Source organism: Paenibacillus solanacearum, assembly GCF_910593845.1.
Lineage (GTDB): Bacteria > Bacillota > Bacilli > Paenibacillales > NBRC-103111 > Paenibacillus_G > Paenibacillus_G solanacearum.
In genome coordinates, this window is record NZ_CAJVAS010000016.1 from 55890 (window position 1) to 113437 (window position 57548).

A 57548-nucleotide genomic window follows, 5' to 3' on the forward strand; every position below is an offset into this window, starting at 1 on the left:
AACGGGAGGCTACTTGTACCACTGCCTCAGCCGCGGCGACGAGTATAAGGAAAACTATCCGAAATGGCTCAGCGGGGAAAAAGAGTTTATTCGGCTCGGCGACCGCTCGGAGGAGCATGGCTCCTATATTGTGGAAGCGCTCGAAACCGGCAAAACGTACCGCGGCCACTTCAACATCGGCAACCGCGGCTTGATCACCAATCTACCCGATGGATGCACGATCGAAATTCCGTGTTATGTCGACCGGAACGGTATCCAGCCTACCTTCGTCGGCGATCTGCCGCTTGCCTGCGCCGCAACATGCCGAGCCAGCGTCAGCGTGCAGGAGATGGCCGTCGAAGCGGCGCTGACCGGCGACCGGACGCTTGTGAAGCAGGCCGTACTGCATGATCCGCTGACTGCCGCCGTATGTACGACGGATGAAGTGTGGCGCATGTGCGACGACATGTTCGAAGCGCTTGCGCCGTGGCTTCCGCAGTTCAACGGCGAAGGACGCAAATGGCAGGACATCCCGCTGCCCGGCAGCGGCCTGTAACGGCGTGGCGTAAGCAAGCATGCTGCGGCGGTGCCCGTACGGACCGAATCCATCTTGTATCATGGAAGATTCTCTTTAAAGCAAAAAAAGCTCTTATATCGCGATGATGCGTTCACCGCGATATAGGAGCTTTTCCTTGATTTATTGTATTCCGGAGTATCTTATTGCGTCCTGTCCTACCGGAAATCCGGTGGAATCCGGCGAGCTACGCCTGTCAGGATTGCGGCTTCGATAATCGCATGCCGCACTTTCGTGACGACTTGCTCGTTAAAGATGCTCGGAATGATATAATGCTCGTTCAGCTCCGCGCTCGTTACAACCGAGGCGATTGCGCGAGCGGCCGCCAGCTTCATCGGCTCGTTGATGCAGCGTGCACGGCAGTCGAGCGCTCCCCGGAAAATGCCCGGAAAGCAAAGCACGTTATTGATCTGGTTCGGGTAGTCGCTTCTTCCTGTCGCCAAGACGCGTACATGCGGCTGGGCTTCATCCGGATCGATCTCCGGTTCCGGATTGGCCAGCGCAAAGACGATGCGGTCCTCATTCATCGTGCAGACGTCCTCTGCGCTCAGCAGGCCGCCGCGGGATACGCCGATGAATACATCCGCTCCGCGAAGCACTTCTTTCAGACTGCCTTCCGTTCCTTCGACCTGCGGCTGCTCCGCCAGCCACTGCCACATCGGGTACTCGTAGTTGCCGCCCCGGACGATAGCGCCATGCTTGTCAACCGGAACGAGGCGTGTAACACCGGCGGCCAGCAGCATTTTGCAGATCGACACGCCGGCGGCGCCGATGCCGTTGACGACGACTCTTACGTTTTCGATCCGTTTGCCAACAACTTTCAACGCATTCAATAAGCCGGCAAGCAGTACAACGGCCGTCCCGTGCTGATCGTCATGAAATACAGGAATATCGAGCTCTTCGGTAAGTCGTCTCTCGATTTCGAAGCAGCGCGGGGAGCTGATATCCTCCAGGTTGATGCCGCCGAAGATCGGGCTCATCGCTTTGATCGTACGGATGATTTCCTCGGTGTCTTTCGTATCGAGACAAATCGGGAATGCATCCACGCCTGCGAGCTGCTTGAACAGCATGGCCTTGCCTTCCATGACCGGCGCCGCCGCATGCGGACCGATGTCGCCGAGCCCCAGCACGGCCGTCCCGTCCGAGACAACCGCGACGGTGTTCCGTTTGATTGTCAGCGAGTAGGCTTTATCCGGATTTTCATGGATCGCCGTACACACCCGCGCAACCCCCGGCGTATATACACGGGACAAGTCATCACGGTTTTTGATAGGCAAATTGGGTTGTACCGAAATTTTGCCCCCGAGATGGACCAGGAACGTCCGGTCGGAAACGTTGATAACCTTGATGCCGTCATACGCTTTCAACGATTCGACCACTGACGTTTCCGCCGATTCCGCCACATCCACGGTGAGGTCGCGTACAGAAGACTCTTTGCCCGGCCGAATGACGTCAATCGACGTAATATCGCCCCCGGCTTTGCTGATCGCAGCCGCTACATCGCCGAAACTGATCTTATTGTGATCCAGTTCCACCCGAAGAATAATGCTCGTTTGCGCCATGACTACCCTTCCTTTATGTATTATTCGTATTATTACACTGAAATCGTATCATGACATTCTATTATTACGCAATGCATCCCTTTACAGCGCCACATTAGTATATCATAAATGGAAAATGTGTACTCTTGTTCCTTTTGACAATACTGGATGGCAAAGGAATCGAACCCTGCCTCGCGGCCGGAAGGCGCACTGTAAGCAGAGCGGGCTTATCGCTTGTCCGTCTTCGCTTTGGCTGCCGCGTCCTTCAGCATCTCCGCGTTCATCGGACCGGGATGCTTATCGCGAATCATCCCTTCCCCGTCGATCACATAGGTAGCCGGATAGGCGTTCACCCGATACAGCTTGCTGATGTCCCCTTGCTTGTCAAGGGGAATCGGAAACGTGATCGCCCATTCTTCGATCCACGCCTTTACGACCGGCACACTCGCTTCGGTGGAGGTGGCGTTGACGCCTAAGATGACGACCCCCTCCTTCTGGTTCGCTTCGTAAAACCGCTGCATCTCCGGCATCTCCGCACGGCACGGCGGGCACCATGTCGCCCAAAAATTCAATATCACCGTCTTCCCCCGATACTCGGACAGTTTGACCGTCTCCCCGCTCAGCAGCGTTAGTTCGAAGTCCGGCGCCTGCTGCCCTACCTTCAATCCGGTTGCGTCTCCTGCCGGCAGCGCCGCTCCGGACTTGTCCCATAAGGGAGCAGCCAGCGAATGAACGAGCGCATAGGTGATGAGGAGCAGCATCGCCCACTGTGCCAGCGGCCTGAGTTGGGCCGAAGGCTGGGATCGGAGCCAGAGCACCACAATGGCCGCAAGCGCCAAAGCGGTAGCCCCGTTCGTCAGTCGATTCGTCTCCCCAAATATTGACATTAAAGCTAAATACATTGTGTACCCGCTAAAAATGGGGAGAAGTGCCGAATCGATATACTTGGGAGCATTTAGTTTTAGCTTGTGTGCGGAGAGCGCAATATATACGGCTGCTGCCAGCGCCGCGATCCAAGCGCCGCGTTCGCCTCCGCTAAAATAAAGAAGCGACATCGGATTGCGAAGCATCTCCAATCCGCCGAACAAAAGCGGACTCAGCTTCCAGCAGAGGATCCACAGCAAGGCGGCATTGATCATAACGGATCGGAATGCCGGTCCGAGCGCTGCCTGCTCTGACCGAATCTTCAATATTCCGAATCCGGCTAGAGCCGCCGCCACCGCGAATACGATAGGTTTGTGCAATACCAGCGGTCCCCATACCCATGTGTCCATTCTGAATGACTCCCCGCTCTCTGTAACGTAATATCCCCATTGTGGGATGAACCGATTTGTTTTGTCAAATGATGTCCATGCTTGAGACTTATCGATGTTCCATTCACCGGAAGCGCTCGGCTTGCACATCCATACAACAAGAACTGCAGGAGGGATTCATTTGAACAAACCGCTCATTGCCTTGATCATCGCCACTGCCGTAACTGCCGGCTTCGCAAGCCTCCCTGCCGGACAAGCCCATGCCGCCACTTCGGATGCCGTCATTGTCAGTGGAGTCAACTTACGCGCTCAGCCGAGTGTCAGTGCCCGCAGCTACGGATTACTGAAAGCCGGGGAAACCATAACGATATTGAGCCAGGCAAACAGCTATTGGTATCAGGTTCGCGACAGCCAAGGCCGGACAGGCTACGTGTCGGCGAACAACAAGTATATACAATCGTCCAGCGGCATGAATGGAGGCAGTACGGCCGGTAACAACAGCAGCAGCTCCGGCAGCCGCAGCGCAGTCACCGACGTGAACAGCATGAGTAGCCGCATCATTCGTGCCGGGAAAGCTTATTTGGGCACGCCTTACGAATTCGGCTCCGACCGTTCGAATACGCGTACCTTTGATTGCTCCGATTTCGTAAAACAAGCTTTTCAAGACGGAGCCGGCATTACGCTGCCTAGCGATTCCCGAAGCCAAGGCGCTTACGTCCGATCGCTCGGCCATACGACGACGAATTGGCGCAATTTGCAGCCAGGCGATGTCATGTTCTTCATGGCTTACAAGGGAACAAGCGCATCCGCTTACCCATCGGACACATCGGGACAACCGATTGCCCATGTAGGCATTTATTTGGGCAACGGCCAAATTCTTCATACGTATTCGAAAGACTCCGGCGGTGTCCGCATCGATCAAATCGCGGGGAAGCATTGGGAAAGCCGGTTTATTTTCGGCGGAAGCGCCATTTCATAATCGCTTAACTGCAGTCTGCGCCGTCTCTTCCTATTGCGAAGAGGCGGTTTTCGTTCGTCACGTCTTGCTGCAGCGCTGTTCCGATGCACCGTCGCATCCGCAAATATGATATGATGGATTGGAGTATAAATCCATAAGGGGCGTAGCATATGCTGATCGACTTGAAGCACCGGCTTGAAGAAGAACCGGTACAGGAACTGCTGTCGTCGGCCGTCTTCCCCGACCCGGAAGCGGTCGAACAAACGATCGGGCTGTATCGGTCAGATCAAACCATGGAGCTGCTCGGAATCGAACAAGACGGCGTGCTGCTGGGCATCGCCGGATTTCAAACCGACTCCGATCACCGGCTCCTGCTGCGGCATATCGCCGTGCAGCCGGAATATCGCGGCCAGGGTTACGGAAGAGGTCTGCTGCTGGAGCTGATTGCCTTGAAGCAGCCCGCGGCAATTGTGGCGGAGACAGACGAAGAGGCGGCTGACTTTTACCGCAATGTCGGTTTTGTCGTTACCAGCCTGGGCGAGAAATACCCCGGCGTCGAACGATTTCAATGTCTTTACGAGGCGGAGATCGATGAAGAGGCAGACCGCCTATAGCCTTAACGGCCACTGCCATTCACAAGTACAAGCGTTACAACATTACGACAGATAGGAAGGATCGCATGAATCGACCGTCGACGCAAATCATGAACGTACCGTTCTCCAAATGGACCTTCGTCCAGACGCTCGAGCATTTGTCGGATATGCTGGAGCATGCAAGCCACCGGCCGCATCCGTATCATCTGATCACGGCGAATCCGGAGATCGTCATGAAGTACCAGACCGATTCCGAGCTGCGGACGATTATGGACGAAGCCGACCTGATCACACCGGACGGCAGCGGCATCGTGCTGGCTTCCAGATGGCAGGGCGACCCGATTGCCGAGCGCGTCACCGGCTGCGACCTGCTCATCGGTCTACTTGAGCAAGGCAACCGGCAGGGCTGGTCCTTTTATTTTCTCGGCGCCGATGAGCATACGAGCCAGCTCGCCGTGGACAAAATTACAGCGCAGTACAGCCGCGTGCGCATTGCCGGCCGGCATCACGGTTTCTTCCAGGCCGGCGAGGAGGACACCATCATCGCAGACATTGCGGCGGCACAGCCGGATGTGCTGGTCGTGGCTCTTGGCGCGCCGGCTGCGGAAAAGTGGATTTACCGGCATCGAGCACAGCTGAACGCCAAGATGGCTTTTGGCGTCGGCGGCAGCCTGGACATCATCGCCGGGAAGGTCAAGCGGGCGCCGCTCCTATGGCAGCGGCTGCATCTGGAATGGCTGCACCGGCTTCTGCTGCAGCCGTCACGCTGGAGACGGCAGCTTATACTGCCCGTGTTCGCCATGAAGACATTGATCACAGGCCGCCGCGTCCGCTCCTAATCCGTCGCAGAAAAGCAAAAAAGCCTTTCCCGCGGGAAAGGCTGATCACTTGGCTTTAATACGTGCCCAGTATCGCATCGATGACCGGCTTCGTTTCGCCGCCCGGATACAGCAAATAGAGCAATACATACACGACGACGCCGGTAGGGGCCGTCATCAGCCAGATCACGGCCGTAACCCGGCCGATTTTTTTATGCTTGGCGAAGCGCTTGTTGAACGCATGGAGCAGCGTCACGATACCGAAGACGGCGGCGACCGTTGCCAGCGTAATATGGAAAATCAAAAAGATATGATAAGCCAGCTTCAGGCTGTCCGGGCCGCCAAATGTCGTGTTGCCTACAAACAGCGTGCGGCTCATGTAAATGATGAAGAACGCCAGCGCAAAGCCTGCTCCCCACAGCATCAGTTTCTGATGCGTCTCCCGGTGTCCTTTGGCAATATGATACCAGCCGAATGCGACGAAAATCGCACTGATGACGATAAAGCTGGTACTGATCGTTGGTAAGATCGTCACGATGTCACACACCCATTCTTCATTCGTTATTGGTACTGCCGCATTCCCCTGAACGCTACGCCCGATTCATATTGCCAGCCGTCTGCAAAAACGCAATCTCTTCCTCTTCATCCTTCTTACGCTCTCTGTTGTACCAGCGATAGAAGCAAAAAGCGAGCGCCACCCCATATACGATCTCCTGAACGATCTTCATAATGACGCCGCCCAACTGCTGATCGTCCAGCATTGGCAGCATCAAATACTGTTCAGAGACGGAAGCGTACATTTCGTACATCGGGTGCGTGGCAAATATAATCAGAGCGCATGCCGGAGTCAGCAAAATGCCGTTAACGAAAATATATCCTATTTTTTTCAAGTCGGATAACCGGTTGTATTCCGGGAGCGGGCAAAAAATAAGAAACCACATTTGAAAGGCGGCGAACAGAAAGACAGCTTTGTACAGCCACATTATCGTTTCGCGAGCCATCAGCCAGTCCATCACCATAGGAATATGGTACATCGAGAAAATAAAGTTAAAGAAGAACAGCGCAAAGAGCGGATGCGCCAACGCACTTACGATGCGCTTGCTGCCTTTGCTTTTCAACCCGGCCCGCAGCAGCCATCCCGGAAGACCGACAAGGAAAAACGGCGGCATGATCAAATACAGTATCGACTGCTGGAACATATGGACGCTGAACAAATAGTGCTTCCCATAATAAGCGACGGGCGTTCCTTCCGCGATATACCACAGCGCAATCCCAGTCCAGAAATACAGCTTCTTCTTGAGCGAAACCGGCTCGCTATCCGGAAACCGGTCTCTCCACCGACCTACCGCAAATGTATATAAGACACCGACTGCAACCAACAAGAGCAACAGGCCTGGACTCCACAGCTGCGCGAACGTGGGAGCGGCCTCATGGCCCATCTGTGAGACGTGTGAATTCATTGTTCATTGCGGCTCCTCTCTGTCAACCGGAACGGCTTCCGGCAGGTGTGTCGAATTCGTGAAAACTTTCGCAATCTTATGCAAAAGAGAGGGGCTTTCCTGAGGAAAAGCCGCCTCTCCTTCTATAGCTGTGCCCGCAGCAAGCCAAACTCCCTTACTGCCGGGCGAAACGTATCATTACCACCACAGCCAGAAGACGGCCATGACTACCGCCGTCAAAGCGACAACGGTTCCGAAACAAAGACCGAGTATCGGGAAGAAATGACCGCGGTCTTTCATATGCATCCAGTACGCCAATTGGAAAAAGATTTGCACAACGGCCAGACCTACCAGAAACAAAATGATGAATGAACGATCTATTCCGCCGTACAACACGATGGCGAACGCCAACATGGTCAATACGATCGAAATGATATACGACAAGTAATGGTTCTTCGGTCCTTCCAGGCGGTGACGTTCTTGCCCGACTGTTGAATGGTGTTGGTTGCTCATTTACGGACCCACCTTCCCCATCAGGTATACTACAGTGAAGATAAATACCCATACGACGTCGATAAAGTGCCAGTATAGACCGGCCACATAAAACTTCGGTGCCGTTACGACCGTCAAGCCCTTTTTCATACTGGAGATGATCAGCAGCGTAATCCACAGTACACCGAACGCAACGTGCGCTCCGTGGAAGCCGACCAGCGTGTAGAATGAAGTTGCAAAGGCGCTCTTACTGAAAGTATGCCCCTCATGGACATATTCAACGAACTCATATATTTCAAGCCCCAAAAATCCGAGACCGAGCAATACGGTTACTGCGAGCCAAAGCTGCACTTGCTTCAAGTTATTGCGATGCAATGCCATCGTGGCAAATACGCTTGTCAAAGAACTGGTCAACAAGATGAAGGTCGACAGCGCTACTGTGCTCATGACGAACAAGTGCTGTGCCGTCGGGCCGTCCGGCACCTGGTTGCGAAGCGCGATGAACGATGCGAATAACGAACCGAACAATACGCACTCGCCGCCGAGGAAGAGCCAGAAGCCCATGACTTTATTTTTGCCTTCCAAAGTAGCTGTTTCCGCGTGAGGTGGCAGGGCGCCGCCTACTTCATGATGTGCTGCACTCATGCCTTAACCCCCTTGTCATTCAACTCTTCAGGTTCGATATGGAAGCCATGATCGTCATATACCGAACGAAGGAACATGCAAATGAGTGTAATCCCAATACCGGCAATGCTGACAAAATAGGTGTGATACATGAACCCGTAGCCCGCGATAAACAGGCCGACAGACATAACGAACGGTAAGATCGACGGCGACGGCATATGGATCGAACCGATCGGCTCGGCCGGCGTCATCTCTTTGTTGCCTGCCATCTTTTCTTTCCAGAAAGCATCCAGACCGCGAACAAGCGGTGTTTGCTTGAAGTTATATTCCGGAGGCGGCGAAGGAATCGTCCACTCCAGTGTACGGCCATCCCAAGGATCGGCAGGCGCGTTCATTGGCTTGCTGTTCGTTGCGATCGCGTTGATCAAGAAAACGATCGTACCGATACCCATCAAAATGGCGCCGATTGTACTGATGAAGTTCCCTTGTTCCAAACCTACGCCCGGTTGATACGTGAACACCCGGCGCGGCATCCCCATCAATCCGAGGAAATGCTGCGGGAAGAACGTCATATGGAAGCCGATAAAGAACGTCCAGAAGTGAATTTTACCCAGCGTTTCGTTCAGCATGCGGCCGAACATCTTCGGCCACCAGTAGTACATTGCGGCGAACAAGCTCAGTACCAGACCGCCGACAATAACGTAGTGAAAGTGAGCTACCACGAAATATGTATCGTGATATTGGAAGTCTGCTGCAGGAACCGCGAGCATAACCCCGGTAACGCCACCCATAACGAATGTCGGGATGAAGGAGGTAGCGAAAATATTGGCCGTGGTGAAGCGAATTTGGCCCCCCCAGAGGGTAAACAGCCAGTTAAAGATTTTAACGCCCGTCGGGATGGCGATCGCCATCGTTGCAACCCCGAAGATGGCATCCCCGACAGCACCGATACCTGTCGTAAACATATGGTGAGCCCATACCATGAAGCCCAAGAAGCCGATCAGCGCTGTTGCGAATACCATCGAGCTGTAACCGAACAGACGCTTGCGGGAGAATGTCGATACGATCTCAGACACGACACCGAATGCTGGCAAAATCAAGATATATACTTCGGGGTGCCCGAAAATCCAGAAAAGATGTTCCCATAATACCGGGTTACCGCCCTTCGCAACATCGAAGAACGCCCCTTCGAACAAACGGTCGAACATCAGCTCGACAAGACCTACGGTAATCGCAGGGAAAGCGAACAAAATCAGAAACGAAGTAATGAAGGCTGCCCATGTAAACATCGGCATTCTCATGTAAGTCATTCCCGGCGCACGCATGTTGATGATCGTGACCAGGAAGTTGATGCCGCCGATCAGCGTACCGATACCGGCGATCTGAAGACCGAGCACGTAGAAGTCTACGCCTTTGAACACGCCGGTTTTATCTACGATGCCGGAAAGCGGCGGGTAAGCCGTCCAGCCTGCATTCGGCGCGCCGCCCAGGAACCACGATGTGTTCATGAGCAATGCTCCGAAGAAGAACAACCAGAAGCCGAGCGCGTTTACAAAAGGAAACGCAACGTCGCGAGCGCCGATCTGAAGCGGAATAACGGCGTTCATAAAGGCGAAGATGACCGGCATCGCCGCGAAGAAGATCATGGTCGTACCATGCATCGTCGTCAGCTGGTTAAACGTATCGCCGATAAATATTTTCTGATCCGGGTACAGCAGCTGAAGCCGAATCAGTATCGCTTCGATCCCGCCAAGCAAGAAGAACAGGCCGCCTGCGATAAGATAAAGTATGCCGATTTTTTTATGGTCCACCGTGGTTAGCCAATCCATCAGCCCGGTGTGTCGTTTGACCTTGTGTTCGTGAGCCACCTTAGTTTAACCTCCTTTTTCCCTGATGCTCGTTACTTCAACTTCAGCGAGTTCAAGTACTTAACCAAATCGTTGAGCTGTTGATCCTGAAGCGGCTTAGGTCCGGTCGGGCCGAAGGCCGGCATTTGAGCACCCGGCTTAACGGATTGAGGATCGGAAATCCACTCTTTCAGCTTCGCATCGTTATGCGGCAGGATGCCTGCAACGAGCTCGCGCGATGCAAATCCGTTCAAGTTCGGGCCAGCACCGAGCCCTTGCGCATTCACCGCATGACAGGACAAGCAGTTGTCTTTAAATACTTGTTCGCCAGCTCTGGCATCAGCCGGGACAGCGGCAGGCGTTTTCATTTTGGCAACCCACTGATCAAATGCTGCCGGATCCATCGATTTGACTTTAAAATCCATCAGAGAGTGAGACGCGCCGCAAAGTTCCGCACATTTTCCTTTGAACGTGTCCACTTCGTCCGCTTGCAAATAATAAACGTTCGTGAGGCCCGGGTTCGTATCCATCTTACCGCCGAGGGAAGGCACCCAGAAGGAGTGTTTGACATCCGCAGCCGTCAGTTCGAACGCGATCTTCTTGTTCGTCGGAATAATCAAATCCTGCGCCGTCGAAATGCCGAGGCTCGGATACTCAAACTGCCACCAGAACGCATGCGCCGTTACTTTGACATGAAGCGCGTCTTTGTTGTCGCGATGGTCCTCCAACGCCGAAAATGTGTACTTAACGGTCGGCACAGCCAAGATGAGCAAAAGGATAATCGGAATGACTGTCCAAATGATCTCCAGCGTATGGCTTCCTTCCACTTGCTTCGGAATGATGTCCTTGTCGCCTTTTTTCTTTCTGAAGCGAACCAGGACATAGATGTAAATTAAAAATACGACCACGACGACCAGCAGCATAATCCCGAAGCTTAACTTCATCAGGAACAGCTGATCTCTGGCCACGGGACCTCTTGGCTTCAAGGCGGATATCGTCTCGTCTCCACACCCCGTTAACAGCATCATCATCAACCCGAAAAGCGGGATGAAGCGCCATAGATTTTGCCATCGATTCATCTTATCAATCCCACCTTAAAAGCTTTTTTTCGTACAAAAAAGGTCATTTCCTGTCAATGAACCTAATCACCATATTAACTATAAATTCGTGTCCGTTTTTTGTCAATGAATCTAGGGAAGTTCACAAAACGTTCGGAACTCCTGATTTTTCTAGGGTTTGCAGCCTCACGCCTCTACTTGTTTATTTCCATTAAGCGGGTTGTTTATGCATGTTTTGCCCTGATTCCATACGGCTGCATAAATCGCTTGCCGGGGCCCATCCTAAGACAAGAGTTCATCAAGAAGGAGGTTACCGCTTTGCGCACAATTCGTTATTTGCTTATCGCCATCATGACAGGAGCTTCCATGCTGACAGCCGGCTGCTTCAGCTGGTACGATTACAACAGCGCCAGCAATTACGGCAGCAAAAGGGATTATCCGCAGCAAAACACCTCCCGGGCTTATCAGACTCAGCAGCAGTATTCCCCCGTTTCCCACAAAGTAACCAAGCTGGAAATGAATCAGTTTTTATCGGATCAAGTGGCAGCCATGAACGGCGTGAGCAGCGCGATCGTCATGATGGGCGATAATACCGCCTATACCGCGATCACGTTCGACGGCACTGCATTCGGCACAAGCGGCCGAAACGGCAGCTCCGGCGGAAGCACGGAAACCAATAACTACGGCCTAGTCAAAGGGCTGTACAATCCGGGCGATCCGTTGAACGATTACGCCAACCCCGACGATCTGATCTCCGGCGTCAGCGGCGCGCAAACGCAAATGCACCATGAACGCCTGTCCCACATGTTCAAGCAAAAAATTGCCGAGAAGATCCGCTCGCTCGACCCAACGGTCAAGGACGTCTATATTTCGGCAAACCGCGTCGTCGTCAATGAATTCAACCGCTTCGCGCAGGAAAGCTGGCACGGCCGTTCGCTGGAACCATACCGCGAGCAGTTTATTCAGCTAATGACGCTGACGTTCGGCACGAATCCGACGATTCCGAATCAATCGGAAGCAAGCGGAAGAGAATATTAGAATCAGAAGCTCCTCTGCACAAGGCTAGCGCCGCGTGCAGTTTCTTTTTGCATGGGATTAAGGTAGAATGCAACTATTAAGTAGAAGGAATACATTGAATAATGGTTCCAACGAGGAGATATTATAATATGAAGAAAAACGTTTTTACCGCCCTCGGCGTTAGCGAGCCGGTTGCCGATGCGCTGCATGCGCTCGGGATCAACGAGCCGACTCCGATTCAAAAAGAAGCGATTCCCGCCGTGTTCGCCGGCAGCGACATCGTGGCCCAGGCGCAGACGGGTACCGGCAAGACGCTTGCCTTCGTGCTGCCGATGCTAGAGCAGATCAACCCGGAGCTGCCGCATGTTCAGGCGCTGATTGTTACCCCGACGCGGGAGCTCGCCATTCAGATCGCCGAAGAGGTCAAGCGGCTTGCGCCGATCAAGAAGCTCCGCGTGCTATCCGCCTACGGCGGGCAGGATGTCGAAAGGCAAATTCGTAAGCTCGAAGGAAACATACATATAATAGTAGCGACACCGGGCCGGCTGCTCGATCATGTGCGCCGGGAAACGGTACATCTGCACAAGCTGTCCATGCTCGTTCTCGACGAAGCGGACCAAATGCTGCATATGGGCTTCCTGCCGGAAGTGGAGCAGATTATATCCGTTACGCCGAGTCGGCGGCAAACGCTGCTCTTCTCGGCTACGATGCCGCCGCGCATTCGCGATCTGGCCAAAGCCTACATGAAACCCGCCGTCGAAATCGAGGTCAAGGCGAAACGGATCACGCTCGATGAAATCGAACAAGTCGTCATTCAGACGACGGACCGCGGCAAGCTGGATGCGTTATGCAAGGCGATGGAAGAGGACCCGCCTTATTTGGCGATGATTTTTTGCCGGACGAAGCTGCGCGCGAGCAAGCTCAACGACGAGCTGCTGGAGCGCGGGTATTCCTGTGACGAACTGCATGGCGATTTGACCCAGGCCAAGCGCGAGCAGGTCATGAAACGGTTCCGCGAAGCGAAAATCCAGTTTCTCGTGGCAACGGATATCGCGGCCAGAGGCTTGGATGTCGAAGGCATAACACATGTCTATAACTACGATATCCCGCATGACGCGGAAAGCTACATTCACCGGATCGGCCGGACCGGCCGGGCGGGCCAGACCGGCAAGGCGGTCACATTCGCCGCGCAGCGGGACGCGCAGTATCTCGAGCAGATTGAGCGCGGCATCAAGATGACGCTGGCGAAGCGGGCGGGACGCGGTCAGAGCGAGCGCGCGGCGGACGGCGAAGAGCCGGCCAGCCTGCGTACTGCACGAGCAGGCAAGCCGGCGCAGGGCGGCGGACGGCGCGGACGCGGCAACGAACCGCGCGGCGGGCGGAGGCAAGCCGCGGGCGATGCCGCAGGGCGCGGGGCGCGAAGCCGCGGGACCGGGGCGGCACGCGACGGCGGAAGAACCGCGCGAGGGCAAGGCAGCGACGCTTGGCGCGAGTCGGCCGGCTCCGGGCGCGGCGGTGCTGCGCCAGCGGGACGCGGACGCGGCGACCAGCGGCAAGCAGCGGACGCGACGGCGCGCGATGCACGTGGCCGCGGAGCCGGAGCGGCACGCGATGGTGGAAGGACGGCGGCGTGGCAAAGCGGCGACGCTTGGCGCGAGTCGGCCGGCTCCGGGCGCGGCAGTGCTGCGCCCGCGGGACGCGGACGCGGCGACCAGCGGCAAGCAGCGGACGCGACGGCGCGCGATGCGCGTGGTCGCGGAGCCGGAGCGGCACGCGCCGCCGGAAGACCGGCGGCGCAGGACGGCGAGTGGTTCAGCGGCGCGTCCGAGCGCAGGACCAATAGCGGCGGGCGGAAGCCCGGCAGCGGCCGTACGACTCCCGGTACCGGGCGCGAACGCGGCGGCGAGAACGCCTTTTCCGGCGGTCGGGGCGGACAAGCGAGCAGCGCCTCCCGCCGCGACAGCGGTAAAAATTCGCGCGGGCCAGGCCGCGGTGACAGCAAAGCCGCGCCGCGTTCAGGATCACGCGGCGCCGCAGGCAAGGGCGGCAAGCGCGGCCGATAAACGCCGGTGACGGCCGCCTGCCGTCATAGCGCTTTACCTCGTCTGCCAAAGCATGTAAAATAAAGGAAGGTTCATCGGCAAGGAACTGCACTTTCCCAAACGAAGGAGGTTTCCTATGTACGAGCTGAATGAGAAGGAACTTATATTTGTTTTTACGGGTCCGAACGGTGCCGGCCGCAGGACGGTCGCGCAAATGTCGGGCAGCACGCTGGGGATCAAGCAGGTCATCTCGTATACGACGCGGCCTCCCCGCTCTTCCGAAGTCGACGGACAAGATTACCATTTCATCTCCGCCGAACAATTTTCGGATGCCGAAGCGAACAAAGCCTTTATCGAAGTGATTGAATTTAGCGGGAACCGGTACGGAATCAAGGAGCAGGACGTCGCCGACATGATTCAAAAGTTCGGCGCGGTTTATTTGGTTCTGAACCGCCATGGCGCCGAACAATTGAAATCCACTTACGGCAACCGCGTCGTGCGTATCTTCATTTATGCCGACCGGGAGACGGTACAGCAGCGGGAGGAAGCCCGCGGCGATTCGCCGGAGCTGATCGAGCGGTACATGTCCCATTACGAAGAAGAAATGGCTTATAAAGACGCCTGTGAGCATGTCTTCGAAAATATCGATTTGGCGCATACCGTATTCGATCTGACCAAGACGCTGGACGATACGTATTTGCGTCGCAATTTGCTTGATCTCGACTAACACTCCGTACGACGACAACGCACAAAGGACCGGCAGGCTCCGTCTGGAGCCGCGGTCCTTTTGTTTAAATTTTAAATTTATCGCAGGAGGCGATTGATCCATGCCTATCTTATCCATTGAACCGACGCCGAGTCCGAACACGATGAAGATCAATTTGACCAGCCGCCTGCCGGACGGCGTCAGACAGACGTTTACCCGGGAACAGGCGGACATTGCACCCGAACCTGAGCTGCAAAAGCTGCTGGCCATCCCCGGCGTAAAAGCGTTATACCGCGCCGCCGATTTTATCGCGCTCGACCGGACCGCCAAAGGAGACTGGGAGCACATATTGGCGGAAGCGCGCGACATTTTAGGCGAATCGCAGGCCGGGGCCTCCTCCCCTGGGGTGGCTGCAGGAAGCGCGGAGACGCCTTCGCCGGATGCCGGATTCGGCGAGGTCAAGGTGCTGCTTCAGCATTTTCGCGGCATTCCGCTGCAAATCCGCGCATCCAGCGGGTCGGCTGAGAAGCGTGCGGCGCTGCCCGCCCGTTTCAGCGATGCCGCAATCCGTGCCGCGGCCGCATCCCCGAACCTGATCAAGGAGCGGACGCTGGACGATTGGGACATCCGCTACGGCGAGCTGGGCGACGTGCTGGATGAAGTGCTGCAAGAGCTCGACGCGTCTTACAGCGACGAACAGTTGGAGCAGCTGATCATTCAGGCAGCGGCCGGGCCGGCAGCCGGCGATGCCAAAGAGCTCGCTGTCGCCGGACGGACCGAGTTGACCTACGAGCAGACGGAGCGCCAGCTGGATGATCCCGATTGGAAGCAGCGCTACGCGGCGCTGCAGCAAATCCAGCCGTCCGAAGAAACACTGCCCTTGCTCATCAAGGCGCTGAACGACGAGCAGTCGACCGTACGGCGGCTCTCGGCCGTCTACATCGGCGACTTGAAGGATCCCGCCGTCCTGCCTTATCTATACCGCGCGCTGCGCGACAGCTCTGCATCCGTTCGCCGCACGGCCGGCGATACGTTATCCGACCTCGGCGACCCGGCTGCGCAAGAAGCGATGATCAGCGCGTTGAGCGACTCGAACAAGCTTGTCCGCTGGCGCGCGGCGCGATTTCTGTACGAAGTCGGAGACGCGCAGGCGCTGCCTGCCCTCCGTGCGGCGCAGGACGACCCGGAATTCGAAGTGCGCATGCAAATCCGCATGGCACTGGAGCGAATCGAAGGCGGCCAGGAAGCCGAGGGGTCTGTGTGGCAGCAAATGACCCGGCGCAACCGTTCTGTCCAAGACTGACCCGGCCGGAGCGCCGGTCTCTCTTTTTTTCCTCCAACGGGTCAGAGATTCATCAAGCATCCTTATCATCTCGACCCCCGCATTACCGGGGGTCTACTAGCGTCTCCCCGTGATTCAACAAGCACAGCCGCTCCGGCGCCAGACCGCGTCTCGACCATTCGGCGAGCAGCCGGTCCATCGCCTCCCGAGGCGTGTCGTTGGATAACCGGAATGCGCCGTAATGCATCGGGATGAACCGTTCCGCTCCGCAATCGAGAAATCCCTGCACAGCCATCTCCGGATTTACATGCTGCGGCGCCATGAACCATTCCGGCTCATAGGCGCCGATCGGCATGAGTACCGTATCGATCGTGAACCGTTCCCCGACCATCTGAAATCCGGAAAAATACCCTGTATCGCCAACAAAATAAATGGCCCTTCGCTCCTCGCTGTGGAGCGAAGGCTGCAGGACCCAGCCGCCCCAATGCGATGTGTTCTGATCGAACAGCGATCTTCGGGTCCAATGCTGCGCCGGCACAAAGTGCAGTTCAAGACCGCCCAGGCGCGCGCTCTCCCACCAATGAAGTTCCGTAATCGCCGGAAATCCGGCCGAGCGCAGCTTCGCGCCGAGTCCGTGCGGCACATACAGCCGAAGCCCGCTGTTCAGCCTGGCGATCGCCCGAAGCGAAGGCAGGTGCATGTGATCGTAGTGGCTGTGCGACAGCAGCACCGCGTGAATGCGCGGCAGCTCCGCAATGTGCAAGCCCGGCTCGGAAAGGCGCGTGCCGAAGCCCATTCGCTTCGCCCATACCGGATCGGTCAGTAAGTTCAGACCGCCCATTTGGACAAGAAAGGTCGAGTGCCCGATCCACGTGACCGAGGTGTCGGTCCGGTTGGAGCGCAGCCAATCGGTATGTTTTGCGGCATGCTGCGGAATGCGGAACGAATAATCTTTCGTTTTTACTTGTTTTTCCACATTCCATTTGGAGAGCTGCAGCAGCGTTTTTTTGTTGCGGAATCCGCCCAAATTTTCATAGCGTTTGCGACGTTGTTTCATGGACGCCTCTTCTCCCCTTCCCTATCGCTTTCCTCCATTATACCTTAACCACGGGCAGTCGCTCCGATGCGCAAAGCTGCACTCTTTTTCGACAAAAGCTGTTATAATGTCTTGTATACATCGTGAAGACGGGAGAGAACGCTTCTTGCTGAACAAGACGGTTAGAATCACTATCGCCTGCGCCACAGCCGCCTGTCTGTCCTTCCCTTGGAGCTCCTTCGCCGCGGACACGGCCAACGCCGAAGCGGCTGCCGCGCATACCTCGGCCTCCTCCAAGATGACGCCAAAGCTGGTCGTGGGCGGGGTCGTATTTCGCCCTGGTGCGGACCTGAATGAAGAGCAGTCCTTATATGTAGGCGGCCGCGACGGGCAGACGCTGTTCGTTCCGATCCGGAGCGTACTGGAGCGTCTTGGCTACACCGTACAGTGGGATGCGGCTGCACAGGAGCTTGTCGCCTCCAAAGCCGATCAAACGGTCCGTCACCGCCTCGGCACGGCTGCTTGGCGTACACAGGACTATACATTTCAGCTGGACGATGCATCCGATAATCGGGACGGCGTCGCATGGATGCCTGCAGAGTCCGTCGCTTCGATGCTTGGCTATCGCACCGCATGGAATCCGCTATCGCTAACGCTCTATTTGAAGCCGAGCCTCGCAGCTTCGATCGCCGGCACCTTGCAGGGTGATCGCGGCCCGCTTACGCTAGCTCCGTCAACGACAGGCGATGCACCGCAATCCACGGGCCGTCTGCTGCTCAACAGTGACGAGCCGTGGTACGAAGGCGAGCTCGCTTCCGCACAGCCGGAAGGCTTCGGCAAGCTGTTCGAGGACGGAAGGCTTGTGTATGAAGGACGGTTCCGCAGCGGTCAGCCCGATGGGAGCGGCACCTATTATTACCCCGACGGAAGCCGTTATATCGGCGAGTGGACCGACGGTCTGCAAACCGGGGAAGGGAAGCTGGTCTCCGGCAGCGGGGCGCTGCTGTATTCCGGAGGCTGGGTGAACGGGATGAAGCAGGGCTTCGGGCGGTTTTACCAGAGCAACGGCAAGGTCAGCTTCGAAGGCAATGTCTCGCAAAACAAGCGCCATGGACGCGGCATGTCCTTCAATGCCTCCGGTATAAAAACCTACGACGGCGACTGGCGAAACGGCATTCGGGACGGGCAAGGCAAAGCGTACGACACCAGCGGCAAAATCGTATATGACGGACAATGGAGCAATGATGCGCGCAGCGGGTCCGGCCGCTCCTTCCGCGTGGAAAGCATGGAGTGGATTTACAAGGACGCGCAAAAGGGCGATGTCAAAAAAAATGAGCCCACCACGCTCATTACGCAAGAAACGTATTCTCAGGGCAAGCTGCTGACCCAAGGGACGACTTACGCTTACGTCGGCGAAGTGCTCGAGGACGGCACGCCGAACGGAAAAGGAACGCTTCGTTTGAAAACCGGGGAGCTCTCCTCCAGCGTGTTCGGGTATCATGACGTCTTTCGCGAAGCGTTCGAAGGCGAATACCAGTCCGGCAAGCAGACGGGGTACGGCAAGCTGTACGATAGCCAAAATCGGGTGATTTACCAAGGGGAGCTGCTGGACGGCAAACGAAACGGACGCGGTCACGCGTTCGAACAAGGGATGCTGGCGTTCGAGGGCAACTGGGACGACGATCTCGAAACAGGCACCGGACGCAGATACACGTACAGCAGCGGCATGACCGCTGCATCGCTCTCCGGGCGCTCGATGGCGACGGTTGAAGAAGGCCGCTACGAGCGCGGTAAGCTGGCCGAGAAGCTCGGTTTGTACGTGTATTCCGGTTCTTTTGCCTCCGGTATGCCCAGCGGTTACGGCACCATGACGCTCATGCACGACTACGTGCACACGGACGGTCCCAAATCGCTTACGAACAGCAGCGAAACCGGCTGGATCGTCTATGAAGGGGATTTTGCAAACGCGCTGCCCGAAGGGAAAGGCAAGCTGTTCGAGAAGAACAAGCTCGTTTACGATGGGGATTTCGTGAAAGGAAGCCGCGAGGGCCTCGGAAAAGCGTATAACACTGCGGATAATACCGTGTACGAGGGCGCTTTTCAAAGCGACTTGAAAAACGGCTACGGCCGCATTTACGACAGTCTAAGGTCGGCCCGCCCGCTGTTGTTCGAAGGCAGCTTCCGCGGCGGCCGGAAGAACGGTCAAGGGAAGCTGTACGATTCGGAGAGCGGCAAGCTTCGATATGAAGGGTCGTTCAAAGACGATTTGAAGGACGGCTTCGGCAAGCTCTACTATGCCGACGGCGAAACAACGTATTACGAAGGCGAATTCCGGGACGATATGACGATCGAGGAGTTCCGGTTGAAAAATAAATAGAACGGAGGCTGCTGGCCTTATGGTTATGCTGCGGAAACGGTTCGTTATATTTTCCGGCGGCACGCTCGGGGCGCAGGCGCTTCGGGAAATTCGCGACGGCGACGTGCTGGTCGGCGCGGACCGCGGCGCGCTGGACTTGATCCGGCACGGCTATCGGCCGGATATGGTGCTGGGCGACTTCGATTCCGTGACGGACAGCGAAGCGGATCTGATCCGGCAGATGAGCCGGCAGTTCGTGCCTTGCGATCCGGTGAAGAAAGATTCGACAGACACGGAGATGGCTATGGCGTGGGCGCTGGAACAAGGAGCGGGCGAGATCATTCTGTGCGGCGTTCTCGGCACGCGCTGGGATCATTCGCTGGCCAATGTGCATTTACTGCGAATCGGGCTTGATCATGGCGTCCCTTGCCGCATTGTCGACGAATACAACGAGCTTATGCTTATGGACAACCGAGCCGTCTTGACGGTGGCGCGCAGCCGCTTCACCCATGTGTCGCTGCTTCCGCTCAGCCAGGAGGTGACCGGGATTACGCTCGGCGGATTTCAATATCCGCTCCATGAAGCCACGCTGACGATAGGTCAGTCCCTCGGGATCAGCAACGTGCTGATCGGCGAGCAAGGTACCATCGTCATTCGCGAGGGCCTGCTGCTCGTCATCCAAAGCACTGATCGGGCGGAGCCGTAACCGACCGTGTAAGACATGCAGAAACAAACAGACAAATGAAGGAAGGCATCCGCTTTCTTTACCGGAAGATGCCTTTCTTTCGTTTCGTCCCTCTTCTTACAACACGGGGGCGTTTAAAGCCGTATCGATTGTCTGTTCATGGATTTCCAGCGACTCGTGCGCAGCCAAATGCTCCTTATTCATTCCTTGCTCACCTCCCTGACGTACAATAATGGTATTGTTCAGTTGTTGCATCAAGGTTATTCTTGGTGTTGTTTGCATACAAGGCCTTGCCGTTCCCTTATGCTTTTGAAGGATGCCCTTGTATAATGGTTTCAGGGACGTTGGCATATGTTTGCAGGCGATCATATACTATCCCGACAAATCAATTTTGGAGGTCCCATGAAAACTTTTCATTTTATCGGCATTAAAGGCAGCGGCATGAGCGCGCTGGCACAAATTGTTTCGGATCTGGGCCACAACGTGCAAGGGGAAGATATCGAGTCGTTCCTGTTTACGCAGACACCGCTGGAAACCCGGAACATTCCGCTTTATCCGTTCGGGGAAGCGCCCCTGAGTTCTTCCATGCAGGTCATCGCCTCCAACGCGTTCGACGATCATCATCCCTCCATTGTCCGCTGCAGGCAGATGGGCATCGACGTTCAGCGCTACCACCACTATTTGGGCGAAACGATCAAAGGCTATACGAGCATTGCCGTTACAGGCGCTCATGGCAAAACGACAACGACCGGCATGCTCGCGCATACGCTTCTTGCAAGCGAACCCGTCTGCTGCCTGATCGGCGACGGAACCGGGTCCGGGTCCGCCGGAGCCCGTCTGTTCGTATTCGAAAGCTGTGAATACAAGCGTCATTTCCTCGCATACCAGCCCGATATTGCGGTCATTACGAATATCGATTTCGACCACCCGGACTACTTTGCGGATATTGACGACGTTCGCAGCGCATTTGAATCTATGGCTGCGCTTACGGCCAAACAACTGGTCGTCTGCGGCGATGACCCGCAGATTCGGAAGCTCCAAACGAATACGAATCGGATGTATTACGGATTCGAAGCGGACAATGATCTCCGGGCGACGAATGTGACGGTGACGAGCAGCGGTACCGCCTTCGATGTCAGCTACAAGGATCAATCGATACAACGCTTCGTCGTTCCTTCGTTTGGAAATCACAGTGTATTGAACGCGCTTGCGGTTATTGGGGTGGCACTGGTGCTGGATCATGACATGGAGCGAGTCAAATCGCAGTTGGCTACGTTTACAGGGGTACAGCGGCGGTTTACCGAAAAGCTATGGGGCACGAACATCGTCATCGACGATTACGCGCATCATCCTTCCGAAATTCGGGCCACACTCGAAGCCGTGCGAAGCAAATATCCTCAAAAAAAGGTCGTCAGTATATTTCAGCCGCACACCTTCACCCGGTTGGAAAAGCTGATGGACGACTTCGCCAGCTCGCTGAAGGATGCCGATGACGTATACCTTTGCCAAATTTTCGGCTCGGCGAGGGAGTCGGTCGGAACCGTGTCGATCGATGACCTGCGCAGCCGAATCCCTAACGCCCGTCTCGTATCCGACAACATCACGACCGATATGTCCGGTTATAACGATGCGATTCTGGTCTTCATGGGAGCGGGCGATATTCAAAAATACCAGGATGTGCTGTTCCGCGCGTAATTGTGAATTTTCGAATCTAAAATATTGCGTAACGTTAAGAAAGGCCAACCGGCGCAGAAGCTATGCTTCAACGAACCGGTGGCCTTTTTACAGTCTGTGAACGGTCCCTGAATCCGCTTCCGGCTTTACAGCCAAGTCGGACATCCACTCGATCAGCCGTTGCGCCACGGACTCCGGTGTACGAAGCTGTCCGCTCTCCCGGCTCTGACGAAAAAACGCGGTAGCCGGAAACGATAGCTCATGCGCTTCCCGCGCGGCAGCCTGCATCGGCGTATCCATCATGCCAGGATCGACAGCGGCAATGTGCACACCGTAAGGCAAGCCGCGCTGCTCCAATTGCAAGCAGCGTACCATCATATTGAGGCCGGCTTTGGCACTGCAATATAAGCTCATGCCTGCCATTGGATAATCCGCGGATGCGGAGGTAATGACAATAAGCTGTTTCGGAATGTGCAAAGACCGGATCCGCTGTATCCAAAGCGAGGATAACAGGACAGGCGCATGTACATTCACATTCAAGCTTGCGCTGATTTCCTCCGGTGAATGATGGTCCAGCGCTTTAAAAGGAGCTGCGGCCGCCGCATTATGGATCAAGTGCATGGACAAGGCTGGCGTGCCGCTTGCGGCGACCAGCTGCATCAGCCGATCGACACAACCCGGCAGCTCCCCGATGTTGGATAAATCTTGTTCCAGCCAGGTGAACCGTCCGCCCGTTTGGTTCGCTTGAGCCATAAGACCGATCGGCTCCCTGCGGGAAATCGATACTACATGATGTTCCGGCCGCAGCAGCAGCCGGGCCGTTTCCTTACCAAGTCCGGATGATGCTCCGGTAACGATGTAGTAGTGCAAGCTATGAACACCGCCTCGCTTCCTTATTTACCAAATAATACTATGAATTGCTAGCTATTGTCTCGTTTGTACGCCTGCCCTTCCATTATTACCGGCCCGCCCATCCACTAACAGTGCTTCCCGCCTTTTGCCGGTCATACGAACGAATTCCAGGGGCATACTACGTGCGAATCGAACTTGAAGGAGGGTTGTGTCCATTATGTCCGAAGACAAGCGCATGCAGCCGGCATCCGGGGAAGAAGTCGAAACCGACGGCATATATGAAAATGAATGGGGCCGCGAGGAAACATTAAAGCGAGGCGACGAATTCCCGTTCGATCCGGTCATGGGGCAAACAGAGTGGGAGCTTGTCAGCCTTCCGCTTGAGAGCCAGGAAGAAGACATGTATCAAGATACGAAACCGAATACGAAGAAGCGGATGCACCGCGACTTCGGTACCCGCAGTCCGAAGAAATAGGCTAAGCTTGACCGCCTATCGTCTGCGCCCGGCAAAAACAGCGCCTTCCCCGTCAAGGAGAAGGCGCTTTGTATTGGGTTGCGTGCGGATTACACGTAATCGATCTTGATGAAGTTGGTCGTTCCGGACTTGCCCACCGGCACGCCGGCCGTGACGACGACCAGATCGCCCTGCTCCAGCAGTCCGAGACGCGAGCCGCTGTGCACAGCCGATTGGAACATTTCATCCGTCGTATCGACGCGCTTGCCCTGAACCGGGATGACTCCCCAGACCAGGCAAAGCCGCCGCAGCACTTCTTCATGCGAAGTAACCGCAATGATCGGCGCTTTCGGACGGTACTTCGAAACCATCCGCGCCGTAAAGCCGGTCTCCGTCGGCGTAATGATTGCCTTCGCTTCCAGATCGAGAGACGCGCCGACGGCCGATTGGCTGACGACCTCCGTAATGTCGGTCTTTTGCAAAGCTCTTTTTTGGGCCAGCAGCTCGGTGTACGGAATCATCGATTCCGCTTTTTCCGCGATTGCGGCCATCGTCTGCACGGATTCAACCGGGTATTTCCCGGCGGCCGTTTCGCCCGACAGCATGATCACGTCGGTGCCGTCCAGCACGGCATTGGCGACATCGCTCGCTTCCGCGCGGGTCGGACGCGGGTTGACCTGCATCGAATCGAGCATATGCGTTGCGGTAATAACCGGCTTCCCGACCAGATTGCACTTGTGGATCATTTGCTTCTGGATGAGCGGCACGTCCTCGACCGGAATTTCTACGCCCAGATCGCCCCTGGCAACCATCAGTCCGTCCGAAGCGGCCAATATCGCATCCAGCGCTTCGACCCCTTCCTGGTTCTCAATCTTCGAAATAAGCTGAATGTACCCGGCGCCGCGGCTCTCCAGCATGTCGCGGATTTGCAATATATCTTCCGCTCTGCGCACGAACGAGACTGCGATCATATCGATCCGTTCCTCAATACCGAACAAAATATGCTCCACATCCCGCTCCGTTACGCCCGGCAGCGAAGTACGGATGCCCGGCAAATTGACGCCTTTGCGCGACTTGATCGTACCCCCGTTCACGATACGGCAGCGGATTTCCGTTCCTTCGACCTGCTCCACCTTCAGCTCGATCAGACCGTCGTCGAGCAAAATGCTGCTGTCCACCGATACGTCGCCTGGCAGCTCCGCATACGACACCGAGATGCGGCTGGCATCCCCTTCGATCCGCTCCGTTGTCAGCATCAACACGTCTCCGGCCAGAAGCTCGTACGACTTCTCTTTCAGCAGGCCGATGCGAATTTCCGGTCCTTTAATATCCAGCATAATGGCTACCGGAATGCCGGTTTCGCGCGACGCCTGCCGGATGCTGCGAATCCGCGCCCGCTGCTCCTCGATGTCGCCATGCGCCAGATTGAGCCTGGCGACGTTCATTCCCGCCTCAAGCAGCTGCTTGAGCACTTCTACCGAATCGCATGACGGGCCCATCGTGCAAATAATTTTGGTTTTACGCATTGTTGATCGCCTTCCCTGTCCCATGATCTGTTTGAATGAGCTCATTGTAACGCTGGAGGCGCGATATGACTATGAACTATAGTATGGCTGTTGTATAATAGTATGATCGATGTATCAAAGGAGGACATCTTTGAATGCGCCTGCATATCGAAGGCATCCGGCATGACGCAGGGACGGTGCAGTGGTACGAGGAGGCTGAGCGGGAGAGCCCGGTCTGGACGCTTATTCTCGTCGGCTACGGCAAGTGCTTGTACCGGGTCGAAGGCGAGAAGCTGCTGCTGGAAAAAGGCGACCTTGCCCTCATCCCGGATCACACCGTGTTTTACGGCAAAACGATCCCTTCCGTGTCGCACGAAAAATACGTCGTCACGTTCACGCATGAAGACGGCGCCTCTCTGCTTCCGCTGCTCGGCTCCCCTCGCTGGACGCGGCTGCGCACCGGCAAATACGAGCTGCTGCTCAGCCGCATGCAGACGATGAAGGAGCAGTGGACCGAGCGCCATCCGTATTACCGGCCGATGTGCCAGGCGCTGCTGCTGGAGATGCTCGCGCATATGAACCGGGAAGCCGACGAAGGCGCGCATGCATCGATCAAGCATCGGCATGCCGAGCTGATGAAGACGTATATACAGAACCATTACCGGGAAAAGGTGACCAAGGAGCACCTCGGCGCCGTCATCGAAAAAAGCCCCAATCACGCTGCGGTATTATTCCGCGAGGTGACGGGGCAAACGATCGGCGATTATGTGCATGCGATGCGGCTCAAAACCGCCGTATACTTGCTGCGCCATTCGCAGCGAACGATCGCCGATATCGCCGATTACCTCGGCTACTGCGACGCTTCTTACTTTCACCGGATATTCAAGCGGGAGACCGGCCGATCCCCGTCCGCTTATGTAAGAGACAGGGAGCCGGCGCCGCAGTAAGGCTGCGGGCTGCGCCGGCGCTTAAAGCCCCGAATGTTCGTGGGTTGGTTCCGTGGCAGAGGCCCGGCCTACTTCCGTCCGTAATCCGCCTTGATCTCGCCCCACGCTCGCGTATCCCACTTCAAGATCGGGTTCGAGTAGCTGTTCTGCCGCAGCCAGGCTTCCGCCCGGTCCACGAGCGCCCAAATTTCCTGCGTGGATGCATCGCGCGGCAAGTTGGAAGCGACCCGCTTATTGCGCACCCAGCTGAGCGCGGTTACGGAATCGCTATAGATCGTCATATTGCTCCCTTTCTTCTTCAAATACGCCAGCGCATGAACGACCGCGAGAAACTCGCCCATATTGTTCGTTCCCTTGGAGATCGGCGGATGCTCGAACACGACTTCGCCGGTTCGCGTGTGCACGCCCTTGTACTCGACGATGCCAGGATTGCCGCTGCACCCGACGTCGACAGACAAGCTGTCGAGATCGGCTTCCGCCTTGGGCTTGCCAGCCGCGCTCGCCGAAGCGCGACCGCTCGCTTTCGCTCCTCCGCCGGCCGATCCGGTCGCCGTCTTCGCCGCTGCGCTGAACGCCTTCTTCCAGCCGGAGGCGAGCGCCGCCTTCGCTTCCGCTTCGCTCTCATATGCCTTGAACTTTGCCTGCGGGAATCCGTTCGTCTGCGCCTGGCATTCGGCCCACGTCTTGTAAATGCCCGGCTGACGCCCTTCCCACACTACATAAAACTTCGACTTCGCCACGCCGTTCCTCCTCTTGTGCTTCTAGGCTTCAGCCTGCCGACAGCTGCTTGAAAAAATCGATAAAGTACGCGCCGTACTTGAAAAATTTCGCTTCCCCGACGCCCTTGATCTTGAGCATTGCCGCCGGATTCGTCGGCTTCACCCCGCACATTTCGCGCAGCGTGCTGTCGGGAAATACGATATACGGCGGGATGCCTTCGCGCTTGGCGATCTCCGAGCGCAGCTTCCGCAGCGCATCGAACAGCTCCGCCTCGACGTCCTGTATGCTCGTCTCCGCAGGCTTCATGCGCACCCGCTGCTCGACCCGTTCCGTCCCGGCCAGCACCGCGCCGGCCTTCGGCGTAAGCCGCAGCACCGGGTACTTGCCCTCGGTCAGCTGCAAGTAGCCTTCGGCGACGAGCAGTTGAATCAGATCGACAATGTCTTTCTCCGTCCGCTGCTTCATGAGGCCGTACGTGCTCAGCTCATCAAAGCCGAGCTCCAGCACCTTCTTGTTCCGCGAGCCCTTCAGCACCGAGGCGACGAGCGTCATGCCGAACCGCTCCCGCATGCGCCGGACGCAGGAGAAAATTTGCTGCGCCTCCAGCGTAATGTCTGTCAGCTGCAGATCGGGGCTGGAGCAGTTGCTGCACTGGCCGCAGTCGCTTCCCGTCTCGCCGCCGAAGTAGCGGACGATGTACCGCTGCAAGCATTGCGGCGTATGGCAGTAGTCGGCCATCTGCTGCAGCCGCCGGTATTCCTGTGCCTGACGCTCCGGATCGGAGACCGACTGCTCGATCAGAAACTTCTGGATATGAATGTCCTGCGGGGAGAACAGCAGCGTGCATTCGCTCGGTTCGCCGTCCCGCCCCGCACGGCCTGCCTCCTGGTAATACGCCTCCATATTTTTCGGCATATTGTAATGCACGACATACCGCACGTTCGACTTGTCGATGCCCATGCCGAAGGCGTTGCTCGCGACCATCACGCGCACTTCGTCATACAGAAACTGCTCCTGCGCCTCGGCCCGCTCTTTATCGCTCATCCCGGCGTGGTACTTGCCGGCAGCTACGCCTTGACGCCGCAAATAGTCGCACAGCTGGTCGACCTCCTTGCGCGTCGCCGCGTAGACGATGCCCGCGTCCCCGCGGTGCTCGCGGATGGTACTGGTCAGCACGTCGCGCTTGTTCTCGCCCTTGACGACCGCGAACGACAAGTTCTCCCGCGCGAAGCCGGTCACGTAAACGCCCGGCTCGCGCAGCCGCAAATGCTTGACGATGTCGTCGCGCACCTGATCCGTAGCCGTGGCCGTAAAGGCGGCGAGCAGCGGGCGCTGCGGCAAATGGTCGACCAGCTGGCTGACCCGCATATAGCTCGGCCGGAAGTCATGGCCCCATTGCGATACGCAGTGCGCTTCGTCGACGGCGATCATCGGCACTGTCAGCTCCGACAGCAGGTCCAGGAAGCGTTCCGATTCCAGCCGCTCGGGAGCCACATAGAGCAGCTTGTACTCGCCGCGGGCCGCCTTGCGGATCCGTGTCTCGACCTGCGCGTACGACAGCGAACTGTTGATGTAGGTCGCCGGCACGCCAATGCTGTCGAGCCCGTCCACCTGATCCTTCATAAGCGAGATGAGCGGCGAGACGACAATCGTCGTGCCGCTCATCAGCAGCGCAGGAATCTGATAACAGATCGACTTCCCTCCGCCGGTCGGCATAATGCCGAGCGTATCCCGGCCTTCCACAATGCTGGCGATCACCTGTTTTTGCCCGTCGCGAAAATCGGGATATCCGTAATATTTTTTCAGCAGCTCCCGTGCTTCCACCATCGTCGTTGTCATGTCAGCTGCCTCCTTTGTCCACCTTGACCGCTAGCCCGGATCGAATCGGCTGGTTCGAATGCGCCCAGCCCCCCGTGCAGTTCCGGGGCTTGTCCATACGTTCGCCGCGATAGCGACTCCGGCAGCTCGGCCAATGAATCCGGCCGGTTGTACATCGGAATAATAACCGAGATGAGCGGCTTCTCCATCGTTCCTCATCGCTCCCTGTTCCATTTCTTCTATCCCCCACTATACAAAAAAAACGGCAAAAGCGAAACCGTCCCGCCAGACGGACAAAAGGAGCGCGGTTCGCATGGAACCCGCTCCTTGCCGTTGCCGGCAGTCCGCTTACATCGGCAGCAGCTGTACCGTTTCCCGTCCTTTCAGCGACGCGACCATATCGTACCAAGTCCCCGGCTTCTGCGGCAATACCGCGTAATACCGCTCCAGGAACGACGAGACCAACGAAGCCGGAACCGACGCCATCTCTTCATCGGCTACCGGCATGAAGCACAGGTCCAGCCCATGCACCGCCTCGCCATCGATTTGCCATGACGGGTGCACGTACTCGAGATCAAGCTTCCGGTAGCCCAGATGCGCGAGCACCTCGCGGCGCACATACGGATTCATCGGCTTGATTCCGCCGAATCCAAGGTCGCCGGTCAAATACGGATTATAGATTTCGGCAAACATGCCGAGCCACGATCCTCCCGATGATTCCACCACAGAGCGCAGGTCGCGCAGCCGCTGCTTGGCCAAAAACGGGCCGATGCCGAGCCCTTCGCGGCCAATGATCGTAAAATCGGTCATCGCGACACCGAGATCATCGTAGTATCGGTATTCCGTCGCGCCGACCACTTCGCCGTCGTGAACGGCCACGAATACCCGGATGCCCGGGTCCTGGAGCGGCTCAGCCCACAAGCTGTATTCCAGTACCTCCTCCGGTGGGAAAATGGTTTGCATCATATCGTGCATTTGACGAAAGTAAGGGTCTTGAATATCGGTAATGCGATGGTAAAGCATAGCGTATCCTCCTGTTGCCGGGGCTTCCTGTCGCCCTATTTATTCGTGGTTCGTTTCCAAATTTCCGGACCGTATCCGGTCATTCCGTCACTCTATTATACCAGCACGTTTCTTCATTCACCACAATTTGCGGGAGTAGAGTCTATTTATCGTATTGTTATTTTTTCCATTGATTTCCTTTGCATAAAGAACTCTTAATAGACCAGCTACATAGTTCGACAGACCCAATAAATTTGCTGTTTTATAATTAGTTCATTGGCACTAATATTATCGAGGAGTGACATATTGTGACGAATAAAGCAAATTCGCGGCCGCCGATCCAAGAGCTGGACGTATTGAAAATTATCGACGAGCTCGGTCTTGACCCCGACCGGTTGTTCGATTATTTTACGGCCATCGAGATCGAGGAACTGGAAATTTTCATTTAAACTGCGGCCGTTCCCACTGCCTTTCCAGCTGATTTACACGCTCCGGCGTCGCTCTGCGGCGTCTGTCACGTTAGCCCCTCTTCCAGCCGGCTGCGGCATGATCCGCCCCATGGATGCTTCCATTCCTACCGTCCCCTTCACCGGGACTCCACATATCAAAGCAAGCCGACCTCTCGCGGCTTCTTTGTCATCTTCTCGCTGTCGAAAAAAGGCGGCCAGCACGCGCGATACTTATGCGCGTTCCGCTGGCAGCGGACAACGGCTCCCCACCTCTAAAAAAGCGCTTACATTTCTGTTTAATTTCCAGTATAGTTGGAGTATCACGAACTGAGGGAGTGATCGTTATGCTGATGCGTTCCAGCGATTTTTATGATTCCCTGCCCCCAAGATGCTGTGATACTTGCGGCGAGCTGATGGAAGAGTTGGCGGATTGCTATGTGTGTACCTGTACCACCTGCCGGGGCGTTACGTTTTATTCGTTAAGCCCGGCAGTCCAACGTGAGCCCGCTTCTGCCCCGGCAGCCGGTCCACCGGCTGCGCCGTCCGCCAGCCGCGCCTGTCCCTAAACACCGAACACCGCTTGCGCACGGTCAACGAAGAAGAACCCTCCGCGCCGCCGGCTTGCCGGCGTTGATGGAGGGCTTTCTTCTGTTACAGCGCTTCTCTTACCTTGAGCCCGAACGAGCGGCCTGCCCGCGCCGGCATTCTCGGCTGCAGCTTCAGAATCGCATCCCACGCCAGCGCCGAAGATTGCTCGCAGCGAAACCGTCCGGCCTGCTCCTGCATCCGCTGCAGCCTCTCGCCGTTGAATGCAAGCTCGAGCAGTTGATCCCCGAGCGCCCGGTTTGCTGCCGCACGGACGGCGACCCCGGCCCGCTCCAGCACATCGGCGTTGTCCTCTTCCTGACCCGGAATCGGCTTGTACAACAGCATCGGCAGACCCATCGCCACCGCCTCGGCCGTCGTCAGTCCGCCCGGCTTGGTCACGAGCACATCGGCGACCGCCATCCACTCGTGGATTTCCTCTACAAACCCTTTGACGATGACATGCACGGCTCCGCAGCGCCGAACCTCCTCCTCCAGCAAGCAGCGCACCTCCGCGTTGCTGCCGCAAACGATGACCATCTGCAGCTTCTCTCTTACCGCAGACGAACGAATGAGCATCCGGATGTCGTCGCCGAACATCCCACCGCCGCCGCCCATGACGAGGACCGTCGGCCGCTCGGGCGACAGACCGAGCGAGCGGTACAACAGCCCGCGATCCGGCGTCTCGAAAAACCGCTGCCGCACAGGAATGCCGGTCACGCATAGTCGGCTGGACACGATGCCGCGCCGGGTCAAGGCGCCCGCGACCGCTTCCGAACCGACCAAATACAGATCCGTGTGCGGATGCAGCCACAAGCTATGATCGGTATGATCGGTAATCACCGTCACGAGCGGCACGCGCAGCAGCCCTTTTTCCTTCAGGAGCGACACGGCGGCCGCAGCGAGCGGGAACGTACAGACGATCACGTCCGGGCGCGTCGAAGCGATCAGTTCCGTCAGCTTGCCGAGACCGATACTGAGGAACGAGCGAAACGAGATCGACATCCGGTCCAATCCGTGCGTTTTTCGATACAAATACCCGTACAGCGACGGCGCCTTCTCGACACCTCTCAGAAAGAAATACTTGATGATCGGATGAAGACCCGGATAAACCTGGCGCATAAAATTAACGACTTCCGTCTGAATTCTCAGCCGCGGCAAGCCGCATGCTTCCGCCAGCGCCCGCGCCGCCTGATTATGGCCCTCTCCCAAATCTCCTGACAGCAGCAGCACGCGCATTGGGCGTTGATCCGCTTCGAATCGATTCATCTTTCAAGACTCCCCTGCTTCCGTATTCCTTCGGTTCTTTATCTGTATATTAAACCAAATTGGATATAAAATCTCTTGTGAAATGCTTAACTTTTCCTTAAGCCTGTCCGGCGATTTATACATGAGCCGGCCCGCCCTTTCAAAATCCATGGCACCCGTTCCGTCTGGGCGAATACACTATCCCATCGGTATGATTATACGCAAGGAGGTTGTCATTGGAAGATGGAACGTTATCCAAAATATGCGTACTATTCCATGGAAACAAAATGCGAGACGCTGCCCCTCCCTTTTCCTCCCCAGCATCAGCCGCAGCAGCCGGGGCTGGAATACTTGATGACGCCCCGCCCGATCTATGAGAACCCGAATTACAAGGGCAGCGGGAAGCTGAAAGACAAAGCTGCGTTCATCACCGGAGGCGACAGCGGTATTGGACGGGCGACGGCCATCGCCTTTGCCAAGGAAGGCGCCGATGTCGCTTTCACCTATTTGTACGAACAGCCCGACGCAGACGAGACGAAGCAGCGCATCGAAGAGCTCGGCAGGCGCTGTCTGGCCTTGAAAGTCGACATGCGCAGCAAGGCGAACTGTACGGCGGCCGTGCTGCAAGCGGTGCAGACGCTTGGCAAGCTGAATATCGTCGTGAACAATCAGGGCGTCCAATACCCGCAGGACAGCGTGCTCGACATTACGGAAGAGCAGCTTGAGCAGACGTTCCGCACAAATATATTCGCGTTCTTCTTCGTCACGCAGGCGGCGCTGCCGCATTTGAAGGAAGGCGACGCCATCGTCAACACGGCTTCCATTACCGCTTATCAGGGAGAGCCGACGCTCATCGACTATTCGTCCACGAAGGGAGCGATCGTCACCTTTACGAGGTCGCTGGCGCTGTCTCTCGTAGACCGGGGCATCCGCGTCAATGCGGTCGCACCCGGGCCGATCTGGACCCCGCTTATCGTTTCGAGCTTCTCTGCGGACAGAGTCAGCGCGTTCGGCCGCGACACGCCGATGAAGCGCGCCGGGCAGCCGTTCGAGCTGGCCCCGGCGTTCGTCTATCTGGCAAGCGACGACGCCAGCTATGTAACCGGGGAGACGCTCCACGTCAACGGGGGCGGTTTCATTACTTCTTGACCGCAGCCGGCGCGCCCGCCTCAAGCTGCTTCAGCACACTGCGAATCCGGCTGTTCAACGCGGCCGGATCGGCCTGCGGGGCCGGGCTGTCCGCCAACCGGTACCGCTGCTTCAGCTTCAGAATGCGGTAGACGCTCTCTTCGATGCGCGATACCGGCAGCGTGCCCGCCTGCACCGCGTCCTTAACGGCGCGGAATACGGACAGCTCCTGTTCGCGACCATGCCCCACGAGCAGCACGTCGCTTCCGGCGGCGATCGACTGCACCGCCACCTGCGCGAGGTCGTAATGCGCAGTGATCGCCCCCATCGTCAAATCGTCGGTGACGACGACACCGGTAAAGCCCATTTCTTTGCGCAGCAAGTCGGTGATCACGGCGCGGGAGAACGAAGCGGGCGCCTTGGCGTCCAGTTCCGGCAGCAGCAGATGAGCGACCATGACAGCGTCCGCACCGGCCTTCACCGCCTCGCCGAATGGCTTCAGCTCCAGCGAACGAAGCCGGTTCAGATCGTGCCGGACGACGGGGAGGCCGACATGTGAGTCGACGGAAGTGTCGCCATGCCCGGGAAAATGCTTCACGACCGGGATCACGTCACGCGACTGGAGCCCCTTCATCGTCTGCACGCCGAGCCTGCCGACCAGCTCGGCGCTGCTGCCGAAGGAACGGTCGCCGATGACCGGGTTGTTCGGGTTGCTGTTCACGTCCAGCACCGGCGCAAAATCCATATTCAGCCCGTACGCCGATAGCATGTCGCCAAGCGTCTGCCCGATCTGCAGCGAAAGCTCCGGCTTGTTCGCCTTGCCGATCGCGAGCGCGGACGGGATGTCCGTGAGCTCGTCCGGCATACGGCTGACCCGGCCGCCCTCCTCATCCACGCTCAGCCAGAGCGGAATGCCATTTGCCGCCCGGTTCGCCTCCTTCAGCGCTCCCGTTAGCTGCTGCAGCTGGCGGCCGTCCTTGATGTTCGGCTTATATAATATAAATCCGCCGACATGGTATGTCTCGATCAGCTCCTTGACGGGCTCGTTCAGCTCGTAGCCGTCGATTCCGACGAGCAGTAGCTGGCCGATCTTCTCCTCCAGCGTCATCTTCGCGATTTGCGCTTGGATCGGGTCCGCCGGCGGCGGCGTCTGCGCAGCAGCGCCGTTATCCGCCGAGGCGGAAGGCTTGTCTTCTTTGCCACAGCCCGCCAAGGCAAGCAGCGCCGCCAAAAGAACGGCGGCCGCGATCCATATGGTGCGGCGGCGGTTCGTCCTGCTCATCAACATCGTTCACGGCTCCTTCCCGGTTGGATGTGTTTACCTGTTAGTTTCGCCTTAGGGTATGGACTCGTATACGGTGCTGCATGACAAGAAACAATACCCTTCTATTACCAAACGGCATAACGCTCCGTTAAGTTGCAGGAAGAACGCGGCGCTGCCGATTCGGGCTGAAGCCGCTGCCGCCGAAGGTATGCCTCCGCGGCGGTCGCGAGGCTCGCTTCGCTTCGGAGACCCCCCTCTCGGCAGGGGCAAGCGGGCGGTCGTAAATGCCTGGCTGCGCGTGTCCGAGCGACAGCTTGGTGTGTGCCGCTCCGCATACGAGGAGTGCATGCGGGCGGATGCAAAAAGCACGAACCGCGGATTTCCGCCGACATTCGTGCATCCCCATGGTTTAGCCGTCAGGACAAATGATACAGCATCGTGCGCCAGCCGATTCGCGCCACAACTCCGTCTCCCGCGGCGAACGGCAGCTCCGCCAGCCCGGATGCATCCGAGCGGTTCATTCGGCCCTCGGCCGCCTGCTTCAGGTAGAAGAAGTTCGGGTACGTCGATTCGTCCAGCAAATAAGCCGATACACTGCTTCCCGGCTTGCGATGCCGGTTGAGCCTGCCTATGATTTTGTCCGCGTTCCCGACGCCGATGCCATGGCCAAAAAACAGCTCGCCCGGCAGCCGAATGACATTTTCCCCCTGCCATTCCATAACCTTCGGGTTCACGTCAGGGTTTTTGAAATATTGCACGTCGCCGGGATACGACTCTTTCTTGTTATACTCGGTAATCAGCCTCAGGTCGCTATCATGCTGCCACGCAAACAAATAGAGGCCGCCGAACAGTCGATTGAAGCTGTCCGAACCGATCGTCTCCAGCACGCCTTTGTACAAAATGATAATAATGGCCGTAGCGCACTCAAAGCCGTACAGCTGGCCGTTCGTATAAATGTCGCGGATCGCATCGGATGGCCGCACATTATCGCGCAGCCGAAAGCCGCCTTCAGATGTGCGGATCCAATAGGCGGGGTTGCAGCGCGACTTGCGGAACGTCTCGAACCCGGCCGCGCTCTTGTCCAGCGCAAGGGACGCTTCGACAATCGCCTCGCGCATCTTGAGCTCGAACCGGAGCGCGTCCAGCGAGTCGTAATAATACGATTTGGAGCTTGCTTGCTTCAGCGAATAAATTTCCCGTTGAAGCTCCGGCCAACCGGAAGGGTCCACCGGGACGCTTCCTCCTGCCACAATGATCATATTGATGGTTCCTCCTCAGCTTGATGACTATATATATGCTGTAGAGGGGGAGGAACAGAACGATCTTAATCCATTTCGTAGATCGAGCCCGACTTGCTGGCGAACAGCTCCGCATATACCTTCTCCGCGTAAGCATCGGTCATCCCGGAGATATAATCGGCGATCAAGCGGGGCCATGTCCATTTGTCCTGATGCTGCTCGTAATTTTCCACCCAGTCCGGGGGGAGGATAAGCCGGCCCTGATCCGGCACGATAAAGCTGTCCCATAAATGGCGCAGCATGATTTCGCTCCGCTTCTGCAGCCGCTGCACGCGAAAATCTTTGATCATGGTCACCCATGCGAGCTTCTTCAATATTTCCATCGTCCGCAGCAAATCGAGATCCTGCTTGCCGTCGCGAACGAAGGTGACGCGCTTCCAGCCTTTCTTCGGATCGTCGATGATGCCGACCTTGCCCGCAAAATCGCTGACCCACCGGGCTTTCATTTCGCGGCGCGTGCGCGACTCTTCCTTGCCGCAGTCGTTATATATTTTTTCCCACTGGCTGAGATAGGCACCGAGCACCCGCTCGACCATCTCCCGAATGTTGACCTGGTCCCAGCCAACCTCCAGGTTGCCCTGATCGCTGACGATTTCCTGAATCAGATGCTCCACCAGCCGGTCATCCTCGAAGAACGTCCGGTTCATTTGAATTTTGCCGGCCCGGATGCCGTCCTCGATATCATGCGTGGAATACGCGATGTCATCGCACAGGTCCATCAACTGCGCCTCCAGCGTGGAGCAGCCTTCCTTCATGCCCCAGCGGGCGCGGAGCTCGCCGATGCCTCCGTCCCACTCCATCGAGTAAGCCCCTTTCAACCGTCCGGGCTCATCGAGCAAGTAAGGATATTTATTGATCGCAAGCAGGACCGCTGCGGTCAGATCAAGACCGCTGCCGCTGCCGGCCCGCTTCTCGAGAAACATCAGGATGCGAAAGTTTTGCGCGTTGCCCTCGTACTTCAGTCCATGCTCCTCGCCGAGCAGCCGGTTCAATACTTCCTCTCCCTTATGTCCAAAGGGAGGATGCCCCAAGTCATGCGCCAGCGAGGCGCATTCGACGACCGCCGGGTCCAGCACCAGTCCCGGATGCTCCTTGCGCGACAAAAATTTGTACTGCTTGCCCATACGCCGCGCGACCTCCCGGGCGATCTGCGACACTTCAATCGAATGGGTCAGGCGCGTGCGGTAATAATCGCCGGATCCCGCCCCGAACACCTGCGACTTGCCCTGAAGCCGGCGAAATGCCGGAGATTGGATCAACCGCGCGTAATCGCGCTCGTATTCGTCCCGTTCCTCGCTGAAAGTGCCGAGCGACGGCTCGTCAAGTCGAAGTTTTCTTAAGTCCATACCCGTCTCCCCGCATCTATGTATGCTATCGTATCATGCACTTCAGCTTGCTGCCCGCTTGTTGGCATGATCGCTTGGTTTGTGTGACATTATATCACATTCGCCTAGCGAAGAGAAAAGAAAAGACGGCAGGTTGGCCGCTTCGGCCCTGCCGTCCCTTCGCCTATGCCTCCGCCGTTATTCCTCCGGGCCGCTGGCGTTCACCATCTCGCCGTCTTCTTCCGCAGGGGCTTGCGTATAGACGTTCGATCCGCTGTATTTGGCAAAGTATTGCTTGCCGAACAGGTCGTCATACTGCAGCTCCCGGTATTTCTCTACGGAATCGGCCAGCGCCGCCGGTACTTCCGCATGCAGCTTATGATCGGCGTCGACGACAAGTCCCCTCAGCAGTCCCGGCGTCCGCTTCATCTGCTCGGCGTTGTACGCCCAGGCGCCAGGCAACTCCAGCTGCAGCCGATCCAGCACATACGTCCCGAGGAAGGAATCGCTCAGCACAGGCACCTGCTCTTTCGGCAAGCCCATATTGGACCACATCACGAATGGCACACTGTGCATCCGCTGCTGCTCCTCCAGCGACCACTGCTCGCTTTTGCCGGTATGAATGAACCCGGCTTGTGCATATACATCATAATTGTAACCAAGCATCGGCAGATGGTCGCCGTAAAAGACGATCACGGTCGGCTCGCTTGATTTCTTGAAATGATCGATCAGCTTCTGCAAGCTTTGGTCCGCGTCACGCGCACCCTGCGTATACGTTTCAAGCGTGTCGCGCGCCTCGTCGGTAAGTGGCCCTTCGGCACGAATCGAATTGCCTCCGTCGCCATAACGGTGATCGTCGTACGGGCCGTGATTTTGCATGGTCACCGCATAGATGAACGTCGGGTCTTCATTGTTCTCGACCTGTTCGATAATGCGGTTAGATACTTCCTCATCGGAGATAAACTGGCCTTTCAGCTTCGGACTGTCGAATTGATCCTTGCTGATGAAGTTATCGAAGTTCATCTGCTTGTATACGTTCTCCCGGTTCCAGAACCAGCCTTCGTAGGAATGAATGGCCGTGCTCCGGTAGTCCATCGTTTTGAAGTAGCTGGCCAAACTCAAGATCGGCTTGGTGATATACTGCTGGTACGGAACGGAGCCGGCCGGCAGGAAGCTCATCGAGTTGCCGGTCAGCACCTCGTACTCGACGTTGCTCGTGCCTCCGCCGAACTGGGGAGAGAGCAAGTAGCCCGAGGTCGATTCTTTTTGAAGCCGGTGAACGGTAGGCAGCGGGTCTTCCGAAAACTTCACGTTCGGCAGCAGCGTTGGATCCCAGAACGCCTCGTTCATAATAAAGATGACGTTTGGCTTCTGCGGGGTCGTCGTGCCGGATGCCGTTTTGACCTGCGCAAGCTCATTCATTTCCTGAGCCAGGACAGCCATGGAAGGCTCGCTGTAACCCGGCGGCTTCGGCACAATCGTATTTTTCACGTTCATCGTAAAGGCAAGAGACAGACCGTTGTCGCCATAGTTTTGCTGCTGGTTCCACACGATCTCGCTAAAGCCGGCCCGATCCGTCAATTCATTGGCCCAGGGCAGGCGTACCGCGAACGAGTACAACACGAACACGGCTATAATCCCGAGGACGGCCCGAGACCGAAGGCGCAGTCCCAGCCGCGGAATCCACAGTCTGCTCGCGAAAATGATGATCAACAGCGCGAGCACGATGCCGAGCCGGACTAGCGCCTCATGGCTCGTCACGAGCGGCAAAATATTCATCGTTTCCTTGTTCAGAAAAATGTCCCAGGGGAAAAAGGGCTCGCCAATAAGACGCACTTTGAAAAAGCTGATCAACGACATCAGCGACATCAGCAGTACGCTAATTCCCGTCGCCAGCACCAGCGAGCCGAAGACGCAATACACCAATAAATAAACAAAAAAAGCAAGCAGAGCGTTCAAGCCGAACAGCTTCGGCTGCCCTGCAATCCATTCCCACGTACTCGCGACGGTGCCGCGTTGTATGAACTCGATGCCGAATACGAGCAGCAAAGGAATTATAATCATTGCACTAATGATTGTAGTGTAATAAGCCGCATTTACTTGTTTCGGCGGTGTTGATGTCGATTGTCCTTTTGTAAAAGGGCGCATCGTTCCACACTCCTATCTGCCCGTCACACGTTATTCTCTCCAATGTTTTTGTTCTTGAAACGGGCCGTATCTATTTTTAAGCAATTGTAAATGCTAAACATTAAAAAAACATGAAATTCGCGTGAAAAGGCTAAAATTGCTACTTTTGGCTCAGGTTTTCTCCATGTTTCCCGTTCAATCTACATAATTCTTAAGGAGGAATTCCGAATGTATTTTTCCAAAAAAGTAATGGAACCTGTGCAACAAGAAGAAACGCCGATCTGGGCCTGCAGCCAGCATGAATGCACCTGCTGGATGCGAACGAACTTCGCCTTTGAAGAAGAGAGTCCCGCTTGCCCGATATGCCAGTCGCAGATGGTCAAGGACACGCGGCTGCTTCCGCTGCTCAGCAACAATACACGGAGAGCATAGCAAGACCGCCTCAACTCACTTAGCCGAATGCCCTTTTGCATGCTGCCGATACGCGAACGAGCCCTGCCCCGGATGAGTTTCCTTGCCGGTGCAGGGCTATTTTTTTATCGGCTCGCCGAAGCGGCTTCGTTCTGGTTGGACGAGTGCATAAGTCGGTTGATGCGCAGAGCCGAAGCGGACCAAGGCGCTCCGTCCCGCTGGATGGCGCATGGCCGGATGCGGCCGCTCCGTGACAGCAAATGTCCCCCGTCCATCCGCCCGAGCATTAGCGTCGCGGAGCCGGCGCTGCCGGAGACAGCGGGGGCTCCGGCTTAACGGCTTATAGCGCGGCGCGAAGCCGGGCGATGATCTCCTCGTATTCCGCATCGCTCAGCTGCTCGTTGCCCGCGGGATTCATCTCGAACATCTTGCCCCACGTGTAGCCGTCCTTATATTTAGGAACGATATGGAAGTGGACATGCGGCATCATGTCCCCGAAGGCGCCGTAGTTGATTTTGTCCGGCGCGAACGCCGTGTGGACAGCCTTCGCCGCCTGCGCGATATCGCGCAAATACGATTCCTGCGCCTCGGGCGACAGCTGGAACAGCTCCCGCTCATGGTCGTTGAGCGCAACGATACAGCGGCCGCGATACGTTTGCTCGCGGAACAAGTACAAGGTAGACACGCGCATCGGAGCAACTTCGATCATCAAATTGGTCAACCGCTCATCGCGTGCGCAGTACATACAGTCTTGAGACATTCGGAATCCCCTGCCTTTACCGTTCTATAAAATTTGTTAACGTGTGCATCCTTCTACTGACCATACTAACGGGTGCACGGGGATTTGTCTATGGCATGCAGCGATGTGCGTGACGTGCATGCGGGTATGATGTGCGGGCGCGTATAACGCTCCAGGCTGCGAAACCTTCTTCTTTCCATTTTCGTATTGTTGTTTATCCGGTCAAAGGAGGAATCCATGATGTTCAAACATCTGCTTCGCAAATGGTTCGGGTCCGCCTTATCTCCCAAGCACAAACATTACAGACACGGCAGCAGCTCAGCGCATCGGCGATATGCCCCGAAGCATTCATCCAGCCACCGCTCAGGGTATGGGCACCGGCAGCAGGGCCACGGCTATTACAAACGAAAGCATCATTCCAGCTCTTGATTCCATGCTGATGAAAGCCGCCTTCCAGCGGCTTTTTCTTATGATCAGGTCAGCCAGAGATTTCTGATCGGCCTATTTCTTTGTAGCCTGTAATCAGCCATCAGCCTTCCGCCAAGCGCGCTTCCGCCGCCTCCACATCGTGCAGCAGTGCTGCAGCTCCCGGGTAAGGCGCGTCAAGCTGAAGCAGCTTGCGAAGGATACGACGGGTCTCCGGGCGCATCTCCAGCTCCTGCTCCCAACCGGGTACATCGCCGCCGTTGGATAAGATCGAGGCCCGGCGTTCGTCAGCCGCCTCGTAGCCCGAATACAGAAGGAACAGCAGGAAGTGGCCGAGCGCGTACAGATCGCTGTCCGGCTCTGCCATTCGCCTGCGCCAAGCCTCCTCGTCCGCATTCGGCTCCACGCGCGCCGGCTCGCCGATTCGCGCCGCAAGCCCAAAGTCGATCAAATATAGCCGTTCCCCCTGCACGATCACGTTCGGCGGGCGAAGATCAAGATGAACATAGCCTTGGTTGTGAATGAAACCTGCAATGGAAGCCACGCCGCGAAGCAGGCGGAGCGATTGCCTCTCCGAAAATACGGTATGCTGCTCGAACAGCAGTTCCTCTACCGTCTCCCCCTGCATATGGCTCATGACGAGAAACGGCCGTTTGTGGTGCATAAAGGTTTCGATCCACCGCGGAATCGCGGGATGCTCCAGCGCTTTCAATATGTCCGCTTCACGCAGCAGCAGCTCGATTCCCAGCTTGCCCTTGCTCGGCTTGGGCTGCTTAATCACGACCGGCTGTCCGGTTGCCAGCTCGCGGCACATGTAGGTCAGCCCGTAGCTGCCAGCGCCGAGAAACCGTTCCACGCAATACCGGCCGGCGGCAAGCCGTTTGCCCTCCCTCAGGGGATAATCGATCCACGCCGGGTGCACTTCCTTCATATAATTCAGCAAGGTCTCAGCTCCTTCCTAACGGGAAATACGAAGCAGCGTCCCCCCGGTTGCTCGGACAAGCCAAAAACGCCGAGCCTTCACGGCCCGGCGTTTTCCCCGTTTCCGATGTTATGATTGCAGGATGGCGTCGATCCGCCCCAGCTCCTCGCGGCTGAAGTCCGACTGCGCCAACGCCTGTACCGCATCGTCAATTTGGCTGGTCTTGCTCGCTCCGATCAACGCCGATGTGACGCGGCCGCCCCGAAGCACCCAAGCTACTGCCATTTGCGACAGCTTCTGGCCGCGCTGCAGCGCGATCTCGTTCAGCTTCCGCACTTTGCCCATCACTTCGTCTGTAAGCTCCTCCGGCTTCAGGAAGACGCTTTGGCCGGCGGCGCGGGAGTCCGCCGGAATGCCGTGCAAGTACCGGTCCGTCAACATCCCTTTGGCGAGCGGCGAGTAGGCGATCGAGCCGATGCCCTCTTCCTCGAGCACACCGAGCAGCCGCTCCTCGGGCTGGCGCGCAAACATGGAATAGCGCGGCTGGTGAATGAGGCAAGGGGTTCCGAGCGACTTCAGAATAGCCGACGCCGCCCGGGCCTGCTCTGCGTTGTAGTTCGAGAGGCCGACGTAAAGCGCCTTGCCTTGGCGCACGATCAAATCGAGCGCCCCCATCGTTTCTTCGAGCGGCGTATCCGCGTCAGGGCGATGATGGTAAAAAATATCGACATAATCCAGTCCCATCCGCTTCAAGCTCTGGTCAAGGCTCGATACCAAATATTTTTTCGATCCCCGGTCGCCGTAAGGTCCCGGCCACATGTAATAGCCCGCCTTGGTTGAAATAACCATCTCGTCGCGGTACGCGGAGAAATCGTCGCGCAGCATCCTGCCGAAGCTTTCTTCGGCGCTCCCCGGAGGGGGGCCGTAGTTGTTGGCCAAATCGAAATGCGTAATGCCCAGATCGAATGCATGGCGAACAAGGGTTCTCCCATTCTCATAGACGTCCCTTCCTCCGAAGTTATGCCACAGCCCAAGCGAAACCGCCGGAAGCTTGAGCCCGCTTCTTCCGCAAGTGTTGTATTTCATCGTTCCATATCGTTCGCCATTCGGTGTATAGGCCATTGTACCGTTCTCTCCCATCTGTACTGTTGTCCATTGCTATTCTCCATTGTACTGCTTCACCTCCGTGAAGCATATGTCAGCATGCGTAGAAAACATAGCATAATGTCAGATATTCAAGTCGATGCCATACTTGGACAACGTCAGCGGAAAGCCGTCAGCCGCATACCAGAACGTGCCGGGCGAACGTACCTTTGCGCACGACGCACCGGTCGCGAATCGTAAAGCCGGTCTGCAGCGCAAGCTCGTCGATCAGGTCCGTCGCGATGAGCACCACACGGCCGGCGAGCGCCCGCACGCTTCGCAGCATCGCAAGAAGCTGCTCCTGCGAGATCACGGAGCATAAATTATACGGCAGATCCAGCACGGCGGCATCGTAATGCCCGGTCAATGCATGGATGTCCCGGACGGCTACCACATCGGGCATGCCGAAGTGCGCCAGATTGGCGCGGGCGCCGCGGACGGCGAGCGGGTTCAGGTCGAAGCCCTCCATGTCGATGCCCATGGAGCGGGCTTCGATGACGACCGTGCCGATGCCGCAGCAAGGATCGACCGCCCGGACCCCTTCCGGGCGCGGCACCGCGATGTTGGCGACGGCACGGGCGACGCGGGTGCTGAGCGCCGTCGAATACTGCTGCGGCTTCGCCTTGTGCCACAGCCATACGGCCTCGTTCACGGCGCATGCGCCGAACAGCCAGCGGCCTCCGGCCTGCGCGACGCCGAACAGCTGCTGCGGACGGCGCATCTCCGCCGTGCCGCGGATATGCGCGCCAATGGCCCGTTCGGCCCGGCGCTGCCCGTCATAGTCGAGAGGCGTCTGCGCGCCGGTCTCGATGAATACGACCTTGAACGTCCCTTCCGCAGCAGTGACGCCCTTGACCCGCTCCGCCAGCTCCGGCAGCGTCGCTGCTTCATGGGTGACGGCCAGCCGCTGCTTCACGAACGGACTGCGGCTGGCATCTATCAATATATTGCTGAGTACGTGAGCTTCCTCCGGCTCGGCCCCGAATAGCGTCCGCAGCTCCAGCCGGCAGAGCGGCCGTTCGTCCTCATGACATGCGTATGTATACAAGTAAAGCGGGCTGTCGATGCTCTCCACCTCCGATTCGAATATCCTGTCATGCGAAAAAAAGCCTGACTTCCCCCGCCGGGAACGTCAGGCCGCGCCGCTGTATAAGCCAAAGGCTTAATCGCTTTGCCGTTCGATGATTTCGTCCAATTCCGATTCATTGCGATTGGCAGCCGCCAGAACGGCCTGATCCGTCTCGTTCGTGCCTTGAATCGCCTCGGCCGCTTCCGCCTGCTGGTTCAACTGCTCTTCCGCTTGGCCGATGCCATGCGCGCCCTGATGATTTCTGCTCGATGTCATAACGATAACGCCTCCGTTTTCACAGTAAAATGCTCGCCTTGGTTTGACGGCAAACTTTACTATGCACCGGTCGTTTCCATCTTATGCAGCGCGGACTGCTCGAACCGCATGACCTGCCCCTGGTCGTTAAAGTAACATTCGAACGCATAACAGCCGGTGCGCTCCAGAACGCTGCGCAAATACAGGTGCAGATGGCTGATCAGCCCTTTGTTCCGTTCATCCAGCAGCCACTCGATTTCCTTCCAGGCGAGCAGTCCCTCCTCCGTTTCTTGAGGCGCCTCGTTCGCGGCGTACGCCTCATCCGCATGCTCCGGAAGCTCCGCTACGAACAGATGCGCGCCGCTCATCGTACCCAGTGCGGAAAACCACGTCACCTGCCCGGCGTAGTACAGCTCCCTCGCCTCGATGCCGGTCTCTTCGCGAATTTCCCGGATAGCGCCTTGCTCCGGCGTCTCGCCCGGCTCGATTTTGCCGCCAACGCCGTTCCAGCACCCCATCCCCGGAGGCTTGCTGCGGTTGAGCATCAATACTCGGCTTCCTCTAATCACAAAACAGATCGTATACTTCAGCATCGACATTCGTTCCTCCTTGTCCGACCGAAACCTATTGTTTTGGGTAAACTACGAGCGAAGCCGGCTGCGCAAGTTTTATACAAAATGCGCCCGGCCGCAGCCTTCATGATACAGCACCCGGGCTTGCCGGATACTCGGCGGCTTGAAACACGAAAGCCATGCGCGGGACCTCCTCAAACCGATAATCTATGAAACTATTGTAATACGATGCGGCAGAAAAGAAAATGAAGAAACGGCAAAAGGCAAAGCTCGGACCGCCGGGTCTGCTCTTTGCCATTTGAACTCATCAGGCGTCCGCCTTATAAGCCTGCCGTCTTTTTTGTTACAACAAATAGCGGATGTAGATGTATACGCTCGACAACGCGATCGACAGCAGCATCAACGGAAAGCCGTACTTCAAATACGTCGTAAAGCTGATTGGATGCCCTTCTTTGCCTGCGAGCCCGGCGACGATCAGATTGGCGCTGGCGCCGATGAGCGTGCCGTTGCCGCCCAGGCATGCACCCAGCGCAAGGCTCCACCACAGCGGCTCCAGATTCGTGACGCCCATCGTGCCCATCTCCTGAATCATCGGAATCATCGTAGCCACGAAAGGAATGTTGTCGAGAAACGCCGACGCGATCGCGCTGAGCCATAAGATCAGCATCGAAGTGGCGGCGACATTGCCACCGGTAAGCTCGATCGCCTTCTCCGCGAGCATGGCGATCACACCGGTCTCGACCAGACCGGATACGAGCACGAACAGGCCGATAAAGAAAAACAACGTCAGCCATTCGATGCTATGAAACGCGTCCTCCAGCATGCTTTCGCCGGTCAGCAGCAGCAGAAGGAACGCTCCCGCCAGCGCGACGGTAGCCGATTCGAGATGCAGACTCTGGTGGAGGAAAAATCCGGCGATCGTCAGTCCGAGAACGATCAGGCATTTTTTCAGCAGCTTCGAGTCGGTAATTTCCGCCCGCTCGTCCATGTCCATCATGCGGGCCTGCAGCTCCGGCGTGGACTGAATCTGCTTGCGGAACATCGCCAGAAAGATCGGCAAATATACAGCCATAATGATCACAGCGATCGGCGTGAGGTTCGAGATAAATGCCATGAAGGTCAGCTCCTGCACCGCGCTGCCGATCATAATGTTCGGCGGATCGCCGATGAGCGTCGCCGTCCCGCCCACGTTGGAGGCGATGATCTGCGCGATCAGGAACGGAATTGGCGTGACGCGCAGCGCTCTCGTAATGCTGAACGTGACCGGGACCATCAGCAGCACGGTCGTCACGTTGTCGAGAAACGCCGAGCCGAAGGCGGTAATGACCGTGAGCGCGATCAGGATTCGGGTCGGCTTGCCCTGGGCCAGCTTGGCCGCCTTCAACGCAATATATTTGAACAGCCCCGTCTTCGCGGTAATGCCGACGATGATCATCATGCCGACCAGCAGGCCGAGCGTGTTGAAGTCGATGTGATGAATCGCCGTCTCCTGACTTACAATGCCGAAGACGACCATTAGCACGCCGCCGGCCATCGCCAGCACGGTGCGGTGAATTTTCTCCGAAATGATGAGTCCATAAATGACCAAAAAGATACAGATCGCCCATATGGCTTGGTGTTCCATCGAAGTTCCCACTTTCCTTTCTTGTATTCCATTCATTACCATTTCAAACATGCCAAAAGGAGCCTGCCGTTGACAGACTCCCCCATAAGCTTACGAATTATTCCATTGTCTTCTCGGCTTATAGCCGGCTTTCTCCAAAAAATGCGTCTCCGTTTCACGGGACAAGCCGTTCAAGGCGATCCCGGCCGTCCGTGATTCCACGAGCATCCGGCATGCCATCTCGAGCGTTTGCAGCGCCATCCGCGCTTCGCGAATGTTCACATCATACACCAAAACGCCGTGATTTTCCAGCAGCAAAATATTCGCGTCACGCGCCTTCTCCGCCACGGCGACACCGAGCGCCGTACTTCCCGGATCATGATATGCTACCCGCTGCACGCGCTCCAGGTAGTACATCGTCTCGACGAACCAGTTCGAAGGAATGTCGATGGACGAGCAGGCCACAAGCGTGCTGTAGAAAGGTGACGCATGCAGCACCGCCCCGATCTCGGGACGATTCTCGTAGATGGCCCGGTGCATCGGCGTCTCCTTGGAAGGCTTTTTGCCACCGGCCTCGACGATTTGTCCGCCCAGCGTGCATTCCACCAGATCGGCATCTTCCAGCTCGCCGAGAAACGTCCCGCTCGCCGTGATCAAATACCGGTCATCCGTCGTACGAGCGCTAATATTGCCCGCGTTTCCCCAGGCCAAGCCGTACTCCATCATATATTTACCGACGCTCCGCAGCTCTTGTCTGACGGATTCAATATTCGGCATTGCCGTTCAACTCCAGTCTTTATCGTTGTGCTATTTGAACAGGTGAACAAGACCTGTCGAAATCGACGGAACAAATGTGATCAGCAGCAGCGTCACAAGCAAGACCACATAATAAGGAAGCATTCCTTTGGATATTTGATCGAGCCTGATCTTGGCCAGCTGCGCCGATATGAACAAATTGACCCCTAGCGGCGGTGTGCACATGCCGAGTGCCAGGTTAACGATCATAATGATGCCGAAGTGAACCGGATCGATGCCAAGATTGATCGCAACCGGAAGCAGCAGCGGAGCCAATATAATAATGGAAGCGTTCGTTTCCATAAACATCCCGACAATGAGTAAAAACAGATTGACCAGCAGCAGGAAAACAACCGGATTATCGGAAATGCCCATAAAAAATTGAGCGACCATTTGCGGCACGTTCTCGCGCGTAATGATCCAGCCGAACAGTCCGGCGCTGGAAATAATGAACATGATCGTCGCCGTCGTCACCGTAGATTGCGTAAGAATATGGAAAATCTGCTTCAGCTTGATCTCTTTGTAGATCAGTACCCCTACGATAAATGCATAGCCTACGGCAACGCCGGCTGCTTCTGTCGGCGTAAAGACCCCGCCGTAAATGCCGCCAAGAATGATGACCGGCATCAGCAGCGCCAGGAATGAATCCTTGAACGCCACGAGCACTTCACGGAACGATTTGCGCGGCTCCGGCTTGTAATCGCGCCGCTTCGCAATAACGAGTACGGTTAAGATCAAGGAAAAGCCGATCAGGATCCCCGGGACGAAGCCCGCCATAAACAAGTCGCCGATCGATACGGAAGCAGAGACACCGAACAGGATCATTGGAATGCTCGGCGGAATAATAACCCCGAGCTCCCCAGCCACCGCTTGCGTCGCCCCGGCAAAGTTCGGGTGATAGCCTCGCTTCACCATCGCAGGAATGAGCATACTGCCCAGCGCTGCCGTTGTCGCCGCACTCGAGCCGGAGATCGCGGAGAAGAACATCGCCGTCACGATTGTAACGATGGCCAGCCCTCCGGGCAAATGACCGGTAAGCGCGTTCGCAAGCGCTATCAATCGCTTGGAAATACCACCATATTCCATCAACGTACCAGCTAAAATAAAAAATGGAATCGCCATGAGCGGAAAGGAATCGACCGATGTAAACGATCGCTGCACCAGCACGATTAGCGGCGTGCCGCCATCCCACCAGAGCGCAATGCCCGACGCAAGACCCATCGACACGGCAATCGGCACGCTGATAGCGAAAAACGCCAGCATACATATCATCAATATAACAGCCATCAGTTGGAAACCTCCTTCTTGGAGGTGACTTCATCGATCATCGCAGCGATGGAATTCAGCGCCAGCAGCAAAGCTCCGATTGGGATCGACGCGTACGGAATCGCCATGGAAAGTCCGAGCGCGGGCGACAGCTGCATTTTTACACGGGAAATCATATCGATCCCCTGCTTGAACAAAATGACAAAAAAGATAATCGAGATCGTAAACACAATGACGTGCAGCACTTTCCGTTTCGTGCCGCTCAGCAGCTCGGGCAGCAGCTCAATGGAGATGAGCTTGTTATGCCGCATCGCCAAGCTGGCTCCGATGAATACAATATAAGCCATCAAATAGCGGGACAGCTCCTCTGACCAGGTCAACGGGTAATGAATAACGAACCGGCACAGCACTTGCGCTATGATCAAAAGAGACATCGTCCCGAGCATTAACGCGAGGAGAATGCCAACGACCTTATTCATGCCATCGATCAATTTGACTACTTGTTGCATGGTACATCTCCCTCATGTCCAGAATCGGATAACAGGGAAGGACGCCAGCCCTTCGAGGAACGGCGCCCTTCAAGCCTTCAGATTACTTCGTGTTGACGATGCTGTCGTAGAGTTCTTTATCTGCCGGCGTTTTGGCGAAATCCTTATGCACCGATTTTGCTTTTTCCATGAACGGAGTCACATCGACGTCAACGACTTGCATGCCTGCAGAGGTAACTTTTTTAAGCTGCTCTTTTTCCTGCTCGTATACGAGTTTGTTTTCATAATCCGTCGCTTCTTTCGCCGCTTCTTCCACGGCTTTTTGCTGGTCAGGCGACAGCTTCTTGTACGTCGCGTCGCTCATCGTCAGCATAACGTAACCGTATACGTGATTCGTGTTGATCAGATACTTTTGAACCTCTTGCAGCTTGGAGCTTTCGATCAACGCAAGCGGATTTTCTTGCGCGTCGATGACGCCGGTTTGCAGCGACGAGTACACTTCACTGAACGCCATCGGCGTAGGCGTAGAACCCATTGCCTTCCATGCGGAGATCGATGCCGGAATTTCAGGCACGCGGATTTTCAAACCGTTCAAATCGGCAGGCGTCGTAACTTTTTTATTGGCTGTCAGCTGGCGCGGTGTGCGTTCCCAGAATTGCAGTCCGCGCACTTGCGTGTTCTTGAGCAGATCTGCTTTCAGTTTTTCACCAACCGGACCATAAAGCACTTTCTCCATATGTGTGCGGTCGCGGAACAAGTACGGCAGTTCCAAAATCGCATAAGGCTGATAGAAGTTGGACAACACGCCGGCAACCAGGGCGAAGTCGACGGAGCCGAGCTGCATGCCCTCAATCAAGTCGCGGTCATTGCCCAGCGTGGAGCTCGGATACAAATCGATCTTCACACTGCCATTCGTCTTTTGATCTACAAGCTCGGCGAACTTTTTCGCTCCGAGGTTCCACGGATCGGTATCGCCGGCAATATGCCCGAGCTTCAATTTCACTTGCTTCGCGGCCCCGCCGGCGGCGGCGTTCTGGTCGCCCGACTTTTGACCGCATGCTACGATGCTTGTACTCATCACGATGGCTAATGCAGCCAGACCCATTTTTTTCAACATGATGTGTTGCCCCCCAATAATGGAATATGTTTATGAATAAGTCCGATATTAAAATTCAACCAGCACTTTGAGCGAGGAATCCTCTTTCTTGTCCACCATCTGGAACCCTCTGGCCGCTTCATCATAAGGCAGCTTGTGCGTAATGATGACGTCTTCCTTCACCGCGCCGGCCGCAATCAGATGAATGGCCGCGATAGTGTCTTCGCGCGTATATGTCATGCAGCCAATGATTTCTTTTTCCCCTTGCTGCAGGTTCACGATATCGAACGTTTGCGTGCCGTGGAACATGGCGATCGTGACGCAGCGTCCGCCTTTTCCGAGCAGCGAAATGGCGTTGTCCACGATGCCCGGCACGCCGACAGCGACGAGCACTTTGTCGAATTCCCCGCCAACGAGCTCCTTCGCTTCGCTGGTCCAATCCTGCTTGTTCATGATGTTCATCGTATGCGTAGCGCCCATATTCGTCGCACCTTCGAGCGCGTAATCGATCACGTCGGTCACGAGCACGGTCGTCGCTCCGGCCGCTTTCGCCGCTGCAAGCGTCAATAATCCGATCGGTCCGGCCCCGAGAATCGCCACTTTGTCGCCGAGCTGGATGTCTGCCTTGCGCACCGCATGCACGCCTACCGCAAAAGGCTCTACCAGGACGCCTTGATCGTAGCTCATACCGTGAGGAAGCTTGAATACTGTCTGCTCCGGAGCCGCAAAATATTCGGCCATCGTGCCGTACCAGCCGTTGATCCCCGGCGCCCCGCGACGTCCGCAATAGTTAACGTTCCCCGTCAGGCACTGCTCGCAAACGCCGCAGCCGGTCTGCGGCTCTACCGTGACGCGATCGCCAACCCGAAACTGCGTGACGGCCTCGCCGATCTGCACGACTTCTCCGGCAATCTCGTGACCGATGATGACCGGCGGCTTGCGGAACAGATGAAGTCCTTTATACGTGTGAATGTCGGAGCCGCAAATGCCGGTCACCTTCACCTTGATCAATACTTCATTGGCCGCCAACTTCGGCTGCTCTACTTCTTTCACAACAACTTTGTATGCTTCCTCCACAAAAACAGCTTTCATTTCCGGTTCCCTCCACTGGGTTATTATGTCTCTAATCTCTGGTTCGCTTCCACGGAGTTACAAAAACAACTTTTGCTTCGATTGCTGCAGGTGCGCCCTCATCAACTCCGCGCTTCGAGGATCCCCATGCTTCAAATGGCTGTAGATGCCCACGTGCTCCTGGTAAAACTGCTGCATGCGATGCGGGTCCTTCTTCAAATGCCGCAGCGTGATCCGCAGCAAATGGTCCTGATAATTGAGCAGCACACGGTAAATTTCCTGGTTGCCCGAGCATTCGCATAGCAGTCGATGAAACTCATGATCCAGCTCGGCAAAGCCTTTACCGTCGAGTTCCTTGACTTTCTCTTCGGTTTTACGAAGATTGTTTTCAATCAGCTCGCAATGCGCCTCGGTCATTTTGCCTGCAATCTCCGTACAGATGTACGTCTCCAGCGCCGTCCGCAAATCGTAGATATCTGTAATCCGGTCAATCGTCAAATCGTTAATGATAATGCCCTGCTTGGAAAACACGGTGACAAACCCTTCCGTCTCCAGCCGCACCAGTGCATTTTTGATCGGGGTTTTGCTCATTTGCAAAAACTCGATCAGCTCGCGTTCCGATAGAAATCGCCCCGGCGCAAAATGCTCTTCCAATATGTTTTCCTTGATGACCTGGTAAGCCACGTCCTTCAGGAGCGGCGCCCCGCCGACTGCCTTGGTGCCCCCCGATGGTTCCTTCTCCACTCCGTTCACCTCCCCGTCCGAATTCGGATAAACGTCTTATGCTTGAGATGCTTTTCTTACATTAGCGAAAAATTCAGGACCGCCGAGCTGCCCGCCTTTAAGCGCCAGCTCCACACCCTCAAGCTCGGGCTCGAGCGAGTACGCCTTGCACAGTGGAGCACCCGGCGAAACCGGCAGCAGCATTTCCAAGCCGTAAATGCCCATTTCGCGGGTTACGAAGCCCGAGGTGTCGCCCCCGGCTACAATGACCCGGCGAATGCCGGTTGCCTGCATCACTTCCCGCGTCCATCGCCCCAGCTGTCTGCCGATAAATTCACCCGACTCCAGCTCGGGAATGCCCATCGCCGCGAAGCGCTCGCGCGTTTCAGCAATAGCGGGATCGTCCGGACCCATTGCCGTATACAAGATGACGCTGTGTCCGTCCCGCACAAGGCGGATCGCCTCATCGAGCAGCGCTCTCGGAGCGGATTCGCCCCGTACGATATCGTCAACCGGGATGCGGATCGCCCGGAACCCGGCCTTCACCGCATTTTCGATCTGCTGCTGCGTCACCATCGAGGCGCTGCCCGATACGGCAAATACTTGATCCGCCGGCTTAACCGTGCTTGTTTGCTGCTCACCGCTCGGTGCAATGCCTGCCGACTTCCAATGGGCGGTCATTGCGTAACCGACCCCGGAGGAGCCGACGACAAAGTTGGTCCGATCCGGATAGGATTCCCAGATCAGCTGGCCGCTAACACGCAGGCGCTCGTCGTCCAGCACATCGAACAGCAGCACGCCGGGCTCGCCCAGCTTCTCGCTGTACCGCGCCTTGACAGCGTCGATGCCACCTTCCAGCTCCAATAGGTTCATCAGCCCGATCCGCTCGGTCGTTTGCTCAGACAGATGTAAGCGAAGATCGGCCTCCTTCATCGGCGTGATCGGATGCCTCGACATAACGGGATGCCGATCCAAACGGTACACCGCGTCGTGCATCCGCGCGAAGTGGGAGCCGAACAGCGTGTAGCGGCCTAATGGAGGCGCGCCGACCAGCAGCGGAACGACCGGCTGATCCGTAAAGTAATCCCTTGCCACGGCGATCGCTTTGCCGATACTGCCGACTTCCGGCGCGGAATCGAAGGTGGAGCAGGTTTTGTAATGAACGACTGGCGGCTGAATCGCGGCGAACTGCTCGAATACCGGCCGAAGCTCAGCTTCCATGTCTGCGTTATTTTTAGCGCGGCTCGTTCCCGCGACCCCGATACAGCGTATGCCCTCAAACCGTTGCAGCAGCTCCGGCGTCGGCGGCTCCAGGAAAAGAACCGTCCGGTACCCGCTGATCGCGAGTGCTTCCATTGCATCCGTCGATCCGGTAAAGTCGTCGCCGTAAAAAGCGAGCAGCAGCCCGTTGTCCTTCATGTTGTGTTCCTCCATAACTGTCATTTAGAAAATTTGTGCAGCGCCCGTAACAACTCCGGATGGCTCTGCGCGTAGGTTTCGAGCGCAACACCCTGCACCGCCGCCTCCCAGCCTTGGCGCATGCTGCGTACGCCGGCCGCGATGCCGCCCGGGTGGGCAAGAATCCCGCCGCCAGCCAGCGAGATAACGTCGGCCGAATGAACCGCTTCGTACGTAGGAACCGCGGTCGCGGCCCATTGCGCCGAAGAAAGCACCGGCATCATATGATATCCGCCTAGAAACGGCTTGAGGCTGTCCCGAATCGCCTGCGCCACTGTCTCGTTATCCTCCGAGAACTTGTTGTTCAGGCCGTTGGTGTGAAGATGATCGACGCCGGCCAGTCGGCACAGCTTCTGAAAAACCGTAAAGCTCATACCGAGCAGCGGGCTGCGCGACATCGCTCCCCACTGCGTGCGGTGTCCGTGTATCGGAAGCTGGGAATACTTACGCAAGTAGGCGGTGCCGGCAAAGCCGACGCTGTTGACGCACACCATAACGCAAGTTCCACCCGCCTTCAGCACCAGATCGTGATTGCGGCGCAGCTCGTCGATATCGCCGGTAATGTTGAAAGCGTACATCACTTTCTTGCCCGTTCGGTCCGCCACCCGCTCGATTTCCTCCATCACGACCTTGACCCGTTCTTCCAGCGGGGCAAAGGCTGGATTCGCGCACAGCTCGTCATCCTTGATGAAGTCGATGCCCGCTTCCGCAAGCTGCCGTACCAACGGACCGTAGTCTTCCGTGTGAAGGCCGATGCTCGGCTTAATAATCGTGCCGACCAGCGGTCCGCTCTGAACGCCCGTCAACCTGCGTGTGCCTTCGATGCCGAAGGCCGGACCGGGATATCGGTCCGCGAAGGCGTTCGGCAGCTCGAGATCGATCAGCTTCAGCCCCGAAAACTCGCCGAGCTCGTACAAATTGCCGGCTACCGTCGACATCAGGTTCGGCAGCGAAGGACCGATATTATCCAGCGGGAACGATAATGTTACGATCGCACGCCGATAAGTCGCATGTGACGCGTCCATACCTGCAGGCAGCCGGGAACCGGGCAAGGACGGCTGCCGGACAGCCTCCAGCTCGGTAACGCTGACAACCTTGGCTCCGTGCTTCTCTTTCAGTTCGGGTGTTTCACCCGGTACCGTGACGAAGGTCCCGGTCGACTGCTCTCCCGCCATGGCCTCCGCCGCATATTCCAAGGGGAAAGGCGTCTCGATGTAATAGGTGGCCAAGATTCGATTGCGATCCAACGTCGAATCCCTCCTCTTTCGAAAGATGCAAACCGCGCGTTCAGCCTCGCCGATCGACGGTTTCATAACGCTTTCATTTCAGTGCTTCTATGTGCTTGAATACAAAATCTAACTTGAATCTATCTTAGATCTATGTTAGATCTATATGTAACATCATATTTACAACCGCTTTCAGTGTCAATGACAATTTTTTACGTTTCGTTAATATTTGTCTTGCAGCTGGAAGCTTCCGGTTCGATGTGGCTTCCCTGACGAGTGTCTGTCATTAACGTACTTTCATATCGTCACGGGGAATGTATAACTTCAAAACAAGGCGGGGTATAGGAATGAAATGGTTTCATGATTTGAAAATTTCGGTCAAGTTCATCGGTTGCTTCGTCGCGATCTTAGTCATCCTCACGATTGGTAATTTGACAGGATTGATCAACACAAACCGCATGAACGACAACCTTGTCGATCTGTACGACAACGATTATCGGACGATCAAAGATCTCGGCGACATCTCCAGCTCCTATCACCGGATCAATACGGCTGTCGGCAGTTACTTGCTGCTGAGCGACAGCGAGTCCCGGAAGAAAGAGAAAGAAGCCATTTTGGCGAAGCAACAAGTAATCGACGAGCTTCTCTCGCGATTCGAAAGCCGCGATCTTACCGATGAGGAACGCAAAGAACTGAGTCTGTTCCGGCAGCTCTGGAATACATATCCCAAGACGATTGAAAAGGTGCTTGCATTAGCCGACGAGGGGCAGGATGCTTTCGCCCGATCGTTATATGAGAAGGAGATGCTCACAAGGGAAGACGGCATTGATCGTACGTTCCAGGGCTTTATCGAACTGAATCAGGAGAAAGCCGATTCCCGCTTCAACGAATCGATGCGCCGCTACGGCAGCATCAAATGGTCGACGCTCCTCATTATGCTCTTCTCGCTGCTCATCTCCGGCCTGCTGGGCTCGCTGATGACCTTCTCGATCATGAAGCCGGTCCGGCTGCTGCTGGGCGCCTTCAAGCATGTCGAAGACGGAGATCTGTCCCGTGAGCTGTCAACGGAGCGGCGGGATGAGCTTGGCCGGCTGGCCGCCGGCTTTGAAACGATGCGGCAGAGCATCGCTTCGATCGTGTCCCAGACCAAACGCTCCGTACATCGATTATCCGATCTTTCAGGCCATATCCGGGGCTACGCTCAGACAACCGGCGAAACGTCCCAGGAAATGAACAAAGGAATGCAACTGGCCGCCGCGGCGTCCGATGCACAGGCAGGAAACGTATCGGAAGATACCGTCGTCATCCGGGAGATGTCAACCGGCCTCAAGCAGGTGGCCACCCATATCGATGAAGTAAGCAGCCTCTCCAGCGATATGGAGAGGGCTTCAAGCGAAGGGCGTCTCGTCGTCGCCGGGGCGCTGGATTCCATGACTTCCATCCTGCTGAAGTCGCAGCAGACCGGTTCGATCGTTCAGGAACTGGGCAGCCATTCCGCAGAAATCGACGGTATCATGTCCACGATGAGGCAGATCGCTGAGGAAACGAACCTGCTGGCGCTCAACGCCTCTATTGAGGCCGCACGGGCCGGCGAAGCGGGCAACGGATTCGCCGTCGTGGCGCTTGAGGTGCGTAAGCTGTCGGAGAGCAGCAAAGCTTCCGCCCAATATGTCGGAAGCGTGATTGCCCGCATCCAGGAGAGTACCCGCGATTTGCTCGCATCGACTCAGGCATGGACAACCGAGCTGCATCAGGGGCAGACGAAGGTCAACGAGGTATCAGCATCGTTCAGCCAAATTTACGAGTGGATTCAGCATATGAACGACCGCATCCAGGATATTACGGCGGGGATTGAAGAAATGGCTGCGGGGAGTGAGCAAATGGACGCTTCCATGAGGCGCATCGAAGCGTATGCCGATCAAGTATCGCAAACGAACCGGCAGTATGCCGACCAATCCGGCGAGCAGGCGCGCTCGATGGACGAGATCAATATGTCGGTCGAGGAGCTCTTGAACGTCTCCCGCGAGCTCAGCACGCTTGTAAACCGCTTCGTAATCAAATAACGGCTTGTAGCCACAAAAAACATAGGGACTCTCCCCTTGCCAGATATCCATGGCAAGCGGGAAAGCCCCTGTTCGTTCGCTTGCGGGGCGCGCCTTCTCCGCCGCCGCATCGTCGGCACCGGAGCTTACTTTTTTTGCGCGGCCAGCGTTTCAATCTCTTTGTTCGCCGCTTCGTTAGCTTCCCGCAGCGCGGTTACGACGTCCTTCTTCGTCGTAATGATGTCTGTAAAAGCAGCGGCGAACTTGGACGAGGCAATCGATTCCTCGGGTGAGTACGTGCCGAGCTCGGCGCGCTTCTGCGGGAACATCGCGGCAATGTTCTTCCCTTTGAACTTCGGCATGGCCTCACCGTAATGCTTCAATATGTCGCGGTTATTGAGCACTGTCGCCCGGCCCTGCTTCGTATTCTCAAGCTGATACTCTTCGGATACAAGATAGGCGACAATATCGAATGCCAGCGGCTTGTTCTGGCTCAAATTCGTCACCGACAAGTAGGCGGGATACGACTGCGGCCCCACCCCCGGCGCCTGCTCATAATAAGGTACCGATACCGCATCCCAATTCATATCGTCCGGTGGCGTGCCGCCGCTGAAGTTTGTGTACATCGCCGCGGTGCGGTCTTTCTCGAACATCGCCCGCATCGCCGCCACCGTACTGTTCTGGGCGGTCCACTGCATCCCCGAGAACTGGAAGAACTGGACGATGCTCTGCATAAACTTCCGCCAGTCTTCACTATCGATCTGCGCCTTGCCGGTCTTCGGATCGACGTATTTCAAGCCGAGCTGATTCGTATTCGCCTGTGACCCCGCGGCCGTAACGTAGCCCACATATTGTACCCCGCCCTCGGAGCGGGTGAGCTTTTTGGCCAAGTCGTACAATTCGTCCCATTTCATGTTGTCTTTCGGGTACGGGACGCCGAACTTATCGAAGATGTCTTTGTTGTAATACAGCGCCGCCGTCGCGGTCCAGACCGGCAGCGAATAGATCGCTCCGTTGCCCACTCTGCGCTGGAATTCGATCGTGGAGGGCTCGAATTTGCCGAGATCGATATTTTTGGCCTTGATCAGCGGGGTCATATCGTACTGGAGGCCGAAATTGCGGAAATTATAGGCATACCCGATCGAGTCGAACACGATGTCGATCGTCGTACCGGCGGAGAGCAGCTCTTGCAGTGTCGAGCCTTTGCCGCTCGGAATATATTTCAGCGTTACGTCGGGAAATTTCTTGCGGATCGCGTTGCCGTACATCTCGTTGAACACCTTCTCGTCGATGGCCCCGCCGGCCGTGTACATCGTAATTTCCTTCGGCCCGGTATTGACCGGGACCTCGGCGGCCGGCTCCTTTCCGCTCGCTTGCGGACCGCCTGCGGCCCCGCCATTTCCGCCGGAAGCGCCGCTTCCCGCACAAGACGTCATTATGGAAGCCATCAAAGCCGCTGCAAGCAGCATGCTCCATCGTCTTCTTTCCATTCTCCAGCCCCCCTGTCAATTCCATCGCATCCGCTCTACGAATCAGCGGATTTATCC

Annotated in this window: 56 protein-coding genes (1 of these 56 only partly in view); 20 read left to right on the forward strand and 36 right to left on the reverse strand. The window is 56.6% G+C overall.

Features of this window, described 5'->3' with window-relative positions:
* On the forward strand, window positions 1–535 hold the 3' end of the coding sequence (gene melA / locus KXG62_RS18050; protein ID WP_246627506.1) for an alpha-glucosidase/alpha-galactosidase. The gene continues 839 nt to the left of window position 1, outside the view; only the last 535 of its 1374 coding nucleotides appear in the window; its start codon lies off the left edge, out of view; it ends in the stop codon at window positions 533–535.
* 176 nt (window positions 536–711) lie between these two features.
* Here the strand turns inward: melA and KXG62_RS18055 are convergent, their stop codons facing one another.
* Together KXG62_RS18055 and KXG62_RS18060 are read right to left on the reverse strand one after the other, a co-directional pair.
* Window positions 712–2115 carry an NAD-dependent malic enzyme gene (locus tag KXG62_RS18055; RefSeq protein WP_218093394.1) on the reverse strand — a complete coding sequence of 468 codons (1404 nt, stop codon included), beginning with the start codon at window positions 2113–2115 and terminating at the stop codon, window positions 712–714.
* A 206-nt stretch (window positions 2116–2321) separates the two neighbouring features.
* Window positions 2322–3368, reverse strand: a complete 1047-nt coding sequence (locus KXG62_RS18060; RefSeq protein ID WP_218093395.1) for a TlpA disulfide reductase family protein — start codon at window positions 3366–3368, stop codon at window positions 2322–2324.
* 160 nt (window positions 3369–3528) lie between these two features.
* On the opposite strand from KXG62_RS18060, the gene KXG62_RS18065 reads away from it, so the two are divergent.
* The 3 genes from KXG62_RS18065 to KXG62_RS18075 all read left to right on the forward strand — a co-directional run bounded on the left by KXG62_RS18065 (window position 3529) and on the right by KXG62_RS18075 (window position 5737).
* The gene (locus tag KXG62_RS18065; protein ID WP_246627507.1) at window positions 3529–4326 is read left to right on the forward strand and encodes a C40 family peptidase; all 798 of its coding nucleotides are present in this window, start codon (window positions 3529–3531) and stop codon (window positions 4324–4326) included.
* A gap of 149 nt (window positions 4327–4475) precedes the next feature.
* Entirely contained in the window at window positions 4476–4919 is a 444-nt protein-coding gene (locus KXG62_RS18070) for a GNAT family N-acetyltransferase (protein ID WP_218093397.1), read from the forward strand.
* 65 nt (window positions 4920–4984) lie between these two features.
* Entirely contained in the window at window positions 4985–5737 is a 753-nt protein-coding gene (locus KXG62_RS18075) for a WecB/TagA/CpsF family glycosyltransferase (RefSeq protein WP_218093398.1), read from the forward strand.
* Between the two features lie 55 nt (window positions 5738–5792).
* Here the strand turns inward: KXG62_RS18075 and KXG62_RS18080 are convergent, their stop codons facing one another.
* The 6 genes from KXG62_RS18080 to coxB all read right to left on the reverse strand — a co-directional run bounded on the left by KXG62_RS18080 (window position 5793) and on the right by coxB (window position 11197).
* Window positions 5793–6251: a DUF420 domain-containing protein gene (locus KXG62_RS18080; RefSeq protein ID WP_218093399.1), complete on the reverse strand. Its 459-nt coding sequence runs from the start codon at window positions 6249–6251 to the stop codon at window positions 5793–5795.
* A 55-nt stretch (window positions 6252–6306) separates the two neighbouring features.
* A complete protein-coding gene (locus KXG62_RS18085; protein WP_218093400.1) occupies window positions 6307–7176 on the reverse strand; it encodes a cytochrome c oxidase assembly protein in 870 nt (289 codons plus the stop codon).
* Between the two features lie 177 nt (window positions 7177–7353).
* On the reverse strand, window positions 7354–7668 hold the full coding sequence (locus tag KXG62_RS18090; RefSeq protein ID WP_218093401.1) for a cytochrome C oxidase subunit IV family protein: 315 nt from the start codon (window positions 7666–7668) through the stop codon (window positions 7354–7356).
* Complete coding sequence (locus KXG62_RS18095; protein WP_218093402.1) at window positions 7669–8292, reverse strand: cytochrome (ubi)quinol oxidase subunit III; 624 nt, start codon at window positions 8290–8292, stop codon at window positions 7669–7671. It abuts the gene before it with no gap.
* A complete protein-coding gene (ctaD, locus tag KXG62_RS18100) occupies window positions 8289–10100 on the reverse strand; it encodes a cytochrome c oxidase subunit I (RefSeq protein WP_218093475.1) in 1812 nt (603 codons plus the stop codon). The genes KXG62_RS18095 and ctaD overlap by 4 nt, the downstream gene beginning before the upstream one ends.
* A gap of 71 nt (window positions 10101–10171) precedes the next feature.
* Complete coding sequence (gene coxB, locus KXG62_RS18105) at window positions 10172–11197, reverse strand: cytochrome c oxidase subunit II (RefSeq protein WP_218093403.1); 1026 nt, start codon at window positions 11195–11197, stop codon at window positions 10172–10174.
* A gap of 297 nt (window positions 11198–11494) precedes the next feature.
* Here coxB and KXG62_RS18110 point away from each other — a divergent pair, with 297 nt between their 5' ends.
* The 4 genes from KXG62_RS18110 to KXG62_RS18125 all read left to right on the forward strand — a co-directional run bounded on the left by KXG62_RS18110 (window position 11495) and on the right by KXG62_RS18125 (window position 16244).
* Entirely contained in the window at window positions 11495–12214 is a 720-nt protein-coding gene (locus KXG62_RS18110) for a hypothetical protein (protein WP_246627508.1), read from the forward strand.
* Between the two features lie 128 nt (window positions 12215–12342).
* A complete protein-coding gene (locus KXG62_RS18115) occupies window positions 12343–14256 on the forward strand; it encodes a DEAD/DEAH box helicase (RefSeq protein ID WP_218093404.1) in 1914 nt (637 codons plus the stop codon).
* Between the two features lie 115 nt (window positions 14257–14371).
* Window positions 14372–14962, forward strand: a complete 591-nt coding sequence (locus tag KXG62_RS18120) for a guanylate kinase (protein WP_218093405.1) — start codon at window positions 14372–14374, stop codon at window positions 14960–14962.
* A gap of 100 nt (window positions 14963–15062) precedes the next feature.
* Window positions 15063–16244 carry a conserved virulence factor C family protein gene (locus tag KXG62_RS18125; protein WP_218093406.1) on the forward strand — a complete coding sequence of 394 codons (1182 nt, stop codon included), beginning with the start codon at window positions 15063–15065 and terminating at the stop codon, window positions 16242–16244.
* A gap of 82 nt (window positions 16245–16326) precedes the next feature.
* Here KXG62_RS18125 and KXG62_RS18130 read toward each other — a convergent pair whose 3' ends face one another.
* A complete protein-coding gene (locus KXG62_RS18130; protein WP_218093407.1) occupies window positions 16327–17280 on the reverse strand; it encodes an MBL fold metallo-hydrolase in 954 nt (317 codons plus the stop codon).
* A 145-nt stretch (window positions 17281–17425) separates the two neighbouring features.
* Between KXG62_RS18130 and KXG62_RS18135 the strand changes: the two genes are divergently transcribed.
* The 3 genes from KXG62_RS18135 to murC all read left to right on the forward strand — a co-directional run bounded on the left by KXG62_RS18135 (window position 17426) and on the right by murC (window position 21995).
* Entirely contained in the window at window positions 17426–19636 is a 2211-nt protein-coding gene (locus KXG62_RS18135) for a stalk domain-containing protein (protein ID WP_218093408.1), read from the forward strand.
* A gap of 19 nt (window positions 19637–19655) precedes the next feature.
* Window positions 19656–20321, forward strand: coding sequence for a thiamine diphosphokinase (locus tag KXG62_RS18140; RefSeq protein WP_425517356.1), 666 nt, complete (start codon window positions 19656–19658; stop codon window positions 20319–20321).
* 381 nt (window positions 20322–20702) lie between these two features.
* On the forward strand, window positions 20703–21995 hold the full coding sequence (murC, locus tag KXG62_RS18145; protein WP_218093409.1) for a UDP-N-acetylmuramate--L-alanine ligase: 1293 nt from the start codon (window positions 20703–20705) through the stop codon (window positions 21993–21995).
* 87 nt (window positions 21996–22082) lie between these two features.
* Here the strand turns inward: murC and KXG62_RS18150 are convergent, their stop codons facing one another.
* A complete protein-coding gene (locus tag KXG62_RS18150; RefSeq protein WP_218093410.1) occupies window positions 22083–22844 on the reverse strand; it encodes an SDR family NAD(P)-dependent oxidoreductase in 762 nt (253 codons plus the stop codon).
* 199 nt (window positions 22845–23043) lie between these two features.
* Between KXG62_RS18150 and KXG62_RS18155 the strand changes: the two genes are divergently transcribed.
* Entirely contained in the window at window positions 23044–23301 is a 258-nt protein-coding gene (locus KXG62_RS18155; protein ID WP_218093411.1) for a hypothetical protein, read from the forward strand.
* An 89-nt stretch (window positions 23302–23390) separates the two neighbouring features.
* On the opposite strand, the gene pyk is transcribed toward KXG62_RS18155, so the two are convergent.
* The gene (gene pyk / locus KXG62_RS18160; RefSeq protein ID WP_218093412.1) at window positions 23391–24806 is read right to left on the reverse strand and encodes a pyruvate kinase; all 1416 of its coding nucleotides are present in this window, start codon (window positions 24804–24806) and stop codon (window positions 23391–23393) included.
* Between the two features lie 134 nt (window positions 24807–24940).
* Between pyk and KXG62_RS18165 the strand changes: the two genes are divergently transcribed.
* The gene (locus KXG62_RS18165) at window positions 24941–25732 is read left to right on the forward strand and encodes a helix-turn-helix transcriptional regulator (RefSeq protein WP_218093413.1); all 792 of its coding nucleotides are present in this window, start codon (window positions 24941–24943) and stop codon (window positions 25730–25732) included.
* Window positions 25733–25800: 68 nt separating this feature from the next.
* Here KXG62_RS18165 and rnhA read toward each other — a convergent pair whose 3' ends face one another.
* The 4 genes from rnhA to KXG62_RS18185 all read right to left on the reverse strand — a co-directional run bounded on the left by rnhA (window position 25801) and on the right by KXG62_RS18185 (window position 29293).
* Window positions 25801–26472 (reverse strand): ribonuclease H, encoded by a 672-nt coding sequence (rnhA, locus tag KXG62_RS18170; protein ID WP_218093414.1) that lies wholly within the window; start codon window positions 26470–26472, stop codon window positions 25801–25803.
* A 28-nt stretch (window positions 26473–26500) separates the two neighbouring features.
* Window positions 26501–28291 carry a DNA helicase RecQ gene (gene recQ, locus KXG62_RS18175; protein ID WP_218093415.1) on the reverse strand — a complete coding sequence of 597 codons (1791 nt, stop codon included), beginning with the start codon at window positions 28289–28291 and terminating at the stop codon, window positions 26501–26503.
* Entirely contained in the window at window positions 28288–28479 is a 192-nt protein-coding gene (locus KXG62_RS18180; RefSeq protein ID WP_218093416.1) for a glycosyltransferase, read from the reverse strand. The genes recQ and KXG62_RS18180 overlap by 4 nt, the downstream gene beginning before the upstream one ends.
* Window positions 28480–28618: 139 nt before the next feature.
* Window positions 28619–29293 carry a GNAT family N-acetyltransferase gene (locus KXG62_RS18185; RefSeq protein ID WP_218093417.1) on the reverse strand — a complete coding sequence of 225 codons (675 nt, stop codon included), beginning with the start codon at window positions 29291–29293 and terminating at the stop codon, window positions 28619–28621.
* 287 nt (window positions 29294–29580) lie between these two features.
* Between KXG62_RS18185 and KXG62_RS18190 the strand changes: the two genes are divergently transcribed.
* Window positions 29581–29721: a hypothetical protein gene (locus KXG62_RS18190; RefSeq protein WP_218093418.1), complete on the forward strand. Its 141-nt coding sequence runs from the start codon at window positions 29581–29583 to the stop codon at window positions 29719–29721.
* Between the two features lie 350 nt (window positions 29722–30071).
* Window positions 30072–30287: a protein YhfH gene (yhfH, locus tag KXG62_RS18195; protein ID WP_246627514.1), complete on the forward strand. Its 216-nt coding sequence runs from the start codon at window positions 30072–30074 to the stop codon at window positions 30285–30287.
* 85 nt (window positions 30288–30372) lie between these two features.
* Here yhfH and KXG62_RS18200 read toward each other — a convergent pair whose 3' ends face one another.
* Complete coding sequence (locus KXG62_RS18200; protein ID WP_218093420.1) at window positions 30373–31575, reverse strand: MGDG synthase family glycosyltransferase; 1203 nt, start codon at window positions 31573–31575, stop codon at window positions 30373–30375.
* A gap of 222 nt (window positions 31576–31797) precedes the next feature.
* On the opposite strand from KXG62_RS18200, the gene KXG62_RS18205 reads away from it, so the two are divergent.
* The gene (locus KXG62_RS18205; RefSeq protein ID WP_218093421.1) at window positions 31798–32703 is read left to right on the forward strand and encodes an SDR family oxidoreductase; all 906 of its coding nucleotides are present in this window, start codon (window positions 31798–31800) and stop codon (window positions 32701–32703) included.
* On the opposite strand, the gene nagZ is transcribed toward KXG62_RS18205, so the two are convergent.
* The 4 genes from nagZ to KXG62_RS18225 form a co-directional block, all read right to left on the reverse strand.
* On the reverse strand, window positions 32693–33970 hold the full coding sequence (nagZ, locus tag KXG62_RS18210; protein ID WP_246627509.1) for a beta-N-acetylhexosaminidase: 1278 nt from the start codon (window positions 33968–33970) through the stop codon (window positions 32693–32695). The genes KXG62_RS18205 and nagZ overlap by 11 nt on opposite strands.
* A gap of 392 nt (window positions 33971–34362) precedes the next feature.
* Entirely contained in the window at window positions 34363–35205 is an 843-nt protein-coding gene (locus KXG62_RS18215) for a protein-glutamine gamma-glutamyltransferase (protein ID WP_218093422.1), read from the reverse strand.
* A gap of 65 nt (window positions 35206–35270) precedes the next feature.
* Window positions 35271–36590 (reverse strand): deoxyguanosinetriphosphate triphosphohydrolase family protein, encoded by a 1320-nt coding sequence (locus KXG62_RS18220; RefSeq protein WP_218093423.1) that lies wholly within the window; start codon window positions 36588–36590, stop codon window positions 35271–35273.
* 177 nt (window positions 36591–36767) lie between these two features.
* Window positions 36768–38717 carry an LTA synthase family protein gene (locus tag KXG62_RS18225; RefSeq protein ID WP_218093424.1) on the reverse strand — a complete coding sequence of 650 codons (1950 nt, stop codon included), beginning with the start codon at window positions 38715–38717 and terminating at the stop codon, window positions 36768–36770.
* Window positions 38718–38924: 207 nt separating this feature from the next.
* Between KXG62_RS18225 and KXG62_RS18230 the strand changes: the two genes are divergently transcribed.
* Both KXG62_RS18230 and KXG62_RS18235 read left to right on the forward strand, forming a co-directional pair.
* The gene (locus tag KXG62_RS18230) at window positions 38925–39128 is read left to right on the forward strand and encodes a cold-shock protein (RefSeq protein WP_218093425.1); all 204 of its coding nucleotides are present in this window, start codon (window positions 38925–38927) and stop codon (window positions 39126–39128) included.
* Between the two features lie 72 nt (window positions 39129–39200).
* Window positions 39201–39443 (forward strand): hypothetical protein, encoded by a 243-nt coding sequence (locus KXG62_RS18235; protein WP_218093426.1) that lies wholly within the window; start codon window positions 39201–39203, stop codon window positions 39441–39443.
* Window positions 39444–39447: 4 nt separating this feature from the next.
* Here KXG62_RS18235 and KXG62_RS18240 read toward each other — a convergent pair whose 3' ends face one another.
* Window positions 39448–39867 carry an HIT family protein gene (locus KXG62_RS18240; protein WP_218093427.1) on the reverse strand — a complete coding sequence of 140 codons (420 nt, stop codon included), beginning with the start codon at window positions 39865–39867 and terminating at the stop codon, window positions 39448–39450.
* Between the two features lie 216 nt (window positions 39868–40083).
* On the opposite strand from KXG62_RS18240, the gene KXG62_RS18245 reads away from it, so the two are divergent.
* On the forward strand, window positions 40084–40275 hold the full coding sequence (locus tag KXG62_RS18245) for a hypothetical protein (RefSeq protein ID WP_246627510.1): 192 nt from the start codon (window positions 40084–40086) through the stop codon (window positions 40273–40275).
* A gap of 100 nt (window positions 40276–40375) precedes the next feature.
* Here KXG62_RS18245 and KXG62_RS18250 read toward each other — a convergent pair whose 3' ends face one another.
* The 14 genes from KXG62_RS18250 to KXG62_RS18315 form a co-directional block, all read right to left on the reverse strand.
* Entirely contained in the window at window positions 40376–41215 is an 840-nt protein-coding gene (locus KXG62_RS18250) for a serine/threonine protein kinase (protein WP_218093428.1), read from the reverse strand.
* Window positions 41216–41323: 108 nt separating this feature from the next.
* The gene (locus tag KXG62_RS18255) at window positions 41324–42316 is read right to left on the reverse strand and encodes an aldo/keto reductase (RefSeq protein WP_218093429.1); all 993 of its coding nucleotides are present in this window, start codon (window positions 42314–42316) and stop codon (window positions 41324–41326) included.
* A gap of 154 nt (window positions 42317–42470) precedes the next feature.
* Window positions 42471–43412 (reverse strand): TRM11 family SAM-dependent methyltransferase, encoded by a 942-nt coding sequence (locus tag KXG62_RS18260; protein WP_218093430.1) that lies wholly within the window; start codon window positions 43410–43412, stop codon window positions 42471–42473.
* A gap of 87 nt (window positions 43413–43499) precedes the next feature.
* Window positions 43500–43682, reverse strand: coding sequence for a hypothetical protein (locus KXG62_RS18265; RefSeq protein ID WP_218093431.1), 183 nt, complete (start codon window positions 43680–43682; stop codon window positions 43500–43502).
* A 59-nt stretch (window positions 43683–43741) separates the two neighbouring features.
* Entirely contained in the window at window positions 43742–44260 is a 519-nt protein-coding gene (locus KXG62_RS18270) for an NUDIX hydrolase (RefSeq protein WP_218093432.1), read from the reverse strand.
* A gap of 316 nt (window positions 44261–44576) precedes the next feature.
* On the reverse strand, window positions 44577–45857 hold the full coding sequence (locus tag KXG62_RS18275) for an ArsB/NhaD family transporter (RefSeq protein ID WP_218093433.1): 1281 nt from the start codon (window positions 45855–45857) through the stop codon (window positions 44577–44579).
* 90 nt (window positions 45858–45947) lie between these two features.
* Complete coding sequence (locus KXG62_RS18280) at window positions 45948–46613, reverse strand: class II aldolase/adducin family protein (RefSeq protein ID WP_218093434.1); 666 nt, start codon at window positions 46611–46613, stop codon at window positions 45948–45950.
* Between the two features lie 30 nt (window positions 46614–46643).
* Window positions 46644–47918, reverse strand: a complete 1275-nt coding sequence (locus tag KXG62_RS18285) for a TRAP transporter large permease (protein ID WP_218093435.1) — start codon at window positions 47916–47918, stop codon at window positions 46644–46646.
* The gene (locus tag KXG62_RS18290) at window positions 47918–48406 is read right to left on the reverse strand and encodes a TRAP transporter small permease (protein ID WP_218093436.1); all 489 of its coding nucleotides are present in this window, start codon (window positions 48404–48406) and stop codon (window positions 47918–47920) included. Before KXG62_RS18290 ends, KXG62_RS18285 begins: the two co-directional genes overlap by 1 nt.
* 82 nt (window positions 48407–48488) lie before the next feature.
* The gene (locus tag KXG62_RS18295; protein ID WP_218093437.1) at window positions 48489–49502 is read right to left on the reverse strand and encodes a TRAP transporter substrate-binding protein; all 1014 of its coding nucleotides are present in this window, start codon (window positions 49500–49502) and stop codon (window positions 48489–48491) included.
* A gap of 48 nt (window positions 49503–49550) precedes the next feature.
* Entirely contained in the window at window positions 49551–50573 is a 1023-nt protein-coding gene (locus KXG62_RS18300; protein WP_218093438.1) for a zinc-dependent alcohol dehydrogenase, read from the reverse strand.
* Between the two features lie 57 nt (window positions 50574–50630).
* The gene (locus KXG62_RS18305; RefSeq protein ID WP_218093439.1) at window positions 50631–51296 is read right to left on the reverse strand and encodes a GntR family transcriptional regulator; all 666 of its coding nucleotides are present in this window, start codon (window positions 51294–51296) and stop codon (window positions 50631–50633) included.
* A 36-nt stretch (window positions 51297–51332) separates the two neighbouring features.
* Complete coding sequence (locus KXG62_RS18310) at window positions 51333–52694, reverse strand: four-carbon acid sugar kinase family protein (RefSeq protein WP_218093440.1); 1362 nt, start codon at window positions 52692–52694, stop codon at window positions 51333–51335.
* A gap of 20 nt (window positions 52695–52714) precedes the next feature.
* Complete coding sequence (locus KXG62_RS18315; RefSeq protein WP_246627511.1) at window positions 52715–53980, reverse strand: ribulose-bisphosphate carboxylase large subunit family protein; 1266 nt, start codon at window positions 53978–53980, stop codon at window positions 52715–52717.
* Between the two features lie 326 nt (window positions 53981–54306).
* On the opposite strand from KXG62_RS18315, the gene KXG62_RS18320 reads away from it, so the two are divergent.
* Window positions 54307–56022 carry a methyl-accepting chemotaxis protein gene (locus KXG62_RS18320; RefSeq protein ID WP_218093442.1) on the forward strand — a complete coding sequence of 572 codons (1716 nt, stop codon included), beginning with the start codon at window positions 54307–54309 and terminating at the stop codon, window positions 56020–56022.
* 125 nt (window positions 56023–56147) lie between these two features.
* Here KXG62_RS18320 and KXG62_RS18325 read toward each other — a convergent pair whose 3' ends face one another.
* Complete coding sequence (locus KXG62_RS18325; RefSeq protein ID WP_218093443.1) at window positions 56148–57491, reverse strand: ABC transporter substrate-binding protein; 1344 nt, start codon at window positions 57489–57491, stop codon at window positions 56148–56150.
* Window positions 57492–57548: the final 57 nt, after the last annotated feature.

Excerpts from the sequence above, each read along its gene's own strand:
- KXG62_RS18055 (WP_218093394.1), bottom strand. The coding sequence starts at position 2,115 with ATGGCGCAAACGAGCATTATTCTTCGGGTGGAACTGGATCACAATAAG.
- KXG62_RS18060 (WP_218093395.1), bottom strand. The coding sequence starts at position 3,368 with ATGGACACATGGGTATGGGGACCGCTGGTATTGCACAAACCTATCGTA.
- KXG62_RS18070 (WP_218093397.1), top strand. The coding sequence starts at position 4,476 with ATGCTGATCGACTTGAAGCACCGGCTTGAAGAAGAACCGGTACAGGAA.
- KXG62_RS18075 (WP_218093398.1), top strand. The coding sequence starts at position 4,985 with ATGAATCGACCGTCGACGCAAATCATGAACGTACCGTTCTCCAAATGG.
- KXG62_RS18085 (WP_218093400.1), bottom strand. The coding sequence starts at position 7,176 with ATGAATTCACACGTCTCACAGATGGGCCATGAGGCCGCTCCCACGTTC.
- KXG62_RS18090 (WP_218093401.1), bottom strand. The coding sequence starts at position 7,668 with ATGAGCAACCAACACCATTCAACAGTCGGGCAAGAACGTCACCGCCTG.
- KXG62_RS18095 (WP_218093402.1), bottom strand. The coding sequence starts at position 8,292 with ATGAGTGCAGCACATCATGAAGTAGGCGGCGCCCTGCCACCTCACGCG.
- ctaD (WP_218093475.1), bottom strand. The coding sequence starts at position 10,100 with ATGGATTGGCTAACCACGGTGGACCATAAAAAAATCGGCATACTTTAT.
- coxB (WP_218093403.1), bottom strand. The coding sequence starts at position 11,197 with ATGAATCGATGGCAAAATCTATGGCGCTTCATCCCGCTTTTCGGGTTG.
- KXG62_RS18115 (WP_218093404.1), top strand. The coding sequence starts at position 12,343 with ATGAAGAAAAACGTTTTTACCGCCCTCGGCGTTAGCGAGCCGGTTGCC.
- KXG62_RS18120 (WP_218093405.1), top strand. The coding sequence starts at position 14,372 with ATGTACGAGCTGAATGAGAAGGAACTTATATTTGTTTTTACGGGTCCG.
- KXG62_RS18125 (WP_218093406.1), top strand. The coding sequence starts at position 15,063 with ATGCCTATCTTATCCATTGAACCGACGCCGAGTCCGAACACGATGAAG.
- KXG62_RS18130 (WP_218093407.1), bottom strand. The coding sequence starts at position 17,280 with ATGAAACAACGTCGCAAACGCTATGAAAATTTGGGCGGATTCCGCAAC.
- KXG62_RS18140 (WP_425517356.1), top strand. The coding sequence starts at position 19,656 with ATGGTTATGCTGCGGAAACGGTTCGTTATATTTTCCGGCGGCACGCTC.
- murC (WP_218093409.1), top strand. The coding sequence starts at position 20,703 with ATGAAAACTTTTCATTTTATCGGCATTAAAGGCAGCGGCATGAGCGCG.
- KXG62_RS18155 (WP_218093411.1), top strand. The coding sequence starts at position 23,044 with ATGTCCGAAGACAAGCGCATGCAGCCGGCATCCGGGGAAGAAGTCGAA.
- pyk (WP_218093412.1), bottom strand. The coding sequence starts at position 24,806 with ATGCGTAAAACCAAAATTATTTGCACGATGGGCCCGTCATGCGATTCG.
- KXG62_RS18165 (WP_218093413.1), top strand. The coding sequence starts at position 24,941 with ATGCGCCTGCATATCGAAGGCATCCGGCATGACGCAGGGACGGTGCAG.
- recQ (WP_218093415.1), bottom strand. The coding sequence starts at position 28,291 with ATGACAACGACGATGGTGGAAGCACGGGAGCTGCTGAAAAAATATTAC.
- KXG62_RS18180 (WP_218093416.1), bottom strand. The coding sequence starts at position 28,479 with ATGGAGAAGCCGCTCATCTCGGTTATTATTCCGATGTACAACCGGCCG.
- KXG62_RS18185 (WP_218093417.1), bottom strand. The coding sequence starts at position 29,293 with ATGCTTTACCATCGCATTACCGATATTCAAGACCCTTACTTTCGTCAA.
- yhfH (WP_246627514.1), top strand. The coding sequence starts at position 30,072 with ATGCGTTCCAGCGATTTTTATGATTCCCTGCCCCCAAGATGCTGTGAT.
- KXG62_RS18200 (WP_218093420.1), bottom strand. The coding sequence starts at position 31,575 with ATGAATCGATTCGAAGCGGATCAACGCCCAATGCGCGTGCTGCTGCTG.
- KXG62_RS18205 (WP_218093421.1), top strand. The coding sequence starts at position 31,798 with ATGGAACGTTATCCAAAATATGCGTACTATTCCATGGAAACAAAATGC.
- nagZ (WP_246627509.1), bottom strand. The coding sequence starts at position 33,970 with ATGTTGATGAGCAGGACGAACCGCCGCCGCACCATATGGATCGCGGCC.
- KXG62_RS18215 (WP_218093422.1), bottom strand. The coding sequence starts at position 35,205 with ATGATCATTGTGGCAGGAGGAAGCGTCCCGGTGGACCCTTCCGGTTGG.
- KXG62_RS18220 (WP_218093423.1), bottom strand. The coding sequence starts at position 36,590 with ATGGACTTAAGAAAACTTCGACTTGACGAGCCGTCGCTCGGCACTTTC.
- KXG62_RS18225 (WP_218093424.1), bottom strand. The coding sequence starts at position 38,717 with ATGCGCCCTTTTACAAAAGGACAATCGACATCAACACCGCCGAAACAA.
- KXG62_RS18230 (WP_218093425.1), top strand. The coding sequence starts at position 38,925 with ATGTATTTTTCCAAAAAAGTAATGGAACCTGTGCAACAAGAAGAAACG.
- KXG62_RS18235 (WP_218093426.1), top strand. The coding sequence starts at position 39,201 with ATGAGTTTCCTTGCCGGTGCAGGGCTATTTTTTTATCGGCTCGCCGAA.
- KXG62_RS18240 (WP_218093427.1), bottom strand. The coding sequence starts at position 39,867 with ATGTCTCAAGACTGTATGTACTGCGCACGCGATGAGCGGTTGACCAAT.
- KXG62_RS18245 (WP_246627510.1), top strand. The coding sequence starts at position 40,084 with ATGATGTTCAAACATCTGCTTCGCAAATGGTTCGGGTCCGCCTTATCT.
- KXG62_RS18255 (WP_218093429.1), bottom strand. The coding sequence starts at position 42,316 with ATGGCCTATACACCGAATGGCGAACGATATGGAACGATGAAATACAAC.
- KXG62_RS18265 (WP_218093431.1), bottom strand. The coding sequence starts at position 43,682 with ATGACATCGAGCAGAAATCATCAGGGCGCGCATGGCATCGGCCAAGCG.
- KXG62_RS18270 (WP_218093432.1), bottom strand. The coding sequence starts at position 44,260 with ATGTCGATGCTGAAGTATACGATCTGTTTTGTGATTAGAGGAAGCCGA.
- KXG62_RS18275 (WP_218093433.1), bottom strand. The coding sequence starts at position 45,857 with ATGGAACACCAAGCCATATGGGCGATCTGTATCTTTTTGGTCATTTAT.
- KXG62_RS18280 (WP_218093434.1), bottom strand. The coding sequence starts at position 46,613 with ATGCCGAATATTGAATCCGTCAGACAAGAGCTGCGGAGCGTCGGTAAA.
- KXG62_RS18285 (WP_218093435.1), bottom strand. The coding sequence starts at position 47,918 with ATGGCTGTTATATTGATGATATGTATGCTGGCGTTTTTCGCTATCAGC.
- KXG62_RS18290 (WP_218093436.1), bottom strand. The coding sequence starts at position 48,406 with ATGCAACAAGTAGTCAAATTGATCGATGGCATGAATAAGGTCGTTGGC.
- KXG62_RS18295 (WP_218093437.1), bottom strand. The coding sequence starts at position 49,502 with ATGTTGAAAAAAATGGGTCTGGCTGCATTAGCCATCGTGATGAGTACA.
- KXG62_RS18300 (WP_218093438.1), bottom strand. The coding sequence starts at position 50,573 with ATGAAAGCTGTTTTTGTGGAGGAAGCATACAAAGTTGTTGTGAAAGAA.
- KXG62_RS18310 (WP_218093440.1), bottom strand. The coding sequence starts at position 52,694 with ATGAAGGACAACGGGCTGCTGCTCGCTTTTTACGGCGACGACTTTACC.
- KXG62_RS18320 (WP_218093442.1), top strand. The coding sequence starts at position 54,307 with ATGAAATGGTTTCATGATTTGAAAATTTCGGTCAAGTTCATCGGTTGC.
- KXG62_RS18325 (WP_218093443.1), bottom strand. The coding sequence starts at position 57,491 with ATGGAAAGAAGACGATGGAGCATGCTGCTTGCAGCGGCTTTGATGGCT.